Here is a 57,671-nt window from a genome sequence, read left to right on the forward strand (position 1 = left end):
AAAATAAACTGCCGGGAACCCGCTTCAGGCGGGGCTTCTTTTTTGAACAATGCGAAATGACCGGTCGAACTGCGGTTTACAGCCATGTCTCGAACGGTTTTTTCGCGGGAATTCGGCGTATACGCGTGGCGGCGATGTTCGGGCGAGGTATACGCGCGCCCCTCGAAGGCTGCGTATACGTTCGACTCCGGTTTGCCGACGAGCGCCTGCGTGGAACGAGGTTACTGTGCCGGCAGGGATCTGCGGGCCAAGACGTAAACGCACGCCGTTAGCGCCGCACGCAAGGCATGCACGGTGCGAATACCCGCGAAAAACCATTCCTCAATGGCGGCTGCCGGACATGCACAATAGTTCATGAGGTAGCGCTGGGAGCGCCTGTGCCCTCGTAGCTACGCTGCACTGGGTACGCGCTGCTGGGGTTAGGCCTCCGGCTGAAGAGTCGCTCACAGCCCCGCTAAGGCCCTTTGGCGGGCAGAGAGCGCTTGCCAGCACGGCCACCTGCCGTTGGTGCCGCCCGCGGTCCAGGTATACGCCGGGAATTCGCCCGGACCCTCTGGGCCACACCACCATCGTGCCAATGCCCCGGAGAGGGGCCAGGAGGCCGCTGTAGCCGTTTTCCAGGCCCGGATGGCCTGTCGGACACCTATGTGCGTTCTTTCGCCTGAGGGCCATCCTGACGCCCTCAAAGTCTCGGGCTGTTCCTCCAAATCCCCCCAAAGCCCCAGCCAGCGCGGGCTGGCGGCGCCTGCGCTGTAACAATCTGTTCCCAGTCCGCCTGGCCCGACACGGTATGATGTGGCCCGCGGCGCCTTTGCCGACGCCGGTGCCCAGCGCGCCGGCCCAGCCAGGCGTCCTTGTTTTATCAACTCGACACGGAGTGAAGCATGACGAAAACCGAACTGATCGACGCCATCGCGGCCGGCGTGGACGGCCTGACCAAGGCCAAGGCAGAACAAGCGCTGAACGTGACGCTTGGCGCCATCATGGAAGCCGTGGCCAAGGGCGACACCCTGAGCCTGATCGGCTTTGGCACCTTCAGCCAGGGCGAGCGCGGCGAGCGCATGGCGCGTAACCCGCGCACCGGCGAAGAAATCAAGGTGGAAGCCGCCAAGACCGTCAAGTTCAAGGCTGGCCAGAAGTTCAAGGACGCAGTGAACCAGTGAGTCCCGCGGGCGGTCTCGTGCCAGCCCCGTTGGATCTACCCCGCCGTGCCGCCACCCGTAGCCTGATGGCGCAGGTGAGCGCCAGGCGGGGGGCGTTATCCACAATATTTGCCCACTGGTTATCCTGCGCCTTCGCGGTATACGCCGCACCCCTCGCAAGACCGTTAAGATCGTGCCCTATCGGCGCCTTCCCTCAGTAAATACAAGGGTCTCGGGCGTCCTGCTCAGTAGGCCTCTCATGTCCCGTCGATCGCCGCCAGGCAGATTTCCACAGTTTTATTCACAGCGTTTCCCACAAAATTTTCCACAGGCGCGCCGGCTCGGCCTGAGCTTGCTGACGGCTCTCGCGCTACTGTCGGGTTGCACCACGCCTTCCCAGCCGGTGCGGCCCCAGGCTATCCCGTTGCCTGACACCGAACGCCCCGTGACGACACCTGGCGCCACGCAACGCCAGCGCATTGTCGAGATCGCCTGGCAGGAGTGGCAGCGCTGGGGGGGGCAGACCGTGCGCCTGGGCCGCGATGACACCGCTTGCGTGGCCGATAGCCCACTGCCAGCGCCGGTGCTGCCTGGCCTGCCGGCGGCGACGGATACCGAGGGCAATCCGGACGCCAGCGATGCGACGGGCCGGACGGCCGACCGCGAGGATGAGGAAAGCAGCGAGTCAAGCTGCCTGCACTTTCCCGATGGCACCGGCATGGAAGCCACCGCCCAGGGGTGCCGGCTGGCGCAGCGCTATTGGGCCATCGTCGGCAAGGCGGTCACGTGCCACCAGATCACCCAGGGCAGCTGGGCCTGGTCCGCGGTCTTTATTTCCTGGGTGATGCGCAAGGCGGGCCTGGACGACCGCCAGTTCCTCACCGGCGATTCGCACTCGATGTACGTAGTGGACGCGCGCGACGGCATCCTGCCCGCGCCGGCCTTCCGCATTGAACCGCTGCCGGCCATGCCGCGGCCGGGCGATGTGATTTGCGCCGGGCGCGGCAGCGACAAATACCTGGCGAGCGTGGCCGCAATCGGCTTTGGCACTACGCCCATGCATTGCGACATCGTCGTCGAGGTGGACCCGGCGGCACGGCTGGTCAAGGCGATTGGCGGCAATGTCCAGCAATCGGTCTCGATGGAACTGATCGAACTGGGAGACTCCGGCATGATCGATGGCGTAACCAACTCGCACATGCCCTGGCTGCTGATCATGCGCGACACCCTGCCTTGATCGTCGGTACGGGCCTGCGGGTACCTCCTGCTTGACCTGCCCCACAAAATCATTAACATGGTAATTAATCGAGGCATCGGTATCGCCGTGCGCGTGCCGTAGCCCGACCCCACCCGAACAGCACCCCATGGCGCGCGCACCGACGCGCGAAAACGCAGAGGAGACCTGCATGGCTGTCGCTAACTGTCACCCGGCGGAATGGGAGGCGCGCGTCAAGCTCGCCGCCTGCTACCGCATTTTCGACCGGCTGGGCTGGACCGAGCTGATCTACAACCACATCACGCTGCGCCTGCCGCCCGAGGCCGGCGGCGATGCCGGCAAGCCACTGTTCCTGATCAACCCGTTCGGCTTGCGCTATGCGGAGGTGACCGCCTCCAACCTGGTGAAGATCGACCTGGCCGGCCAGGTTGTCGGTGAGAGTCCTTGGCCGGTCAATCCTGCCGGCTTCGTGGTGCATGCGGCGATTCACGCCGGTATTCCGGGCGCGCATTGCGTGATGCATACGCACACCACGGCCGGCATGGCGGTGGCCTGCTCGGCGCAGGGCCTGTCTATTAGCAACTTCTATGCGGCGCAATTGTTCGACAAGGTGGCCTACCATCCTTTCGAAGGCATCACGGTGCACGACGACGAAGGGCCCAGGCTGGTGCGCAATATCGGCGACAAGCCGGCCGTGATCCTGCGTAACCATGGCTTGCTGGCCTGGGGCGACAGCGTCGCGCGCACCTTCTCCACCCTCTGGCTGCTAAACCGCGCCTGCGAGATCCAGCTTGCCACGCTGGCCATGGGTGCCGCGCTGCCCGTGCCGGAAGAGATCCAGCGCAAGTGCACGCGGGACTCGCTGCAGTTCAATCCGAAGTTTGGCGCGGGTGAAGACGTGTTCGCGGCGCTGATTCGAGAGATTGATGCTATCGATGGTTCGTATTGCAATTAGATATATCTGATTCGTTCGGTGAATAAACCCAGAAACCTACGAGAGTGAAGGCCATGACATCTCTTTGCATCGTCGGCGCGGGCGCCGTCGGCGGTTTTATTGGCGCGCGGCTTGCCCGTTCCGGCCAGGGGCTCAATGTGCTGGCGCGCGGACAGACCCTGTCCACGCTGCGCGCGCAGGGTCTGACCCTGGTCGAAGGCGAACGTAGCGAGACCTTCCAGGTTCACGCGGAAGGCGATCCCGCAGCGCTAGGTACTCAGGACGTGGTGATCCTGGCGGTGAAGGCCCCGGCATTGCCACAGCTGGCGCGGGCCATAGGGCCGTTGATCGGCCCCGATACGGTGGTGGTCACGGCGATGAATGGCGTGCCGTGGTGGTTTTTCGAGCGCCCAGGTCCGCACGCGGGGCTGTCGCTGCACGCGGTGGATCCGGAAGGCGCCATCGCGCGTGCCATTCCGGCCACGCAGGTGATCGGCTGCGTGGTGCACCTGACGGCCTCCACGCCAGCACCGGCCACTGTGCGCCATGGCTTTGGCGAGCGCCTGATCCTCGGTGCCGCCGGTGGCGATTCGGGCATGGCGGCCGGCAAGGTCGAAACGGTGGCCAGCCTGCTTGCCAAAGGTGGCCTGGAGATCGAGCGCAGCGCGGCTATCCAGCAGGACATCTGGTTCAAGCTGTGGGGCAATATGACGATGAACCCGGTCTCAGTGCTGACCGGCGCGACTTGCGACCGCATCCTCGACGACCCGCTGGTCAACCGCTTCTGCCTGGCGGTGATGGAGGAAGCTGGGCGGATCGGCGCGGCTATTGGCTGCCCGATCGCGCAGAGCGGCGAGGAGCGTAGCCAGGTTACGCGCAAGCTGGGAGCCTTCAAGACCTCAATGTTGCAGGATGCCGAGGCGGGGCGGCCACTGGAGATCGACGCGCTGGTGGCCTCGGTGAGGGAAATTGGCGAGCACGTCGGGATTGCTACGCCCAATATCGATGCGCTGCTCGGCCTGGTGCGTCTGCATGCGCAGGTGCGCGGGCTTTACTGAGGGGGATTGGACCGCAGGCAGGGTTTTGAACGATTTGATAGCAGATGGGAATGAGTATTCTCTGTATCAATGAATGCTCGCGAACTGTGGGTTTTCGCGATAGATGCAGTGAATATTTGTGTCAGGATCTGATGGCCCCGCCTACCCGTTTTCTCAGTGAAAATGTCGGAAATCTTCGATATTCATCAGCGGAATGGATGGTGACTCGATTTTTATTCCGATATTCATTTCTGGCAAGAATAAGATGAGGCTCCAGCGGAAGGAGCCCCCCTTCCCTCAGCCTTCCGCCACGGCGCCGCTGCGCCGGCGCCCCGCCCAGATGCCTTCGATGGCATAGACAGCCAGCGATATCCAGATCATTGCGTACCCGGCCTGCTTGCTTGCCGGGAACGGCTCGTTCCACAGCCACACGCCGAGCAGCAGCTGTAGCGTCGGCCCCGTGTATTGCAGCAGACCTAGCAAGGACAGCGGGATGCGGCGCGCGCCCGCCGCAAACAACAGCAGGGGGACAGCGGTGACGGGACCGGCCAGCAATGCCAGCAACTGCACGCCGCCGCTGGCCTGGCCGAAGTCGGCCTGCCCGGTAGCGAACAGGTAGGCCAGGGAGCTTGCCGCCAGCGGGAACAACAGCAGGGTCTCCAGCGACAGGCCTTCCAGCGCGCCAAGCGTGGCGGTCTTGCGCAGCAATCCGTACCCGCCAAACGTGGCGGCCAGCGCCAGCGCGATCCACGGCAGCTGGCCGGCTGCCACGGTCAGCCAGGCCACTCCCGCGGCCGCCAGTGCGATCGATGCCCACTGGCCGGGGCGCAGCCGCTCGTGCAGGAACAGCACGCCCAGCAGCACGTTGAACAGCGGATTGATGAAGTACCCCAGGCTGGCGTCCACCACCCGCCCGTTCGATACCGACCAGATGTAGAGAAACCAGTTGCCGCTCAGCAGCAGCGCGCTGGCGGCGAAGCCGGCCAGCAGGCGCGGATTGGACCATACCCCGCGCAACCAGCCCCAGTGGCGCCGCCAGGTGAGCACCAGGCCCAGGAACACCAGCGACCACACCATCCGGTGCAGCAGGATCTCCATCGGCGCGATGCCGTGCAGGGATTTGATATAGAGCGGCAGCAGGCCCCAGATGGTGTAGGCGAGCAGCGCGTAGATGATGCCGGTTTGCATGAGAAGTCCCAAAGAATCGGGCGATTCTACCGGCGTAAAAAAGCCCGTGCTTGGCACGGGCTTATGGCTTGCGGCACAGCGGGTAGCGGCCCGCTTGTGTCAGGGTATTTACAGCTTGTGCGTGAAGCTGAATTGCGAGAACGCCTGCTCGGCCACATTGAACCAGGCGGCTTCATTGTTGCGGAATACACGCCAGTCGTCGTAGATCTTCTTGAACGAAGGATTCTTGGCGTTTTCCTCGGCGTAGGCTTCCTGGGTGGCCTTGAAGCAGGCCTCCATGATCTCCTTGGAGAACGGACGCAGCTTCACGCCGTTTTCCAGCAGGCGCGCCAGGGCTTGCGGATTGACCGTATCGTACTTGGCCATCATGTTGGTGTGGACCTCGATGGTGGCCGTTTCCAGCGCGCGCTTGTACAGCGCGGGAAGCTTCTCGTACTCCGTGGCCGAGGAATAGAAGGACAGCTGTGCGCTGCCTTCCCACCAGCCCGGGTAGTAGTAGTACGGCGCAACCTTGTAGAAGCCCAGTTTCTCGTCATCGTAGGGGCCAACCCATTCGGCCGCGTCGATGGTGCCTTTTTCCAGTGCCGGATAGATGTCGCCGCCGGCGATCTGCTGCGGCACCACGCCCAGGCGCGCCAGCACCACGCCGGCAAATCCGGCGATGCGGTACTTCAGGCCCTGCAGGTCGGCTACCGTCTTGATTTCCTTGCGGAACCAGCCGCCCATCTGCGCGTTGGTATTGCCGCCCAGGAAGTTGACGACGTTGTATTCCTTGAAGAATTCGCGCATCAGCTTCATGCCGTTGCCCTGCAGCATCCAGGCGTTCTGCTGGCGTGCGGTCAGGCCGAAGGGGATGGTGGTGTCAAAGCACAGCGTCGGGTTCTTGCCGAAGTAGTAGTAGCCGGCGGTGTGGCCGATCTGCACCGTGTTGTTCTGCACCGCGTCCAGCACCTGCAAGCCCGGCACGATTTCGCCGGCGGCGAACACCTTGATGTTGAACTTGCCGTCGGTCAGTTCCTTGACCCGGGCCGACAGCAGCTCGGCGCCACCGAAGATGGTGTCGAGCGACTTGGGAAAGCTGGAAGCCAGGCGCCATTCCACAGCCGGGTTGCTGCCGATCACGGCCGGTGCGCTGGCACCGGCGGCAGCCGGCGCCGCGGCCTTTTCTTCCTTGCCGCAGGCGGCCAGCGCCCCGGTGGCGGCCACGGCCGATGCCTTCAACAGAAAGGAACGACGTTCCATAACTTCTCCTCTTTATAAATTTTTGGTGCGGCAGCAGCGTCAGGCACGCTCACGTCATGCGTGGGCATCCGGCCCTGTACCGTGGCGCGCATGAAGCCGGGGTACGGCGGCTGCGCAATTAATGAGCCTGTTACAAAGGCATGCCATGATCCGCGGATGATCTTGGCATGCCTTTGTAACAGGCTCGGGGGGCGCCGGTCCGTACCCGTCGGACAAGCCCGATGATTATAGCGGTGGCCCTTTCGCCACGGGGAACCGGCAAAGTCCGGGTTTTCGCTAGGAAAGCGCTGCTTTAGGGGTGACGCTGCCGCCATGTTCCATATGGTGAAAAGGCTGCCTTTGCCGCGGATTTTGTAACCCCGCTTGCTGTCCAATCGGGCGACTGTTAAAAAATCACGCCTTACTGGTGTTGCCTATGTTGTCTGTTGTCCTGGCCGAATCGGGCCGCCCGCCGCATCGTCACTCCCGCTGCCTCGCTCTTGCCGTGCTGGCCGCCTGGGGCGTGAACGCGTGCGCGCAGGCCGGTACCGGCCTGGTGGCATCGGATGCGCTGGTGGCGCCAGCGGCCGTGGCAGTACCGGCACGGCCCTCGCCGCAGGTAGATCCCGAGACCGACCCGCTGGCAGCCCTGGTTGCGCGCGAATCAGCCGGTGGCGCCCCGGATAGCGCAACGGTGGTACGTGTGCCTGACGCTGCGCCCGCGGTCACGGAAGCCCCTTCCGCACCGGTTGTCGCCGCTGCCGCTCCTGTTCCCGCCGAGTCCGGCGCACCGGACGCTGCCCTGCCAGCCCCGCCGCTTCCGGCCACCTGGGCCAACGCAGGCCTGGCCGACGACGGCATGCAACTCGCCGGACCGCCCGAGCCTGCCTTGCCCCCAGAGCCCGTGATGGCGCCGCCGCCTCCTGTCGTGTTCTTTCCCAAGCGCCTGGGCCAGTTCGTCGCGGAAGCATCGCCGAAGGTGGCCGAGCCGGTCGACGGCGATGCCCCCGAGGCGCCAGCCAGCGAGGGCTTCGCCCTGGTCTCGCAGTTACCGGCCGACGATCCGGCCGGCGACCAGGTCTGGCGGCTCGGCTACAGCGGGCGCGCAGCCTATGACGACCGCAATACGGCCACGCGTGCCTGCGCCGGTGGCGGCACGCCGTCCACCGGCGTCGGCGGCGGGCTGGCCTGCCGCAGCACCGGCGAGGTCAAGCTCAAGGAATCGCTGTTCGCTCTGGATAGCGGCGGCCAGGTGCAACTCGTGGCGCAGGCCAAGGGGACGGATGCCACCTCGGTCAATGGCCGCCCGGCAGCGGTCGATCCGTATGCCCTGCTGCCCCAGATCTATACCTCGGTCAGTGGCCTGTCGGTACTCGACGGCGCCACCATGTGGGCTGGCCGGCGCGAGACCTCGGCCTTCCTGATGTCCTCGGGACTGCTGCCGCCCACTTCCCCGGCAATGCGCTTCGGCGTGGACAATGCGCGCTTTGGCGATATCGCGCTCAATTACCAGTACACCGCGCGCAACGATCTCAATGGCGCCAACCTGCCTAGTTACCATTCGCTGCGCACCGCCCCCATCACGACCAACGAGAAAGGCTCGGTGCAACTCGGCTATACGCGGGTGGAAGCGCAGCCGCTGATCCAGCAGACCGGCAGCGCATGGTGGGTGTCGGCCATGCACGAGCAACAGGGCGTGCTCGCCGGGACCAATCGTTTCGGCATGCAGTTAGGCGAAGGCAGCCGTAATGCGCTGACCGGCTACACGGGCATGGGTCCTGCGTTGTCCCGGGTACGCCTGGCCGAATCGATGGAATGGAAGCAACGCTCCGGCCTGGGCCTGGCAGGCTCGGTCGAATCCAGCATGCAGTTCGACCGCTCGCCGGTGGGAACTCTGCAATGGATAGCCACGCGCGTGCGCCCTGCCTACATCGCCAGCGAGCAGTTCAAGCTCACCTTCGAGGTGGCGCGTGACCAGATTTCCTCGGGTTTTGGCACGAGCGGGCAACGCACCGCCCTGACCGTGGCGCCGACTTTCACGCTTGGCAAGGCGGCCGGCAATGCCAACCTGCGCGCCTTTTACACGTACAGCAAGGCCAGCGACGTGGATGGCATAGCGTTCGCCTCGCCGGCGGATACGTGGGCCTCGCAAACGTCCGGCTCCATCTTCGGCGTCCAGCTCAATCGGCGCTGGTAGCGGCCGGAGTTGCCGCCGGGCCAGGCGTCGGCCATGCCGCCGTTTGCTTCGCATGCGAACGGCCCGGCAGCGCTGCCGGCGCGCGCAGCAACCAGTGGAAGATCAGCGTGGCGCTCAACCCTCCCGCCAGTTGCGCCAGCATGAAGCCGGGCACATCGATGGCACGGATACCGGTGAAGGTTGCCGTCAACGCACAGGCAATGGTGAGTGCCGGGTTGGCAAAAGAGGTTGATGCCGTGAACCAGTAGCCAGCCGTGATATAGGCCGCCACGGCGAACGGAACCAGGCCGGGCCGGCTGCGTCCGGTACCGATGGCCACGCTGATCAGGCCGAAGGTGGCCACGAACTCGCTCCACCACATCGATGTCCCGGTGCGGCTTTGTGCCGACCAGGCCAGCATCGGCTCGCCAAACATCGCATGCGCGCAGATGACGCCCGCGATGGCGCCGGCAGCCTGTACCAGCGCATAGCGCCACGCATCGCGTGCCGGCAGCGTGCCCTGTATCAACGCACAAAGGCTCACCACGGGGTTGAAATGACCGCCCGATACCGGTCCCAGCGCCAGCAGTAACGCAATGAGCCCACCCCCCGTGGCCAGCGAATTCGCCAGCAATGCCAGTGCGACATTGCCACCGGCCAGCTGCTGCGCGCGAATGCCGGAACCCACCACCACTGCAACCAGCAACGCCGTGCCCAAGGCTTCGGCCACCAGGCGCCTGGCCAGCGTGGTCGCAGGCGCGGGTACGGCGCGCCCATGCGGTTCAGCGGTCATTACATCGTCGGGGTGCTTGCGCATTGGGTTTGCTTTGGCATGGCCTGGAAACCGCCTCGGACATGGAATCAGTCCTCGCCGCGGGAGCGCGCAGTGTTCGTTTTTCGTCTTCCGGCGTCAATGCACGCGCGGCTAGTTTTGAATGAACTGGTGGTATCGAATGCGCGGCGTGTTTTGCCAGATTGCTATCCGCACGGCACGGATAGGAAGCGTGCAATGGTGAAATTCGGAGGTCAGGCCGAAATGCGGAAGCCGGAATTTAGGGGTATTTGGCGCAATGCCGATAATCGCGGTTGCGATGGCATTGGTCGAGGAATTTGTGCCTAAACAATAGGCGGTGACAGTGGACAAAGCAAGGATGTAGCTGGCGTCTGGCGATAGCCATGCGAGGACTGGAAAGGACGTCTATGCCCCTGGTTTCGCGTGGGCATACAGGACAAGCCGGCGGAGCAAGGAGACAACGCGCCTATGGCCTCGTCCGCCACCGCGCGGCGGCACATGGGAATAAATGCCGATACGGCGAAGCGCATCTTATGCGTCGGCAAAGGCAAATCAACGCAGGCAAATGAAAAAAGCCCAAGACCTTTTCAGATCTTGGGCTTTTTCGTAATGCTGGTGGCCTGGGACGGAATCGAACCGCCGACACAAGGATTTTCAATCCTCTGCTCTACCGACTGAGCTACCGGGCCAAAGAAGCGAAATCATAGCAGCGCATTTTGAATCAGTCAAGCGCTGCGCGCATCACCGCATCATTGTTCTGCTGGTTCCGGTTTGTTGCGGCCGAGTTCCACGCCGAGTTGCTTGAGCTTGCGGTACAGGTGAGTGCGTTCGAGGCCGGTTTTCTCGGCGACGCGGGTCATGCTGCCATGTTCGCGCAGCAAGTGGTATTCGAAGTAAGCGCGCTCGAACAGGTCGCGCGCCTCGCGCAGCGGCATATCGAAGGAAAAGTGCATCTCCGCTTCGGGCAGCCGTTGCGGGGCGCCATTGGCGCTCTCCGCGGCGCTTTCCGCCGCTACCGCCGCGATGCCTTCGCCACTGCCGTTCGCGGGCAATGCCGTGCCGGCGGCCACGCCTGCGCGTGGACGCTCGACGCCGCGTGCCAGGCCCTGCTCGACCGCCGACAGCAGCTTTTGCAAGGCAATAGGCTTCTCGAGGAAATTGAGCGCGCCAATCTTGGTCGCCTCCACCGCGGTATCGATGGTGGCGTGCCCCGACATCATGATGACGGGCATGGAGAGCAGGCCCTGGGCCGACCACTCCTTGAGCAGCGTGACGCCGTCGGTATCGGGCATCCAGATGTCAAGCAGCACCAGATCCGGCGTATTGCCGGCACGGTACTCGCGCGCCTTCTGCGCGTTTTCTGCCACTTCGACCACATGGCCTTCGTCGCTGAGGATTTCCGAGAGCAACTCCCGGATACCCATTTCGTCGTCGACTACGAGGATGGTTGCCATACTTCCCCTCTTGACCCCACCGCGGCTTGCCGGGTTCGGGGCCGCACATTGACTATGCCAGTTTAACGAACAGGATGGAGATCTGCGCCCCGATGATCTCGGTGCCCTCCATGCGATTGCGCAACTCGATGCGTGCGCCGTGTTCGTCAATGATCTTCTTCACCATCGCGAGCCCGAGGCCGGTTCCCTTGGCCTTGGTGGTCACATAGGGTTCGAACGCGCGACTAAGGATGCGCGGGGCGAAACCAGGACCGTTATCCGCAATGGTGAGCTTGACGGCCTGCCGGTCTTCGCCGGCAGAATCTTTGTATTCTACAGTCTCGGTGTGCAGAGCGATATGGGGCGCCATTCTGGCCGCCGAAACGTTGTCCGACACTGCATCCTGCGCGTTTTGCAGCAGGTTGTGAATCACCTGGCGCAACTGGGTCGGATCGCCCTTGATTTCAGGCAGGCTGGCAGCCAGCGACGGATGGATCACGGCATGCTCGTGGGGGCCGGTGTCGTCGATGCCATAGAGGTGCAGCACTTCCGCCACCAGGCCGTTGATCTGCAGTGACTGCAGCAGCGCTGGCGGCGTGCGCGCGTAGTCGCGGAAGTCGTCGACCATGCGCTTCATGGCCTGCACCTGGTTGACGATCGTGGTGGCGCCGCGCTTGAGCACGTCCACGTCGTGGCCTTCCAGCTTTGGCGAGAGCTTCATCTGCAGGCGCTCGGCCGAGAGCTGGATCGGGGTCAGCGGGTTCTTGATCTCGTGCGCGAGGCGCCGTGCCACTTCGCCCCAGGCCACCGAGCGTTGAGCGGAAATCACATCCGAGATATCGTCGAACACCACCACGTAGCCGGGCTCGCCTTGCTCGTCACCCCGTCCGCCGGGCAGGCGCGCGCCGCGCACCAGCAGCGTGAGCGGTTGTTCCTCGTCGCCCTGCGGCAGCTCGATCTGCTTTTGCCAGTGCTGCGCGCCACCCAGCATTTCACTGGTGGTCTGCTCGGAAAAGGCCTGCCGCACGATGTCGCCGAATGCGCCGAGCACCGGGATGCTGTCGATGGGCTGTCCCAGCGCGCCGGCGAAGGGCTGGCGGAAAATGCGCTCGGCCCCGGGATTGGCGGTGATCAGGACGAAGCGGCGGTCGAACACAAACACGCCGGCGGTGAGGTTCTGCAGCACGCTTTCGAGATACGCCGTCGATTTTTCGAGCGCGCTGCGGTTCTGTTCCACCGCGATGCGCGCTTCCGAGAGCTGGCGCGTCATCATGTTGAACTGCTGTGTCAGCATGCCGAGCTCGTCACGGCTCTTGAGTTCGCGCTTGGGCGAGAGATCGCCCTCTGCCACTTCCTTGGTCCCTTGCAACAGCATCAGCAGCGGCCGCGCCAGCTGGCCGCCGAGCAGCAGCGCCAGCATCACGGCAATGAACACCGCCAGGAACAGCGTGAGCGTGAGCGTGCCGATATACATCTTGCGCAGGCCGGTGCGGCCAAGCGCCTTCTCCTGGTACTCCTGGTAGGCCCGCTGGACTTCGTCGGCATTGCGCGCCAACGCCGCCGGCACCGGATGCACGACTTGCAGATAGCGCTCCTCGCGCACCGTGTCGCCCACCAGCCCGAAGCCGGAAGACGCGGCATCTTCCGGGCGGCGTTCCACAGCCAGCCCCGAGCCCGCCCAGCGGCTGGCTGCATTCAGGGGCTGCTTTGCCGCCGGGCCGCTGGCGCTTTCCGCGAGGGTTTGCGCATTGGTCTGCGCGGTGGGCGCGGGGCCAAGCGGCACAATGACGCGCAGCCGGTACAAGTGGCCGCCATCGATTCGTTCGGGCTTGTGGCGGCCGTCCACCACCGGATCGGAGCCACCCTCCACTGCGGCATAGCCGCCAGCCAGCCGCGCCTGCTCAGCCAAAACGCCGGAAGGCAGATCGGGCACCAGCGAGGCATAGTTGCTCGAGGCGGTGGCGATCACACGGCCGCTGCCGGTAAAGATGGCGGCTTCCTGCACGCCGTATTGCTCGCGCAACCGGTTGAGCTGCAGCGAGGTGGCGACATTCGACGAGCTGGCGATCTGGTCGGCCATCAGCCGCGCCTTGCCTTGCAGGTCAGACAGCGAACTGTCGATGGTCGAGCGTCCAAGATTCAGGCCGGCCTCGAGCGCGGTTTCCACGCGCACATCGAACCAGGACTCGATGCTGCGCGAGACGAACTGCAGCGACACCAGATAGATCAGCACGCCGGGCAGCACGCCCACCACGCCGAAGAACACCGCGAGCTTGGTCATCAGCCGCGTGCCGAACTTGCCGCGGCGGTAGCGCAGCCACAAGGTCAGCGCCAGCGCCCCGATGATCAGCACCAGCAGGATGCCGATCACCAGGTTGATCTTGAACAGCAGCGTGAAATACCGGTCGAAGAATTCCGTATTGGCCGAGGCGCCTGCCAGCAGCGCTACCAGCACCAGTGCCAGGAACACGATGATCCCGGCCACGACGCGGTAAAGCACGCGCCGGAAACGGCTGTCCCAAAGGCTGGGGGCGGTGCTCATGGCTGGCCCGCGGCCGGCTGCACCAGGGTATTGGGGGAGAGCACGGTCGATACGGTCTGCGCGAAAGGTACCGCGCGCGTTTCGCCGGCCACCGCGGCGGACGCGGCGGATGCCGGTCCTGGCACGGGGGGCGGCGCCGGTACTGGCAACACCGGAGGCGGCGGCGTGGGCGCGGGCGGCTGCGGGAACTCGGTGGGTACAGTGAAATTAAAGCGGCGCCATTCCGATGCCAGGTTCCATTCGCGCGTATTGACGGCGTTGATCTGGAACGGCTTGGGCAGTTGCGTCAGGTCCAGGCGCATGCGCGTTTCGGCCTGGTAGGTCTCGCCCGGCTTGACCATATTGCGCTCGAACACGCGCCAGCCACGGACGCGCTGGATGAATTGCAGCGCGCCCTTTAGCCGCATGAACGGCAGTTGCAGGCCGCCGGTGGAAACGCGGTACTGGCGCGTGAGCGGATGGTAGGACAGCCGCACGCTGCGGCTGGCATTGACCGGCTTTTCATCGAACCAGTACCAGCGTGGACGGGTGAGCTGGAAATCGACCACGAAATACAGCGAGATACCTTTGTTCAGCGCGTCTTCGAGCGGTGGCGGCAATTCGAAATCGAAGCTCGCGGCAAGATCGAAGCCGCCGTCCTGGTACTCGATGCGCGCTTCGTTGACTTCGATGCCATCGGCGCGCGCCGCTCCCGACAACACCATCAGTGCCATCAGCACGCACAGCATGATCGCCGACGCAAGCCGCCAGGCTGCCAGCCACGTACACGCTCTGCGCACAGCGCCGGCTATTGCACTACCTGCCGCCACGGGCACGTACGCACTGTCGTCAGGGACGCGAAGGACGAACAAGCGAAGCGGGCTCGGCATTGGGATCGATAGGGATCGGTCAGGGTCGTTTCTGGAAGCGGGCGTAGAAGAAGCCATCGTGGTCGGTGGGCAGGCCTTCCTGGCTGGCATTGCCGCCGCCGGACACCTGGTCCTTGTTGCCAGGCAGCATCTGGCCTGGCGCCTGCAATCGTATCGCATCTGGTAGCTGTGCACCAAACCAGCGCGCCTGCTCTTCGCCCTCCGTTGGGAAAATAGAACAGGTGACATAAACCAGGATGCCGCCCGGCTTGAGCAGGCTCCAGAGTTGCGACACGATGCGCCGCTGCTCGGTCACCAGGCGGGGAATGTCCACCTCGCGGCGCAGCCAGCGGATATCCGGATGGCGGCGCACGATGCCCGAAGCGGAACAAGGCACATCGGCGAGGATGCGATCGTATTGGCGGTTATCCCACCAGTCCTGCGGGCGGCTCGCGTCGCCCACCACCACGGTGGCTTGCTGACCCAGGCGCGCGAGGTTCTCGTCGATGCGCGTGGCACGCTGGCCATCGCTCTCGAGCGCCGTCACCTCGACCTTGGCCAATTCCAGGATGTGGCCGGTCTTGCCGCCGGGCGCGGCGCAGGCATCGAGCACGCGCTGACCATCGGCCAGGTCCAGCAGCGGCGCGGCCAGTTGCGCGCCGGCGTCCTGCACCGAAACGTCTCCCTCGGCAAACCCGGGGATCTGCGACACGGGAAACGCGCGCACCAGCCTGACCGCCTGCGGACCGATGGCCACGCCGGCCATGCCGGCGTTGGCCACGCGCTTGAGATACTCGGCGACCGTGACCCGCGCGGTATTGACGCGCAGGGTCATGGGCGGACGCACGTTGGCGCTTTCGGCCAGCGCGGTCCACTGGTCCGGGTAAGCCTTGCGCAGCGCATCCAGCCACCATGCGGGCAGGTTCCAGCGCGCCTCGTCGTCCTGGCGCACTTCGGCCAGCAGCGCCTTGCGCTCGCGCAGGAAACGGCGCAGCACGGCGTTCACCAGCCCGCGCGCATGAGCCGTCTTGGGCTCGGAGGCGGCGGCGCTGACGGCCTGGTCCACCACGGTGAACTCCGTATAGCCGCCCTCGCCCTGCTCATCCTCGACCAGCAGCGCCAGTGCCACCGCCAGCAGCGAATCCACCAGCGCGCCGGGCGGCCGGGTCACCAGTTTGGTGACCAGCGCGCGCGCCGTGCCGAACTGGCGCATGGTACGGTAAGCCAGGTCCTGCAAGGCGCCGCGCGTGGCCGCGTCGCGCACGCGGTCCAGGCGGTATTGCGCGGCGGCGTTGTCGATGGCCAGCGGCAGCGCGCTGCCTTCGTTGACGCCGCGTACGGCGGCCGCGGCGGCGAGCATCTGGAAGGCGAGTGATTCGTGTGGCAGGCGCATGACAGTGAGGCAGTGAGACGGTAACGCGGGGTGGCAAAGGCAAGCCGCAAGCGGCGTGGACTGGCGGCAGGGCCGGGCGGGGCCGGAAAAAACACTGCCCGCCGCTTCGAAGGGAAGCACGGCGGGCAGTTTACCCTGTATGTGCCCAGGGTCGGCTTTTTTGCGCCCTGCTGGCCGGCGCCTGGAGCAACGGGAGGGCTTGAACCGACCCTAAACCGGGTAGACCCCGGTCTGGGCCATCTGCATCAGCCGCGCCACGCGCTCCTCGGTGGCCGGGTGGGTCGAGAACAGGTTGGCGATGCCGCTGCCCGACAGCGGGTTCATGATCATCATCTGCGCGGTCGCGGGGTGCGCTTCCGCCGTCTGGAAGGGAATGCCCTGGGCATAGCGGTGGATCTTGTCGAGCGCCATCGCCAGCGCCTGAGGGTCGCCGCTGATCGTGGCGCCGCCACGGTCGGCCTCGAACTCGCGGGCGCGCGAGATCGCCATCTGGATCAGCGAGGCCGCCAGCGGTGCCAGGATTGCCACGGCGATGCTGGCGATGGGATTGGAGCGGTTGCCGTTCTCGTCGCGCCCGCCGAAGAACATGGCGAAGTTGGCCAGTGCGGCAATCGCGCCGGCCATGGTGGCGGCAATGGTCGAGATCAGAATGTCGCGGTGCTGCACGTGGGCCAGCTCGTGCGCCATCACGCCGCGCAGCTCGCGCTCCGACAGCACGCGCAGGATGCCGGTGGTGGCGGCGACGGCCGCATGCTCCGGATTACGGCCGGTGGCAAAGGCATTGGGCGCGTCCTCGTTGATCAGGTACACGCGCGGCATCGGCAACTGGGCGCGCTGCGCCAGCTCCTGCACCATGCCATAGAACTGCGGCGCCGTGCTCGCGTCGACTTCCTGCGCGTTGTACATGCGCAGGACCATCTTGTCCGAGAACCAGTAAGAGAAGAAGTTCATGCCCAGCGCCATGATCAGCGCGAACATCATGCCGCTGCGGCCGCCGATCATGCCGCCGATGACGATGAACAGCGCCGTGATGGCCGCCATCAGCATGAAGGTCTTGACCCAGTTGAACATTGTCGTGATCTCCGAAAAAATCATCCTCGAGCGCGCACCCGGTAGCCGGGCTGGCCAGACCTGCGAAGCGCGACGCGGTGATGATTAGATGGTACCCCTGGGCGGAAATTCAACCGTGGGCTGCCTAAAAATAGAGCAGTGCCACGGTTAGCGACGCCTTGGGCCGTTTGTCGGCCAGGGGTGGCTTAGCGCTGAGCTAGCGCCAGGCGGGCACCCAGCCCGATGAACGCGGCGCCGACAATGCGATCCAGCCAGCACTTCAGCCGGGGCGCCTCGCTTGCGCGGCGGGTCAGGGTGCCCGCCATCCATGCGACCAGGCCGTTCCACAGTGTCGACATCAGCACCATGACGCCGCCCAGTGCCAGGAATGCCAGGGCCTGATGCCCGGCATGACGGTCGACGAACTGCGGAAAGAAGGAAATGAAGAACAGGATCACCTTCGGATTCAGCACATTGGTCAGGAAGCCCTGCATGAACAAGGCGCGCAGGCCGCGCGTACCCGGCTGCGCGGCGGGGGCCGCGCTTGCCTCCCGGGGCGTCGATTGCTGCCGGATCAGGCGCAGCCCCAACCACACCAGATAGGCCGCGCCGGCAAACTTGATCACGGTAAAGGCGGTGGCCGACGCCGCCAGCAAGGCGGTCAGGCCAAAGGCGATGGCCAGCGAGTGCACGCAGCAGCCGGCGCTGACGCCGAGCGCCGAGACCACGCCCGCCGCCCTGCCCTGCGCCACGCTGCGCCCGACGATATAGGCGGTGTCCGGTCCGGGTGTCACATTGAGCAGGAACACGGCGCCGACGAACAGGGGGAAGTCAGTAATACCGAGCATGGGATTCCTGGCTGCTGGATTGGCAATGGCGGGCAGGTGCCGATTATGCCGTGCCTTCCGGCACGACGCAGCGGGTGCCAGCCGGCAGCGGCATGCCCTGCAGGAACTGCTGGGCCGGCAGCCTGCGGCCGCCCGGCTTCTGCAGTTCGGCCACGCGCAGCGCGCCCTCGCCGCAGGCAATCACCACGCCGTCGGCATCCGCGCCCAGCACAGTGCCCGGCGCCTGCCGCAGACCGGGCACGGCTTCCATCGCCTGGGCCTGCCAGCACTTGATGACGGTCTGGCCGACCTGCACGGTGGCGCCGGGGAAGGGATTGAAGGCGCGCACCTGGCTGGCCAGTGCCGTGGCCGGGCGGCGCAGGTCCAGCGGCGCTTCTTCCTTGGCGATCTTTTCGGCATAGGTGACGCCCTCGGCAGGCTGCGGCGTGCCGGGCAGCGGCTGGCCAGCGGCGAGCCGGCGCAGCGCGTCCACCACCATGCGGCCGCCCAGCGCGGCCAGCGTGTCGTGCAGCGTGCCGGTGGTGTCGTCGGGCCCGATCGGCACCGTTTCGCCCTGGATCATCGCGCCGGTATCCAGGCCTTCGTCCATCTGCATCAGCGTGATGCCGGTTTGCGCGTCGCCGGCCTCGATGGCGCGGTGGATGGGCGCCGCGCCGCGCCAGCGCGGCAGCAGCGAGGCATGGATATTGAGGCAGCCGTGGCGCGGCAACGCCAGCACCTCGGCCGGCAGGATCAGGCCGTAGGCGGCCACTACCATGACGTCCGGCGCAATCTGCGCCAGCGTATCCACCGCGGCGCCGGCTTCCTCCGCGTACTTACCGTTGCGGCGCAGGGAGCGCGGCTGCAGCACCGGGCCCAGACCATGCTCCAGCGCGTACTGCTTGACGGGGCTGGCCTGCAGTTGCATGCCGCGGCCCGCCGGGCGGTCGGGCTGGCTGAGCACGGCCACGATGGGGAAGCCGGCCTCATGGATGGCCTGGAGCGCCACGCGGGCGAATTCGGGCGTGCCGGCAAAGGCTACGCGCAGCGCTTGGGTTGGGCTTGCGGCTTGGGACATGGCGCGCTCCGGCATAAAGCGGCACCGGCCGCATCAGCGGCCGGCAACTTGATTCATCGGGAAGGCAATACGATAGCAGACCGGTGCCGGTGCGTCCGGCCGCGGCTACCTTACATGCGGGTGCGTTCGCGCTTGTGCAGCTTGACCAGCTTGGACTTGATACGCTGGAGCTTGAGCGGTGAAAGGTACTCGACGAAGACCTTGCCCTTGAGGTGATCTATCTCGTGCTGGATACACACGGCCAGCAGATCGTCGGCTTCGATCTCGAAGCTCTCGCCCTTTTCGTTGAGGGCGCGCACGCGCACATGGTCCGGGCGCTCCACGCGGTCGTAGACCTCGGGCACCGACAGGCAGCCCTCTTCCGATACCTTGCGGGTTTCGCTGGACCAGACGATTTCCGGGTTGATGAAGACTTGCAGCGCGTCGCGGGTTTCGGAGATGTCGATCACCACCACCTGCTCGTGCACGTCCACCTGGGTTGCGGCCAGGCCGATGCCCGGTGCTTCGTACATGGTCTCGGCCATGTCCTGCACCAGCTTGCGGATGCGGTCGTCCACCACGGCAACCGGTTTTGCCACGATATGCAGGCGGGGATCGGGGTAGGTCAGGATATCGAGTTTAGCCATGATGCTGGGGCGCAACGCCTGCCGCTCACACATGTGAGCCGCGCGTTGCGGCTACGGGTGTTTACATGCAGAATCGGGGCGCAAGTACAAAAATTCAAGGCGCGCCGCAACAGGCACGCTCTCCAGGGTCAATCCGGCTGTTCTGCCAGCCGGTTCGAGAAAATGCGCGATCTTACCAAAGAACACCAGGCGGCGCCGGGCCGCAGGCTGCACGCGTTTGCCCGATTGATGTTGTGTGCGGCTGGCATCACTGCCGCCGCCGGGGCGCCAATCCATGCCGCTGAGCTTACCGTCACCCCTGCCCAGCTGGCCCAGGCCACTGTCACCGGGCAGCAAGGCATACCCGCCACCGACCTGGCACCGGACGCGCCACAGCAGTACGTGGTGCGCGGTGGCGACACGCTCTGGGGGATATCGGGCCGCTTCCTGCGCCAGCCCTGGCGCTGGCCCGAACTGTGGGGCATGAACCGGCAGCAGATCCACAATCCTCACCTGATCTATCCCGGCCAGGTCCTGTACCTGATTCAGCGCGACGGACGCGCCTGGCTCTCGACCAGCCCGGACGCCGGCGGCACGGTGCGCCTCACGCCGGGCGTGCGCGGCGAAGGTGGCCCGGACGGCGCCATCGCCAGCATTCCCGCCAAGGACATCGAGTCCTTCCTGATCCGCCCGCTGGTGGTGGACCAGGGCACACTGGAGACCTCGGCGCGCATCTTCGCCCTGCCCGAGTCGCGGGTCTATCTGGCCATGGGCGACATCGCCTATGCGCGCGGCATCGCCCCGCCCGAGGCGGTGATCGGCAGCGACTGGCAGGCCTTCAAGCCGGTCAAGCCGATCAAGGACCCCGTCACCGGTGTTGTGCTGGGCTACGAGGCCGAATACCAGGGCAATGTTCGCGTGTCGCGCCAGCCGGAAGGCTTCGACGCGGTGACCACCATCAAGGTGACACAGGCGCAGCAGGAGATGGGCACCGGCACCTTGCTGATGCCCCAGCCCGCGCGCGAGCCGGTGCGCTATGTGCCCCGCGCCCCGGAAGTCGCCCTCGATGGCCGCATCGCGGCGGTCTATGGCGGTGTGCAGTTTGGCGGCGCCAAGCAGGTGGTGGTGCTCAACCTCGGCACCACCGCGGGCCTTGAGCCAGGCCACGTGGTTGCGCTTTCCCGCGCCGGCCAGTTGGTGCCCGATCGTACCGACGGCAATCGCCCCATCCTGCTGCCCGACGAGCGCTACGGCCTGGCCTTCGTGTTCCGGGTGTTCCCCGGTGTGGCCTATGCCCTGGTCACCGATGCCACGAACGCGATCGAGGTTGGCGACCGCGTGACCTCGCCACGTTGACCGGGCCAGCAGCAGCCTGCGCCGGTCCGGTGCAGGCGCCGGCCACCACGCGCGACGCCGCGGACATCGAGGCGTGGCTGCGGCTGACAGGCGCGCGCGGCCTCGGTACGGCCGCCCTGCGCCAGTTGCTGGCCGTCTTCGGGCTGCCGCGGCAACTGCTGGCGCAGAGCGTCAGCGCGCTGGCGGCGGTCATCCCCGAGAAGCACGCGAGCGCCTTGCTAGCGCCGCCCGACGCTACCACCATGGCGCTGGTAGAGCGTACCCTGGCCTGGGCCGCCGAGCCCGGCAACCATGTGGTGACGCTGGCTGACGCGGCCTATCCCCGCCCCTTGCTGGACCTTTCCGACCCCCCGCTGGTGCTGTACATCAAAGGCCGGCTGGACGCGCTTGGCGATCCGGCCGTGGCCATGGTCGGTGCGCGCAGCGCCACGGTGCAGGGCGTGGAAGACGCGCGGCGCTTCCCCCGCGTGCTGTCCGATGCCGGGCTGGCCGTGGTGTCGGGACTGGCGCTAGGGATCGATGGCGCTGCCCATGACGGCGCGCTGGAGGGCATCGGCGGCACCGTGGCGGTGATCGGCACGGGGGCCGACCTGGTCTATCCCGCCCGCCACCGCGAGCTGGCCCACCGCATTGCCGCCCATGGCGCCATCGTCAGCGAGTTTCCGCTCGGCGCGCCGGGGCGCAGTCATCATTTCCCCCAGCGCAACCGCATCATCGCGGCGCTGGCGCGCGGCGTGCTGGTGGTGGAGGCGGCGGCGCGCTCGGGGTCGCTGATCACGGCGCGGCTGGCGGCAGAAATGGGGCGCGAGGTCTACGCCATTCCCGGCTCGATCCATGCGCCGCTGTCCAAGGGCTGCCACCTGCTGATACGGCAGGGCGCCAAGCTGGTGGAAACCGCGCACGATGTGCTGGAGGAACTCGGTTGGGGCGGCGCCGGTGTCCGGACGGTGTTGCCTGCGCCGATGCCGGGGCTGGCCGATGTCCTCGGCCTGACGCTCACCCACGATCCCGTCACGCTCGATGCGCTGTGCACCCGCACCGCCCTGCCACCCGAGCAGGTGGCAGCTATCTTGCAGAACCTGGAACTGGCGGGCGCCGTGGAGCGGCTGCCGGGCAATTTCTATGGCCGGGTAAGCTAGTGGGTGCCGCAAGGCCGGTCGAAGCACGGTTTTCCCCGCGACCGCTACAATCAAACGATTTCCCGTGCCTGAAAAGGCTCATGTTTATCCCGCCATGACCGTTTACTTTCCGGAGCAGGACCCGGGCGCGATCGCCCAGGCGCTGGCAGCGCGTCCGCAAGGCCGCCTGGTCGCGTGCCTGTGCGCGGCCTGGTGTGGCACCTGCGGAACCTACCAGGAGGCGTTCAGATCCCTGGCGGCGCGCTTTTCCGGCGATTGCTTCGTGTGGATCGATATCGAAACCCATGCCGACCGGCTGGGCGACCTCGACATCGACAACTTTCCCACGGTGCTGGTGCAGCCGGCCGCAGGGGGCCGGCCGCAGTTCTACGGTACGCTGTTGCCGCATATCGAGGTGCTTGAGCGTATGCTGGCGCGCGGCGCCGCCATGCCGATGGCGGCCGGGGCCGAGGTGCCGGAAGTGCTGGACTGGCTGGCGCAGGGTGCCGGCGACGGCCTGGATTCGCATTGAAAAAAGAACCGACAGCAACCGCACCGGGCCTGGCCCGCATGCCGGCAACGGCTGTTTGACGAAGGCACCGGCGGCGTGCTTGCTTGCACCGCCGTCGGAACCGCGCTTATTATTGGCGCCTCAAAGCCCCGAGCTCGCTGTTTACATATAGTGCAGAGCCCTTAGTGGCAATAATTCGCAGGCCGCCAGAGTGCGGCCAGCAAGGACCCGATCCATGTCAAAAGCCCTCATCATCGCGGAAAAGCCATCGGTTGCTGCCGATATAGCCCGTGCCCTCGGGGGCTTTACCAAGCATGACGAATACTTCGAAAGTGACGATTACGTACTTTCGTCGGCCGTCGGCCACCTGGTTGAGATTGCCGCCCCGGACGAATACGAGGTCAAGCGAGGCAAGTGGAGCTTCGCCAACCTGCCGGTGATTCCCCCGCACTTCGATCTGCGCCCGATCGCCAAGACCGAATCGCGCCTGAAGGTGCTCAACCGCCTGATCAAGCGCAAGGACGTCACCGCCTTGGTCAACGCCTGCGACGCGGGGCGCGAAGGGGAACTGATCTTCCGCCTGATCCAGCAGCATGCCAAGGCCAAGCAGCCGGTGCAGCGCCTGTGGCTGCAGTCGATGACGCCGCAGGCAATCCGCGACGGCTTTGCGCGCCTGCGCGACGACGCCGACATGATGCCGCTGGCCGATGCCGCGCGCTGCCGCTCCGAGGCCGACTGGCTGGTGGGCATCAACGGCACGCGCGCCATGACCGCCTTCAACAGCAAGGGCGGCGGCTTCTTCCTGACCACCGTGGGCCGGGTGCAGACCCCTACCCTGTCGATCGTGGTGGAGCGCGAGGAGAAGATCAAGAAGTTCGTCCCGCGCGATTACTGGGAAGTGCGCGCCGAGTTCATCGCCGCCGCCGGCCTGTACGAAGGCCGCTGGTTCGATCCCAAGTTCAAGAAGAACGAGTTCGATCCCGAGGCGCGCGAGTCGCGCCTGTGGAGCGAGGCCGAAGCCAAGAGCATCGTGGCGGCCTGCCGTGACAAGACCGGCACCGTCACCGAAGAGTCCAAGCCTTCCACGCAGCAGTCGCCGGCGCTGTTCGACCTGACCACGCTGCAGCGAGAGGCCAACTCGCGCTTCGGCTTCTCGGCCAAGAACACGCTTGGCCTGGCGCAGGCGCTGTACGAAAAGCACAAGGTGCTGACCTACCCGCGTACCGACGCCCGCGCGCTGCCAGAGGATTACATGGACACGGTCAAGCAGACCATGGACATGCTTGCCGAGAGCTCGCCCAACTATCTGCCGCATGCCAAGAAGGTGCTGGCGAGCGGCTGGGTCAAGCCGAACAAGAAGATCTTCGACAACAGCAAGATCAGCGATCACTTCGCTATCATCCCGACGCTGCAGGCCCCGAAGAACCTCTCGGAGCCGGAACAGAAGCTGTATGACCTGGTGGTGCGCCGCTTCCTGGCGGTGTTCTTCCCGGCGGCCGAGTTCCAGGTCACCACGCGGATTACCGAAGTGGCCGGCCATCACTTCAAGACCGAGGGCAAGGTCCTGGTCAATCCGGGCTGGCTGGTGGTCTATGGCCGCGAAGCCCAGGGCGACGACGCCAACCTGGTGGCGGTGGCCAAGGACGAGCGCGTCAAGGTCGACAAGGTCGACAGCTTTGGCCTGACCACCAAGCCGCCGGCGCGATACAACGAAGCCACGCTGCTCTCCGCCATGGAAGGCGCAGGCAAGCTGGTGGACGACGACGCGCTGCGCGAGGCCATGGCCGGCAAGGGCCTGGGCACGCCAGCCACGCGCGCGGCCATCATCGAAGGCCTGCTCGCCGAGAAATACCTGGTGCGCGAGGGCCGCGAGCTGATCCCCACCGCCAAGGCCTTCCAGCTGATGACGCTGCTGCGCGGCCTGGGCGTGCTGGAACTGACCCAGGCTGAACTGACCGGTGAATGGGAGCACAAGCTGTCGCAGATCGAGCGCGGCGGCCTCAAGCGCGACGAGTTCATGCGCGAGATCGCGCAGATGACGCAGCAGATCGTCAAGCGCGCCAAGGAGTACGACAGCGACACCATCCCGGGCGACTACGCCACGCTGGCCACGCCGTGCCCGCAGTGCGGCAGCCAGGTCAAGGAGAACTACCGCCGCTTTGCCTGCACCGCTTGCGAGTTCTCGATCAGCAAGATCCCGGGTGGCCGACAGTTCGAGATCGACGAGGTCGAAGAGCTGCTGCTGAAGAAGGAAATTGGTCCGCTGCAAGGCTTCCGCAGCAAGATGGGCCGGCCCTTCGCCGCCATCCTGAAGCTGGGCAAGGACGACGATGGCCATTACAAGATGGAATTCGACTTCGGCCAGAACGACGACGACAACGACGGCGAGCCGGTCGATTTCAGCGGCCAGGAACCGGTTGGCACCTGTCCCAAGTGCAGTGGCTCGGTGTTCGAGCATGGCATGAAGTACGTGTGCGAGAACTCGGTTACCAGTCCCAAGTCTTGCGATTTCACAACGGGCAAGATCATCCTGCAGCAGGAGATCTCGCGCGAGCAGATCGGCAAGCTGCTGGGCGCGGGGCGCACGGATTTGCTGACGGGATTCAAGTCATCGCGCACCGGGCGCAATTTCAAGGCCTTCCTGGTCAAGCAGCCTGATGGCAAGATCGGCTTCGAGTTCGAAGCCCGCGAGCCCAAGGCGGGCGCTAAGACGGCTGCCAAGACCGCTTCCGCCAAGGCGGGCGCCGAGGACGATCAGGACGCTGAAACGGTGAGCAAGGCCAAGGCACCAGCCAAGAAGGCGGCTGCCGTGAAGAAGGCGCCCGCAGCCAAGAAGGCCGCGGCCAAGGCGCCGGCGGCCAAGCGTGCTACCGGCAAGTCGCGCGCCGGCGGCGAGGCCACGGCCGACGCCGAGGAGTGAGCCGCCGCGGAACCGGCTTCGCGCCGGTTCCGCGAATCCTGTCCTTGCGCCAGTCTCGATCCCTTACTGAACGTTGCCGCGGATCTTGCCTTCTTCCAGCAGGAAGTCGATAAAGGCGCGGACCTTGGTCGGCAGGAACTTGCGGCTGGGATAGACCACGCTGACATCGCGCCGCGGCAGTCGGTATTGCTGGAGGATGTGCGTCAACCGCCCCGATTCGATGTTCGGCCGCGCCAGATAGGCAGACAGCATCGCCACCCCCATATCGGCCAGCGCCGCCTGGTGCGCCAGCTCGGCATTGCTGCACAGCAGGCCCGGCCGGATCGGCACCGTCACCTCGCCCTCCGGCCCCGACAGCGTCCATTCATGCTCCGCGGTGGGAATCCGCATCGCGATACAGCGGTGGTTGGCCAGTTCGTGCGCGTGGCGCAGCGGCGGGTGCTGGCGCAGGTAGCCTGGCGAGGCGCACAGGATGATCTCTGCCGAGATCAGCGGGCGCGCCACCAGGTGCGAGCCCAGCCCCAGGTCGGACAACACCACGCCTACGTCGCGGCCCTCTTCCACGATATCGACGATACGGTCCGATAACAGCACATCGAACACCACTTCGGGGTACAGGGCCTGAAAACGCGCCAGCGTGGCCGGCAGCAGGTGCAGGCCGAACATCACCGGCGCGACCAGCCGCAGTGTGCCCGAGAGCGACTGGCTGCGCGCCGTCACTACCGATTCGGCCTCCTCCACGTCTTCCAGGATCTGCTGGCAACGCTGCAGGTAGGTTTCGCCGGCGTCGGTCAGCGACAGGCTGCGGGTAGTGCGATTGAGCAGCCGCGTGCCCAGGTGGCTCTCCAGGTCGGCCACATAACGCGTCACCACCGCATTGGACATTTCCAGTTGTTGCGCTGCACGAGCAAAGCTGCCCAGCTCGACCACTTTGGAAAAGACGCGCATCGATTGCAGCCGGTCCATGACATAGTCTCCAGTCTTGCCCGCGAACTTTTACGAGAAGTGGGTTATTTATTGTTAAAACTACAACTAATCATTGTTGGGGGCAATCTTTATTCATATCAGGGAAATACCTAATATGGAGCCATCGGATGCCGCATTGCAGCGAAGGCTGCTGAGAAGACAAGGCGTCCTGCCTGTGGAAAGGATTCAATCATGAAAAACCAACGTTACGCCCTGATCGCCGCTGCCGCCACGCTCGCCACTGCCCTGACCGCCGCGCCCGCTTTCGCCAAGACCGGCAAGTTCGACCCCTATACCGATGGCGCCCGCGCCACCCAGACCTCGGTTTACAGCAACGGCGGCAGGGCTGGCAAGTTTGACAGCTTCACCGACGGTGCCCGCACCGGCAAGTTCGACGCGTTCACCGACGGCGCCCGCGCCGGCAAGTTCGACCCGTACACCGACGGCGCCAAGGCCGGCAAGTTCGACGTGTTCAGCGACGGCGCAGCCACCCTGTAAGGCTGCTGGCCAGCCGGCGGGCATCGTCTCTGCCGGCGGTTTCACCCCTTTCGGCTGATCTCCACAGGCCGACGGGGAGGGAGCGGAAGCTCTCTCTCCGTACTAACCGGAGGACATGCCCGTACCACGCCGGTACGGGCATGTTTGTTTTGTGCGCCCAGCATGGGCGCACTCCTGCGGGTGTAAGTCCCGCCATAAGCTGGTCACGGCGAATGAAGTGAAGCGCAACCGCATGAGGGCGACCGAGTGTGGGGAGGAAGCGTGGAGCGTAAATCGCGAGCCGATGGACAAGAACTGCATAGAAGGCGCTGCCGAGCAGGGCGAGCGGGCAAGAAACCGCGAAGCTCTTGTGACCAAGGCGAAGTGGCGTAAATGCAGCGGCTGTGCGGTGAAGGAGTGCGTTCTTACCTGGGGAGGCCTCGCCTCATGCCTGAAAGGGCAACGACGTCGAGTCGGAGCGAGGAGTCAGCAGAGGCCAAAGTAGTTGGGCGGCGTGGCTGGGAAAGCTAAAGCTGCCGGCGAAGGGCCGAAGGAATGGGAGGGGGAGCCCTCTGGTTATCGGAAGTGAAGCGCCTCAGATGTTCGCGAGAGCGAAGCTCGTCGGTAGGGTGGATAGGGTGAAGCCCGACAGGCCCCGGCAGCGAGGAATCAGTTCCGCCGAACCGGACAAAGGCAAGCCTGGGCGTCGGGTCGGGAGCAACACAAGCCTGACGACCTCAACCATTCCAACCGCCTGGTGCGGACCCGCATGCCAGGTGGTGTGGGAGGGGACCGGTCAGATTACCTGACCGCCCCTATCCCGATTGGGCACCTCATTGTCCGGCATTGCCCCTGCCCTGCTATCCCGTCCGCGTGGTGTCCAGCTACGGACGCAGTCTTCAGGTGATGCATCATACGCCTGGGCGCTCATCCCGTGCCTTGTCCTCTTTCCTGAAATCCCTGGTGGCGGGCTTCGTGGGCATAAAAAAACGGGCCGTGAATGGCCCGTTTTTTGCCGGCATTGCGCGCCGGCCGCCTGCGCGCGGGGCAACCGCCCCGCCACGCCAGGCCAATCAGTCGTCGTGATCGTGATGGTTGTGGCCACGGCCATGCTTGTGCTTGTAGCCGCTGCGGTAATAGCGGTCGTCGCGATAACCGCGGCCGCGCTCGTCGGCATAGGAGTTGCTGCGCGACACGTTGCCGCCCAGCGCGGCGCCAGCGCCGCCACCCACTGCGGCGCCCACCAGGCCGCCGGTGCGCCCGCCCATGGCGTTGCCCGCTGCCGTACCCGCGCCGCCGCCCAGCGCGCCACCGATGATGGCACCGGTGCGTTCGCGACGGTTGGAGGTGACCGCGCCGCCAGCGCCGCCGCCTACCGCGCCGCCGATCACGGCACCGGTCGAGCCGCCAAGCGCACCGCCCACCGCCGCCCCGGCGACACCGCCGAGCGCGCCGCCGAGGGCATTGTTCATATCGCCCGCGAACACCGGCAGCGCGGATGCCGCCAGGGCGATGGCCAGGGTGAAACTGCGAACGGTGTGGCGAGACATGTTCTTTTTCCTTGGGTTAGCAACGATGGCGCAAGTGTAGAGAAGTCGCTGCGGACTTGCTGTAACCACGTGTAAGGCCCTGTAACCCCTGGGGAAACGTAAAACGGGCCGCCTTTTTGGGCGGCCCGTCCACGATGTTACGTGGATATCACGCGGTTCAGCAGCACTTGCCCTGCCCGCCGCCGTAACGCGCTTCCTGACGCTCGCGGAAGAATTCCTCGTAGGTCATGGGCTCGCGGTCGGGGTGGGTTGACTCCATATGGGCCACATAGGTCTGGTAGTCCGGCAAACCCACCATCAGGCGCAGGGACTGGCCCAGGTAGCGCCCCATGGTTCCAAGTTGCTCAAGCATGATGGGTCTCCTGTTTCCAAATGTCGGGTTTGCGCTTGCCAGTGGCTGCCGCGCGAACTCAGGACTGCGCCGAGGCCGAGGCCGGCATCGGTTCGAACGGCGTTTCGCGGTCGGTCGGGCGGTTCACCGCGCGGGCCTTCATGGCGGTCTTGAAGCCGTAGAACACGATCGACAGCACCACGAACATGAACAGCGCGCACAGGCCGGCGTCCAGGAAATCGTTGAAGACGATGCGGTGCATCTGTTCCATCGACTTGGCCGGCGCCAGTACCTTGCCCTGGGCGATGGCGTCGCTGAACTTGGCCGCGTGGGTCAGGAAGCTGACCTTGGGGTCGGCGTCGAACAGCTTTTGCCAGCCGGCGGTCAGCGTGCAGATCAGTAGCCAGATGGTGGGCACCAGGGTGACCCAGGCGTATTGCCCGCGCTTCATCTTCACCAGCACGCAGGTACCGAGCACCAGCGCCACCGCGGCCAGCATCTGGTTGGAGATGCCGAACAGCGGCCACAACGTGTTGATCCCGCCCAGCGGGTCAACCACGCCCTGGTACAGGAAGTAGCCCCAGAACGACACGGTCAGCGCCGTGGCGATCAGGTTGGCCGGCAGCGAGTCGGTGCGGCGGAACGAGGGCACGAAGCTGCCCAGCAGATCCTGCAGCATGAAACGGCCGGCGCGGGTGCCCGCATCCACCGCGGTCAGGATGAATAGCGCCTCGAACAGGATGGCGAAGTGGTACCAGAACGCCATCATGGCCTGGCCGCCCACCACCTGGTGAAGGATGTGGGCGATGCCCACCGCCAGCGTCGGCGCGCCGCCGGCACGCGAGATGATGGTGTTTTCGCCGACATCCTTGGCGGTCTGGATCAGCACGTCCGGGGTGATGACGAAGCCCCAGCCAGATACCACCTGTGCCACGGATTCCGGCGAGGTGCCGATCACGGCCGCCGGGCTGTTCATGGCGAAGTACACGCCAGGCTCGATCACCGAGGCGGCCACCAGCGCCATGATGGCGACGAAGGACTCGGCCAGCATCGCGCCGTAGCCGATAAAGCGCATATGCGCTTCGCTTTCCAGCAGCTTGGGCGTGGTGCCCGACGAGATCAGCGCGTGGAAGCCCGATACCGCGCCGCAGGCGATGGTGATGAAGAGGAACGGGAACAGGTTGCCCGACCACACCGGCCCGCCGCCCTTGGCGAATTGCGTGAACGCCGGCATCTTCAGCTCCGGCGCCACGATCAGGATGCCGATGGCCAGCGCGATGATCGTGCCGATTTTCAGGAAGGTGGACAGGTAGTCGCGCGGGGCCAGCAGCAGCCACACCGGCAGCACGGCGGCGATAAAACCGTAGATGATCAGCATCCACGTGAGCGCCTTGCCGTCGTAGGTGAACAGCGGCGCCAGCACGGCGCTTTCATGCACATACTGGCCGCCGATGATGGCGAGCATCAGCAGCACGAAACCGATTACCGACACTTCGCCGATGCGGCCCGGGCGGATGTAGCGCGTGTAGATCCCCATGAAGATGGCGATGGGGATCGTCACCGCCACCGTGAAGGTGCCCCAGGGCGAGTCCGCCAGCGCCTTCACTACGATCAGCGCCAGCACCGCCAGGATGATGATCATGATCATGAAGCAGCCGAACAGCGCGATCATGCCGGGTATCGTGCCCATTTCGGACTTGATCAGGTCGCCCAGCGAGCGGCCGTCGCGGCGCGTGGAGATGAACAGCACCATGAAGTCCTGCACCGCGCCGGCAAACACCACGCCGGCCAGGATCCACAGCATGCCCGGCATGTAGCCCATCTGCGCCGCAAGCACCGGGCCCACCAGCGGGCCGGCGCCGGCGATGGCGGCAAAGTGGTGGCCGAACAGCACGGCCTTGTTGGTCGGCACGTAGTCCAGCCCGTCGTTGTGGCGCCAGGCCGGCGTCATGCGTTTGGGATCCAGCTGCATCACCTTTTCGGCGATGAACTTGCTGTAGTAGCGGTAGGCGATCAGATAGATACAGACCGCGGCGACCACGATCCACAAGGCACTGACGGCTTCGCCGCGAGACAGTGCAACGGTGGCAAAGGCGAAGGCGCCAAGGATGGCGACGGCCAGCCACACCAGGTGTTGCCCGATGCGATTCATGATGAGGGTCTCCTCAGACCATTTATTGGGAGCCAGCGGCGGCAGGGCAGGCAAGCAAGCGGGACACGCGGTTGGTGTCCCTGGCGGCGGCGGGCGAAGGGGGGCGGGCGGCACAAGCTGTTCCCTGCCAGATCTTTCGTCGGCGCCCGGTATGTCTCGCAAGTTCCGGTTCCGTCGTCGCAGGCGGGCGATGCAAACAGCTTTGTCGCTGGGCGCACCCACTGCGCAGGACGCATGCAAACCACTGCCGGGCAGGGATCGCGCATCCGGCGTGTAGTATTGACACCCGTCCCTGGCGGCACAAGCGCGGAACTACGCAGCGGCGCTGCGTGTTACTACGCAGATCGACGATCACATGCCGCTTGCGCGTCATCCGTGTTTACCCCGGTACCGATGAAACTCCGTCAAAAAATCCTGTTGCTGGCCGTCGCGCCGCTCGCCGTCGCCATGCTCGGCATCGCCCTGGCCGTGCGCTACCAGGCCAGCGAACTGGCCCGCCATGAGCGCGTGCTGGTCGAGGCCGCCTACCTGCAAAGCAAGGAAGTCGAGCTGCGCCACTACGTGGAACTGGCGCAAAGCGCGATTGCGCCGATGGTGAATTCCAGCCGCACCGATGCCGCCACGCGCGATGCCGCCATGCAGGCGCTGGCGCGCCTCGACTATGGCCCCGACGGCTATTTTTTCCTCTACGACATGCAGGGCCGCAACCTGATGCACCCACGCCAGCCCGAGCTGGTGGGGCAGGATTTGTGGAGCATGCGTGACCCGCAGGGCGCTCTTACCATCCAGAAGCTGATCGCGGCGGCCCGGGCGGGCGGCGGGTCGGTGCGTTACCAGTGGAAGAAGCCCTCCTCGCAGCAACTGGCCCCAAAGCTTGGCTATGTGGTCGCCGTGCCGGAATGGAACTGGATGTTGGGCACGGGCATTTACCTCGACGACGTCGAGCGCACGCTGCGCCAGCTGGATGCGCGGGCGGAGACCGATATCCGGGAAACCATGGCGTGGATCGGCGTGATCGCCGCCATCAGCATCCTGCTGGTCGCCGCCAGCGGGCTCGCCCTCAACGTCAGCGAGCACCGCGAAGCCGACGCCAAGCTGCGGCAACTGGCGCAGCGCGTCGTGCAGTCGCAGGAAGAGGAACGCGCGCGCCTGTCTCGCGAGCTGCATGACGGCATCAGCCAACTGCTGGTGTCGGTCAAGTTGCTGCTGGAGACCGCCGCCAACCGCCTGCGCATGGCGCCGGCAGAGGGCACCTCGGTTGCGCCCGTGCTTGGCACGGCGCTGGTCCGGCTGGACACCGTGTTCAATGAAGTGCGCAGGGTGGCGCGCAACCTGCGCCCCGCCCTGCTGGACGACCTCGGCCTGTTCGCCGCGCTCGAGCATCTCGCTCGCGAGATGCAGGAGGGCAGCGGGCTGCAGATCGCGGTATCGCGTACCGGCAAGCCGCGCGAACTGGCCGATGAGCAGGCCACCGCGCTGTTCCGCATCGCCCAGGAGGCGCTCACCAATGTGGAGCGACATGCACATGCACGCCATGTCACCCTGGTGCTGGCGTTCGACGCCAACGCTACCCGGCTGACGGTGCAGGATGACGGCGCCGGCTTCGACGTGGCGCGCATGCAGCACGATCCCAAGCGCGGCATTGGCCTGCGCAACCTGCGCGAACGCATTGCCGCGCTGGGCGGCGAGTTCGATATCGTCTCCGGGCCGGGCACGACCCGGCTGCACGCCGCGGTGCCAGTCGTGCCCGCCCCATCGCGGCAGGCTCCCCAAGACTTAACTGGAACTACACACTCATGAGCCATGCACCCGCCCGTGTCCTGCTGATCGACGACCATGCGCTGGTGCGCGACGGCATGCGCATGCGCCTGGGCCTGCAGCCCGAACTCGCGGTAGTGGGCGAAGCCGACGACGGCGAAGCCGCGCTGGCCTGGCTGGCGCACGCCGGCGCCGAGCGCATGCCGGACCTGGTCATCACCGATATCGGCATGCGGGGCATGGGCGGCATCGCGCTGGCTGCCGCCCTGCACGAGGACTATCCCGAGCTGGCCGTGCTGATCGTGTCGATGCATGACAACCTCGAATACGTGCGCCAGGCGATCCGTGCCGGCGCGCGCGGCTATGTGCTCAAGGATGCACCGGCCGACGAGCTGATGGCCGCCATTGCCGCGGTGCTGGCAGGACGCGTGTTCTACAGCGCGCGCATCGCCCGCAGCATGGCCGAGCAGACGCCTGCCGCCGGACCGCTCGACGCGCTCACCCCGCGCGAGCGGGATATCTTCAACTGCATCGGCCAGGGGCAGGCTAACAAGGACATCGCCGCGGCGCTCGGTGTGTCGGTGCGCACCATCGAGACGCACCGGCTCAACCTGCGGCGCAAGCTCGGCATCGAAGGCCGCGCGGAACTGGTGAAATATGCCGTGGAGCATGGCGATGCGCAGGGCGGCGGCCCGGGCTGACGCTGCCGGCGGCGCCACAATGGAAAAAGCCCACCCCGTTGCCGGGGTGGGCTTACTTTTGCCGGTGCCCGGGACGGACCGGGGTTGCCAGCCAGGTTGCCTGCTATTTACGCAGACAGGCGCTTGGCCAGCGCGGCCTTGGCATCCACCAGGGCCTGCGGCAGGTTGTGCTTGAGCTGCGTGAACAGCTCCTCGTGCAGCGTCAGTTCCTGTTGCCAGGCGGCGTGATCGATGGAGGTGACCTGGTCGAACTGCTGCTTGGTGAAATCCAGGCCTTGCCAGTTCAGGTCCTCGTAGCGCGGCGAGGTACCGAACACGTGGTCGCTGCCCTGGCCACGGCCTTCGACACGGTCGATCATCCACGACAGCACGCGCATGTTCTCGCCGAAGCCAGGCCACACGAAGTTGCCGTCCGCGTCCTTGCGGAACCAGTTGACGCAGTAGATGCCCGGCAGCTTGGCGCCGCTGGCTTCCAGCTTCTTGCCCAGCGCCAGCCAGTGGCCGAAGTAGTCGCTCATGTTGTAGCCGCAGAACGGTAGCATGGCGAACGGGTCGCGGCGCACCACGCCTTGCTGGCCGGCAGCGGCGGCGGTGGTTTCCGAGCCCATGGTGGCGGCCATGTAGACGCCTTCGGTCCAGTTGCGGGCCTCGGTCACCAGCGGCACCGTGGTGGAGCGGCGGCCGCCGAAGATGAACGCGTCGATGGCGACGCCAGCCGGGTTGTCCCAGTTCTCGTCGATCGACGGGCACTGCACGGCCGGCGCGGTGAAACGGGCGTTCGGGTGCGCGGCCTTGGCGCCGGTTTCCTTGGCGATGGCCGGCGTCCAGTCCTTGCCCTGCCAGTCGATCAGGTGGGCCGGGGCTTCCTTGCTCATGCCTTCCCACCACACGTCGCCGTCATCGGTCAGCGCGACATTGGTAAAGATGACGTTTTCCTTCAGGGTGGCCATCGCGTTGAAGTTGGTCTTCTCGCTGGTGCCCGGCGCCACGCCGAAATAGCCGGCTTCCGGGTTGATGGCGTACAGGCGGCCGTCCTGGCCCGGCTTGATCCAGGCGATATCGTCGCCGATGGTGGTGACCTTCCAGCCCTCGAAGCCCTTGGGCGGGATCAGCATGGCGAAGTTGGTCTTGCCGCAGGCCGACGGGAACGCCGCGGCCACATGGTATTTCTTGCCCTCGGGCGAGGTCACGCCGAGGATCAGCATATGCTCGGCCAGCCAGCCTTCGTCGCGGCCCATGGTCGATGCGATGCGCAGTGCGAAGCATTTCTTGCCCAGCAGCGCGTTGCCGCCGTAACCCGAACCGTAGGACCAGATCTCGCGCGTTTCCGGGAAATGCACGATGTACTTGGTGGCGTTGCACGGCCATGCCACGTCTTTCTCGCCGGCAGCCAGCGGCTTGCCCACGGTATGCACGCACGGCACGAACTCGCCGTCGGTGCCCAGCACGTCGAACACGGCGCGGCCCATGCGCGTCATGATGCGCATATTGACGGCAACATACGGCGAATCCGACAGTTCCACGCCGATGTGGGCGATCGGCGAGCCCAGCGGGCCCATCGAGAACGGCACCACATACAGGGTCCGGCCGCGCATGCAGCCATCGAACAGGCCGGCCAGCGTCTGGCGCATTTCCGCCGGGGCGGTCCAGTTGTTGGTGGCGCCGGCATCTTCCTTCTTCTGCGAGCAGATGAAGGTGCGGTCTTCCACACGTGCCACGTCGGACGGATCGGACAGCGCCAGGAACGAGTTCTTGCGCTTGGCCGGGTTGAGGCGCTTCATGGTGCCGGCGGCGACCATCTGCTCGCACAGGCGGTCGTACTCTTCCTGTGAGCCGTCGCACCAGTAGATATTGTCGGGTTTGGCGAGGGCCGCGAACTCGGCAACCCAGGCGATCAGCTTCTGGTGCTTGACCCAGGCTGGAACGTTGAGTGCGGGCGTGCCCTGCATTGTGGGGTGGTTCATACTGCAACTCCAAAGCGTAGAAAGAATTCTTGCAAAGCCTGGCCCGCACTGCCGCCGCCGGAAACGGCTGGCGGCGGGCTTCCTTGCCAGAGCAGACCGCGGCGGCCCGCCGCTGGTTCCGCGCCGGGCCGGTGGATCGTCACATCCCGTTACAACTCCACAGCGACCGGAACTGCGCAAAAGGTCGCGGCTGGCCCTGCGGCTGCGCTACAGTGGCGCTTCGCCCATGACAGGGGCCGGCAAGCTTTGTCCGACGCGGTCAGGGTGGCGGGAGCGAGGCTCGACCGACAATCCGGGGCCGAATCGGAACCGGCAAGGATACCACTGCCGCACGCCGCTGTTTTTTGCTCCGCAGCAATGTTCGTGCGCGATTCCGGCCTTGTCGTTTTGTCCCGTTTCCCTGTCTGGCGGCGCACTTCCCGTGTTGCGCCGAATTGTTCTCGCTGCGCCCCGCATCCACCGCGGTGTCGCGCGACAGGTTGTAAAACTATAACGTTGATGGGTGCCCTGTTCTGTGGGTGGGCGCACCTTGCGATTGCCAAACCAGAGTTTCCGATGAAGATTGCCGTACTCGACGATTATCAGGATTCCGTGCGCAAGCTGTCATGCTTCAGCCTGCTCGACGGCCATGACGTCAAGGTGTTCAACAACACCGTCAAGGGCGTCGGCCAGCTGGCCGCGCGCCTCTCGGACGTGGAGGCCGTGGTGCTGATTCGCGAACGTTCGCGCATCACCCGCCAACTGCTGGAAAAACTCCCCAAACTCAAGATCATCAGCCAGACCGGCCGCGTTGGCAGCCATGTGGATGTCGAAGCCTGTACCGAGCGCGGCGTGGCCGTGCTCGAAGGCGCGGGCTCGCCGGTGGCCCCGGCCGAACTCACCTGGTCGCTGATCATGGCAGCCCAGCGCCGCATTCCGCAGTACGTGGCCAGCCTCAAGCATGGCGCCTGGCAGCAGTCCGGGCTCAAGTCCACCACCATGCCGCCCAACTTCGGCCTGGGGCAGGTGCTGCGCGGGCAGACGCTCGGGATCTGGGGCTACGGCAAGATTGGCAAGCTGCTGGCGGGCTATGGCCGCGCCTTCGGCATGAACGTACTGGTCTGGGGCCGCGAGAACTCGCAGAAAAGCGCCCGCGAGGATGGCCTGGCCGTGGCGGAGTCGCAAGAGCAATTGTTTACCGAAAGCGATGTGTTGTCGCTGCATCTGCGCCTTAATGACGAGACGCGCGGACTGGTCAAGCTGGCTGACTTCTCCCGCATGAAGCCGACCGCGTTGTTCGTCAACACCAGCCGCGCCGAACTGGTGGAGGAAAACGCCCTGCTGACCGGTCTCAACCGCGGCCGCCCCGGCATGGCGGCGGTCGATGTGTTCGAGTCCGAACCCATCCTGCAGGGCCATGCCCTGCTGCGCATGGAAAACTGCATCTGCACGCCGCACCTGGGCTATGTCGAGCGCGAAAGCTACGAGATGTACTTCCGCATCGCGTTCCAGAACATCCTTGATGTGCTGTCCGGCAAGCACGACAGCATCGCCAACCCCAAGGCGCTGACGCCGGCGTTGTCGCGCTAGGCGCCAGGTGCGGCTGAACCGCCTGCCGGATGGCCCACCTTTACGGGGCACAACTGGTAAGGCCGCGCGTCCGCGCCGATGAAGGCATCATAGGTGCGGCAGCCTTCGGCCTGGAGCACCAGACCATAGCGCAGCAGGCCGGGGCTCTGCAGCGCCACTTCCGCCCGATCTTCGGCGGCAAGGTCGCTCAGGTCTTGCGGCAGCGGGGCCAGGGTGCAGGTGGCGCCCTCGCCGCCCGGCTGTGGCGCGGCCAGTTGTGCATGGACGCGTAGCCGGCCAAGTGCCGAACCCAGCATCTTGCAGGTGCTGCCATTGGCCGACACCCCGATTCCCGCCAGCGAATCGTTCATCCGTGTCACGCGCTGCGCACGCCAGTTCACATTTGCGGGCAGCAGCGCGTAGGCCTGGCCCGCCCGCTGGGCCAGCATGGCTTGCACGCGCCCGATATAGGCCGGGCCTTCCGGAAAGTTGGAGTTGAGCGCGGCAAATGTCACTGCAGCCGGAAATTGCGTTGCCAGCCATCCTTGGGGCACGGCCCCGCCAGTCAGGAAGACGGTGGCATTTGTGTCCAGCGGCACATTCGGGAGCGTGATTCTGAAGGCCTGCCGTGCCCAGGATTCGTGGCCCCAGGTTTTCATGCCAGCCAGTGCGGCAAGCGCCACTATGGCGAGTGCAATGGCACCCGTGCGCCCGGCCGCACGGGCTGGCAGCAGGCGTTGCACTACCAGCCAGACGGCGAGGGGCGCCAGCAGTTCCATGGCGACGCAATAGCGGTAGATGCTGAACAAAGCCAGCCAGGTCAGGAATGCCGCTGCCACGAACACCAGCACCAGGCGCGCTTGCGGCGCGAGCGGCGGCAGGTCAGCGCTGGCCGCGCCTGACGGCTTGCCGCGCCATGCCCGCCAGCCGGCGCGCACAGTCCAGCAGCAGACCAGCGCATACAACAGCGGCCACACGAACGGCCGCGTCGGCACCTCGCCCACGCGCTTGGCATCGGCGACGATGACGAAGGGAAACATCACGGCTTCCATCGCGCTGCGCGGCAGCCACCGCGTGTCCGCCACCGAGATCGGCGCCGCCAGCGCGTTGTGGAAAAACGCATTGAACTGCGGAAAGAGCGGGTTGGCGAAGTTCGACCACATCAGGGCGAACCAGTATCCCGAGGTCAGGGCGATCCCCGCCAGCACGCCCAGCCCGAATACCCAGGCCAGCCCGAGCCGGCGCGGCCAGCGCAGCGGCAGGCTCAGCATGGCAGCGCAAAGCGCCACCGCGTAGATGGCGTTGGTCAGCTTCAGCCCGGTGGCGGCGCCCACCAGCACACCGGCTGCCGCGGCCAGGGCCCAAGCGGCATGGGCGCGCCCCAGCCGCTCCCAGCCGTGCAGCAACACGGACAGGCCGGCCAATACGAGCAGTGCCGTGGCATTGTCGCCCATGGTGTTGCCTAGTTCCGACAGGTAGCCCGGTCCCAGGCAGCCCACCAGCGCAAGCAACAAGGCCACTGCGCTGCCGCGCCGCGTCTGTTCCTGGCCTGCCCCGGCCGGCACCAGTACCCGCCGGGCAATGCCAAACACCAGCACGAAGGCTAGCCCGTGTAGCACCCCCATCGCAAACCCTGCCAGGGGCGCGGGCCAGTACTGCGTCATCAGCCAGTACGGGATATCCAGCAGCGGGTTGAAGTAGCTCTGCATTTGCGCTGGCGCCAGGTCGGTGCCGATGCGGCCCTTCAGCAATGCGTACGGGTTGTACAGGTGATAGTTGAGCAAGTCCCAGTTGCGGTCCTGGCCCAGCGCGAGAGAGAACAGGCCGAAGGCGAGCGGCACCAGGATGCACGCCAGCAACGGGGCGCGAGGCCGCTGCAGCCGCATGAAGGTCCGGGACACGAGCGCGGCGAGGCGGGGGAAGACGGGCATGGTTGACGGGGTGGGCTGCCGCGCGAACGGCGGCAGGGATTCAGGACTTCTTGCGGAATACCCAGTATTTGGCGGACAAGAAGTTGAAGACCAGGCCGCAACCCGTGCCGAAGGCAACCGCCAGCAACGGCGCCCAGGCGGCGGCGGGCAGGCGCGCGATCACGACACTGTAGGCGGCCAGGTTGATGACGCCGCCAGCGGACATCGCCACCAGATAGCGCCACCACTCGTGCCAGGCCGATTCTCCTGGCCGCGTTGGGAACGTAAGGCGGCGATTGATGCGCCAGGTGACGAAGACCGCGACCAGGAAGGATAGCAGGCGCCCCAGGTAGTGGCCGGCGCCCAGCGCCAGGGCGCCATATAGCACGCCGCTATCGACGACGAACCCGGTTGCCCCCGCCAGGGCGAATGTGAGCAGTTGCTTGCGGATCACGGTGCGGCAACTGGCTCGGCGGGCGGCGTGACCGATGCCTGCGCGGTGGCCCCCGGGGGGGCGAGCGGCGCGGGTAGGCTCAAGTAGGCGAGCCGTTTCATCTCCAGGCGGCCACGCGTGACCGTGTCGAGCACGATGCCGCAAGTGAGCAGGATGATGCCCAGCAGGACCAGGGCCACGCACACCAGCGCCGTTGGCAGGCGTGGCACCAGGCCCGTGCGTAGGTAGGTTTCGAACAGCGGCACCGCCAGGATCACCGACAGCAGCGAGCAACCCATGAAGCCGGTGGAGAAGAAAGCCAGCGGCTTCTCCGACTTGAACAGACGCAGGATGGTCATCAGGATGCGCCAGCCGTCCCGGTATGTATTGAGCTTGCTCTCCGAACCGGTCGGGCGCGAATAGTAGATGGTTTCCTGTTCCGCCACGGGCATGCGCTGCTCCAGCGCGTGCACCGCCAGTTCAGTTTCGATCTCGAAGCCGGACGAATGCGCCGGGAACGACTTCGCATAGCGGCGCGAGAAGATGCGGTAGCCCGACAGCATGTCCGTGAAGGTGCGGCCAAACAGGGTAGCGGCAAAGCTGGTCAGCAGCACGTTGCCAAAGCGGTGGCCGAAGCGATAGGCCGCCTGCTCTTCGCTGACGCGCGCGCCTACCACCATGTCCAGGCCCTCGGCGCACAGGCGGTGGACCAGTTCCGGGGCGACGCTGGCGTCGTAGGTGCCATCGCCGTCCACCATGACATAGACGTCGGCATCGACATCGGCAAACATCCGGCGTACGACGTTGCCCTTGCCTTGCAGGGGTACCGAGCGTACCACTGCACCAGCGGCACGCGCCTGGGCGATCGTGTCGTCGCTGGAATTGTTGTCAAAGACGTACAACCCGGCATCCGGTAGGTATTGGCGGAACGATTGCACAACGCCGGCAATGGTCGCCGCTTCGTTGTAGCAGGGGATGATGACCGCCACGCGAGACGGATTGAGTTCGGGCATACAGGGTGGGGAATTACAGCAGAAAGTGCCGGAGCGGCCGACGGCCAGGCGCTCGGGAAAGCCGATACGCTACCGACTGGCGCGGGATTAATCAAGTCGGATACCCGGCACCCGGTCGTTCGCCCTGCCGGGCCTGAGTGCGCCACGCTCAACGCGAACGAAACAAAACCGCTACACTCGGGAGATTCCGCGCGGCCTCTGGCCGCGCTTTTCGTCCTCCCACCGTCTCCTACCTGCCCCGGTCGCCATGGATCCCAGGCTCTTGATGCTGTGCCTTGGCAATTTTGTCATCGGTACGGGCGCGATGATCGTCACCGGCATGCTGAATCACATCGCCGGCGACTTCCAGCTAGGCGCCGGCACCGCCGGGCAGCTGATCTCCGTGTTCGCTCTGGCTACCTGCGTGGGCGCACCGCTGTTCGCCACGCTCGGCTCGCGCATCGACCGCCGCTTGCTGCTGGCGGGCTCGCTGCTGGTGTATGCCGTGATGCATGTGGCGGCGGCCTTTGCGCCAAGCTTCGCCAGCCTGATGGCGATCCGTTTCCTGACCGCGATCGGGGCCGCCATCTACACGCCGCAAACCGCCGCCACCCTGCCGCTATTGGTCAACGCGCAGACGCGCGGGCGTGCCATCAGCTTTGTATTCCTGGGGTGGAGCGTGGCCAGCGTGGTCGGCGTGCCGCTGGGTACCTGGATCGCCAGCACGCTGGGATGGCGCTTCAGCATGGGGCTGGTGGGCCTGCTGGCGCTGGGCGCGGCGGTGGGCGTATGGCGTGCGCTGCCGCCCCGGCTCTATGTCGAACCGGTGGGGCGGGCAGCCTGGGGTGCGGTGCTGCGCCACACGCCGATGGTGCTGGTGGTGGCCACCACCATGATCCAGTCGGCCGGCATGTTCACGCTGTTTACCTATATCGCGCCGCTGCTGCGCGACGTGCATGGCATCAGCGGCGGCGCGCTCAGCCTGATGTTCCTGGCCTACGGTGCCTGCGGTGTCAGCGGCAATGTGCTGGCGGCTTCGCGCATGGACCGGGTAACGCCCGCCCGCATCGTCCTGTTTGCCATGCTGACTTCGCTGGCGGCCATGCTGCTGTGGCCGCTGGCGACGCTGGGGCCGGTGGCGCTGGTGCTGATCTTCATGCTGTGGGGCGTGGGAGGCTTTGCCACCAACAGCGCGCAACAGGCGCGGCTGGTGGCTTTGGCGCCGGAGCGCGCTTCGGTATCGATCTCGCTCAACTCCTCCTCCATCTATCTCGGGCAGGCCCTGGGAGCCATGGGCGGCGCGGCGATCTACGCCACCGCCGGCGCCGATGCCCTGCACTGGGGCGCGGCGGCGCTGATGCTGCTGGCGGTGGTGGTTTCGCAACGGGCGAGTGCCTTGGGCTGCCTGTGGCGCAGCCGAAAAGCGGTGCAGCAGCAGGCCTGACGCAACCCGGCGCCTCCCCTGCCGCCTAGCCGTGCGGCGCCGCACACGGGGCATCCGCCTGGCGCCGCTCTCCCCAGACCCGCCGCGTTAAGATGGGAGAAAAACGATCAGGGGAGACGTCATGAGCACATCCAACGGCATGCGCCTGCTCGCCATCAATGTCGGCAGGGCATTGCCGCTCTTCGTGGCGGCGGCGGGCACCGAGGCGGTCGTGATGTCGGGCATCTGCAAGCACCCGTTCAGCACCCTGCTCCATCCGCTCGCGGTCGCGGTGCGCCCGCTCGGGCTGGCGGGTGACGAACAGGCCGACCTGAGCGTGCACGGCGGGCTGGAAAAAGCGGTCTATGTCTACCCCGCCGAACACTACGCCTGGTGGAACGAGCGCCGCCGGGAAGCCCGCCTCCCCGACGCTGCCAGGCCGCTCGCCTACGGTGCCATGGGCGAGAACCTGACCCTGGAAGGCGTGCTGGAGTCCGATTTGTGGGTGGGGGACCGCCTGCGGATCGGTGATGTGCTGCTCGAAGTGGAGTCGCCGCGCCGGCCCTGCTACAAGTTCAATGCCGTGATGGGCTACCGGCATGCTGTCCAGCACATGGTGCAAAGCGGCTATTCGGGCATCTACCTCAGCGTGGTGACGCCGGGCCAGCTCCAGGCGGGCGACGCGGTATGCATCGAGCCGGGACCGCGCGAAGTGTCGATTGCCAGCATCAATGCCCGGCAACGCAATGGCCGCCAGAACCCGCTTTTCTGATAATGTTTGGCTTTCGATACAAGCAGGCATCCGTCCGCTGTAATAGTTTGTAATGGCATGGATGGCAGGGGCACTAGCGGTCGAAGCCCCTGATCCTGTACTACTAGCAGTTTTGTCGCGGCGCGGCACCGGACCCGAGAAGCCGGGCCGCCGGGGAGCGGGCGCATTCGTGCGCGCACTGTAAGAGAGTCCACACATGAAAACGAACGGGATCGACCAGGCCAAGGGCTTTGTCGACGGCAAGTGGAGTCCGGCCATGGGTACCGGGAAAGGACGTGTTTCACCATGGATGACCGGTGCGGTCCTGATCGCGCTGGCCGTGGGTGGATGGTTCGGCTGGCGCGCCTGGATGGCGCCCAAGCCGGCGGCCAAGGCGCCCCCCGTGGTGGTGGTCAGCACCGCCCTGGTGCAGCAGGGCGACGTGCCGCTGCGGGTCACGGCCAACGGCACGGTGAGCGCGCTCGCCACGGTGGAAATCCGCCCGCAGGTGTCGAGCACGGTGCGCACTGTCCATATCAAGGAAGGCCAGACCGTCAAGCCTGGCGACCTGCTCTTCACGCTGGATACCCGCATGGACGAGGCCAACCTCGCCAAGGCGCAGGCCCAGCTGATGCGTGACCAGGCCGACCTGTCTGATGCGCGCCGCACGCTGGCGCGCAGCAAGGAATTGCTGGAGCGCAACTTCATCTCCAAGAGCGCGGTGGATACCGCACAAGCCAAGGTCGACGGCTTCGAGGCCACCATCCGCGCCGACCAGGCCGCCATCGAGGCCAGTCGCGTGGCGGTCAGCTACGGCGCCATCCGCGCCACCATCGGCGGGCGCACCGGCGTGATCAATATGTTCCCCGGCTCGCTGGTGATGCCCAACAGCGCTCTGCCGATGGTCACCATCGCCCAGGTACAGCCTATCGCCGTCACCTTTACTTTGCCCGAGCGCCAGCTCGCCGCGCTGCGCGAGGCGCTGCACGCCGGTCCCGTCGCCGTCACCGCCCTGCCCAACGACGGCAGCAAGATCCCGGTGACTGGCAAGATCAGCTTCGTCGACAACACGGTGGACCCGCAATACGGCAGCATCCGCATCAAGGCGCAGTTCGACAATGAATTGCAGCGCTTGTGGCCGGGCACCTACGCCAACGTGGAGGCGGTGGTGCAGACGCTGAAGGATGCGCTCTCTGTGCCGCCGCAAGCGGTGGTGACCGGACCCGAGGGGCGCTTCGTCTACGCCGTGCAGCCAGACAGCCGCGTCAAGCCGATGCCGGTCAAGGTGCAGGTCTCGACCGCCAGCGCCGCCGTGATCGAGGGCGTGCCGCCGGGCACGCGCGTCGTGGTCGAAGGCGCGCAGAACCTGCGTGCCGGCAGCCAGGTGCGGGAAGCCACGCCCGCCGCCAAGGCAGGTGCCGCCAGCGCGGCGGCCGCCGACGCCAAGCATTGAGCCCAGGGCGCTGACACCATGACCCTGTCCGAGCTTTGTATCCGCCGTCCGGTGATGACGATCCTGCTATGCCTGGCAGTGATCGTCACCGGTATCGCGCTCTATCCCACCATCCCGATCGCGGCGCTGCCGTCATTCAATTCGCCGGTGATCCAGGTCACCGCCACGCTGCCAGGGGCCAGCCCCGAGACCATGGCGGCCTCGGTGGCGACCCAGCTGGAAAAGCAGTTCGCCACCATCCCCGGCGTGTCGGTGATCAGTTCGTCCAACACGCTCGGCAACTCCAGCATCACCATCGAGTTCAACAACGACCGCGACATCGATGCCGCGGCCGTGGACGTGCAGGCGGCGCTGTTCCGCGCGCAGCGCGCGCTGCCGATCGAGATGACGGTGCCGCCGTCGTACCGCAAGGTCAACCCGGCCGACGCACCGGTGCTGTTGCTGGCGATCAACTCGCCGGCCATGAGCCTGGCCGAGCTGAATGCCTTCGGCGACAACCTGATCTCGCCCAGCCTGGCTACCCTGCCGGGCGTGGCGCAGGTGCAGGTGTTCGGCCAGAAGCGCTTCGCGGTGCGCGTGCGCGCCCACCCGGACGCGCTCGCCGCGCGCGGCCTCACGCTGGACGAACTTGCCACCGCGCTCAACCGCGCCAACGCCAACACGCCGGTCGGCACGCTGGACGGCGCGCGCCAGACGATGACCATCCAGGCCAACCGCCAGCTCGCCAGCGCCGATGCCTTCCGCAACATCATCGTGGCCAGCCAGCCCAGCGGCGCGCTGGTGCGGCTGTCCGACGTGGCGGACGTGGAAGACAGCGTCGAAACCATCAAGACCGGCAGCTGGCTCAACAACGAACGCTCGATCGTGCTGGCCGTGCTGCGCCAGCGCGACGCCAACACGGTGGCGGTGGTGGACGCCATCAAGAACGCGCTGCCGCGCCTGATCCAGCAGATGCCGGACTCGGTCAACGTGAGCGTGGTCAACGACCGCTCGCAATCGATCCGCGAGTCCATCCACGATGTGCAGTTCACGCTGGCCCTGACCGTGGGGCTGGTGGTGATGGTGATCTTCCTGTTCCTGCGGCGCGCCGCCGCCACGCTGATTCCCACCGTGTCGCTGCCGATCTCGCTGATCGGCACGGTGGCGCTGATGAAGGCCTTCGGCTACAGCCTGGACAACGTCTCGCTGCTGGCCATCACGCTCGCCGTGGGTCTGGTGGTGGACGATGCCATCGTGATGCTGGAAAACATCGTGCGGCACATCGAGGAAGGCGTGCCGCCGCTCAAGGCCGCGCTGGTAGGCTCGCGCGAGATGGGCTTCACCATCCTGTCGATCTCGATCTCGCTGGTGGCGGTGTTCATCCCCATCTTCTTCATGCCGGGCGTGATCGGCTTGTTGTTCCATGAATTCGCCGCCGTGGTGTCGCTGTCGATCCTGGTCTCGGCGCTGGTGTCGCTGACGCTGATCCCGATGCTGTGCGCGCGCTTCCTGTCGGCCGAGAACGTGCCGATCGACGAGTCGCAGCACGCCTACGGCGACCACGCCGGTGCGGCCCATGCGCCGGCCATCAAGCAGAAGCAGACCATCGGCCTGCGCTCCACCCAGTGGTTCGAAAACCTGTTCGAATTCACGCTGCACCGCTACGCGCGCGGGCTCGACTGGTGCCTGGCGCACCGCAAGTCGGTGCTGGCGGTGGCCGGCCTGACCTTCGTGCTGACGGCCGTGTTGTTCGCGACCATTCCGAAGGGCTTTTTCCCGGAAGAAGACATCGGCCAGATCCAGGTCAACGCCGAAGGCCCGCAGGACATCTCCTTCGACGCCATGGCCGACCGCCTGCGCGATGCCGCGGAGCGCATGCGCAAGAACCCGGCGGTGCGCAGCATCGTGGTGTCGATCGGCGGCGGGCCCTCCCCCGCCATCAACACCGGTCGCATGTTCGTCGAGCTCAAGCCGCTCGGCGAGCGGCCCAAGATGGCCAAGGTGGTGGAGTCGCTGCGCAAGGATGTCTCCGGGATCGCCGGGCTGGCGGTCTACTTCTCGCCGGTGCAGAACCTGCGCCTGGGCGGGCGCCAGAGCAAGAGCCGCTACCAGTACACGCTGCAAAGCGTGAAGGCCGGCCAGCTGCAGGAGTACTCCGACAAGCTGATGGGCAAGATGCGCGCCGACCCGCTGTTCCGCGACGTCACCAGCGATTCGCAGCAGTCGGGCCTGGAAGCGCAGCTCTCCATCGACCGCGACAAGGCCAACGCGCTGGGCGTGCAGATCCAGGACGTGCGCCAGGCGCTGTATTCCGCCTTTGGCGAGCGGCAGGTCTCCACCATCTACACGCCGATCGACAACTACTACGTGATCCTGCAGGCGGCCGATATCGACCGGGCCGACGAGACCGCCTTCTCCAAGATCTACGTGCGCAGCAAGACCGGGCAGATGGTGCCGATCTCGGCCTTCGCCACCACCGAGCGCCGGGTCGGGCCGATCGCCGTGAACCACCAGGGCCAGCTGCCCTCGGTGACAGTGTCGTTCAACCTTGCGCCGGGCGCGGCGCTGGGCAATGCCTCGTCCAGGATCGATGCCTACAGGCAGGAGATCGCCATGCCCACCGCGATCTTCACGAGCTGGGGCGGCGACGCGGCGGTGTTCCAGTCCTCGCAGGCGACCCAGGTGCTGCTGCTGGTGGCGGCCATCGCGGTGATCTACACGCTGCTGGGCGTGCTGTATGAAAGCTACATCCATCCGCTGACCATCCTGGCCGGTCTGCCGTCGGCGGCGGTGGGCGCGCTGCTGACGCTGTTCATCTTCAACGTGGAGTTGTCGCTGATCGCCACCATCGGCGTGCTGATGCTGATCGGCATCGTCAAGAAGAATGCCATCATGATGATCGACTTCGCGCTGGCGGCGCAGCGCGAACAGGGCATGGCCCCGGCGCGCGCGATCCGGCAGGCCTGCCTGCTGCGCTTCCGCCCGATCATGATGACCACCCTGGCGGCAATCATGGGCGCCCTGCCGCTGGCTCTCGGCCTGGGCGCCGGCGCCGAACTGCGCCAGCCGCTGGGTTTGGCGGTGGTGGGCGGCCTGCTGTTCTCGCAGGTGATCACGCTGTTCATCACGCCGGTGATCTATCTTGCGCTGGATCGCTTCTCGGGCACTGGCCCGCTGCAGATTGATGCCGAGGGCAATCGGTTGCCGGCCACGGCGACCAGCGAAGTGGTGCCGCTGCGCTGAGCCCTCCTTCCTCCTTGGCCTCGCCGTGGCGGGGCCAAGGGATTTCCCGCGCATCCGGCGTTCAGCGGCGGTGCGGTATGCAAGCTCGACCACGAACCCGAGAGAGAGTAAAGCTCGGCGTCCGACGCGAAGCTTTGCTTCACCAGGACAGTGACCTTCGTCTGTGTTAAGGGCCACTATTCAATGGCGACGGCGATCGATTCCAGCCGCGTGAGATCAATAACTCGCTCGGCCATGGCAATCGTTTCTGGCCGATGTGCAATGGTGGTGCGCGTTACTGGCAAGTTACAAGAACTCATGCCTGTGATGATCGGCGATGTAACCCAGGCAAGCCAACCCGCACTCTGCCGCAGCCGTTTGCAGAAATAGATTCACTCGATTGACACATTCTTGACGGTTGGCAATATGCTGTCCACCACCCATGCCTGAACAGCCGCCGTATCGTTGAGACCGCCGTCGAAGGTGAACTTCGGCACATAAGGCTCATTGTCTGCGCGTTTACGGTTCTTCCAAACCTTGAGTGGAACCCACATCTTCGCCGCGCTTGGAAGTGACACTTGCGCTATGTCCGCATACCGTGTATCCGCGCTGGTCACGCTCCCAACGTGAACCGCCGCTCCAGGAATGCTTAACACCATGTCCACAAAGTCCAGTCAAGCGCTCGCACAGTTCTGGCCCGTGACCAGCACAAGCTTGCCAGCAAAGCGACTGCCAGGCTCAACCAGTTCATCGAGCGGCACATCCATTTGCTCGATAAACGTCTGGCCGAGTGATGCGGCTTCATTCATGCGGGACAGGAGGGTGTCCAGGAGTCTGTAAGTCAGGCTTGCCGAGCCTTCCGTCTGACTGAGCGCCGTCTTGTATGCCTCAAGCGCCTCGCGGGCGGTCGCAGAAACGCGCCAGTACGCTTTAGACTCTACTTGTTCAGATGAGGGTTTCCGCGCTACCGCTTCCTTGAATAGCGCCGATAGGATTCGGTAGCCCACCAAGGTCTTTCCGCCGTTATTGCCTCGTATGTCAAGCACCACGGCATCGGCTTCTCCCAGGCCCCGGACCTTGTTCAACAATCTTTCGAACGATGCGATGTCTTTGCTGCTAAACAAGGTGAAATCCGTAGCATGAATCCAGAGGATGCCCTGCCGTAGTTGCTTGATACCTTGGCGTGGCATCGCTGGCCTGGTCATCGCTTGAAACGCCTCAGTGAAGGGCTGCCACTTCAGCAAGAACTGGCGAACTTTCCCTGAGGAGGATCGAACCTCGCAGTGTTTCAACCGCAAAGGTTCCCACAGCGTTTCGTAGTGCGGCTCACTGGTCAGATGCAGCGCAAGACGAGACAGCGAGCCCTCCAGATCCACGCGTCTATCCACGAACGGAGCGACTTTTTCCACCAGCAAATCGTCAATGCGCTGGCCGTCGCAGGAAAGCAGTTCATCGCCAATTTGGGGCACGTCGACGGGCCAGTCCGAGGCCCGCGCCGGAACGCGGTACTTCCCATTGCGGCGCTGCACGATCCATCCCGCCCAGCGAGGGGACTCACTGACTTGGCCTTCCTTCCATACGACCAGATGTCCATCCCTATAGCCCGCGATGTAGAAGCGTAGCGCTGCCAACGCCTTGCCCTCTGAATCCGCACGGAGGGCGAGCGCCGTCGCTTCGTCGTACCCTTGCTTAAACCACTGTTGAAATCCGTGATCCGCCGGGTCCAGAACGCCAGGATGTGCCTCCCGGATGATTTCGTGCGCGCGCGTGATGTCCTGAATAGCGCTCTTGCTCCAGTTGATGTCCGTCGAAGAGCGTTCCTTTTTTTGGGCGCCAAGATTTGTTGCCGTGTCCGCGTGACACGGCAAGACCCAAAAAAAGGACAACAGCAGAATCACAAGCGTGCGGACCACTAACAAACTCCTTTCACTGTGACGGATTCCCGCTCCGTCGGATCAATGCTCGTGTTGAGCACCGTCGCGCGCAACAAACGCTAGAGTCAACGGAGGCGCCCATCCGCTATTGCGGGCATCTAGACGACAAGATCGCTGGGTAGTGTCCTTATTTGTAGAAAAGCAAATAGTCACCAGCCAGCAGAAATTTCCCAAAGTTACTGGCGATTTTTCTGGCTCGCGCCGATGAACCCGCCTCGCGCCGTAACGGCAAAATGACGACGAGCTTTGTGTCGCTCCGGCAATTGCACCCGGCTGTAGCGAAGGTGGCGGGCGGCTGGGGTGGCTGAGAAGCGTTGGCGGACAGTGGCTTCCAGCGAGCTACTACCGTTCGTCGGCGCCATGCGCCCCCTCCCAGGGAGGGGGCTTTACTTCTTGATCAAAATTGAGAATAATTCGCATTCTCAACTTTGATCAGACCCGCTTTGCGCCTGCATCAACACTACGCGAGCCAGCCGTTCTAACCCGGTGTCCGCCAGCCAGCGTTTCGTTTTCTTTTGGGGAAAATCCATGAAACGCCGCTGTCTGGCACGCTTGCGCGCCTCCGTACGAGTCACGCCCATCGCCATCTGCGCCACCCTCGGCGGTCCGGTGCTGGCCGCCGAACCGGCCGTCGATCCGGCCGTCGATCCGGCCCGCCCGCTGGGCGAGGTGGTGGTCACCGCCACTCGCACCGAGGAACGCGCCGATGCCGTCGCTTCCACCATCACCGTCATCGAGGCCGGCCGCATCGAGCGCGCCCAGCCGGTCGACGAGACTGGCTTGTTTGCCGACGAACCCGATATCGACGTGCCGCGCGACCGGCGCCGCTTTGGGGCCGGCAGCATCAATATCCGCGGCATCGAGGCTAACCGCGTGCTGCTGATGGTCGACGGCGTGCGCCTGCCGGACTACTACAACGGCGGAGGCCCCTCCAACCTGTCCAGCGCCACCCGGGACGCGCCCGAGTTTTCCTTCCTCAAGCGGGTCGAGGTGCTGCGCGGGCCGGCCTCCAGCCTGTACGGCTCGGACGCCATCGGCGGCGTGGTCTCGTACGTCACCAAGGACCCCGAGGACCTGATGCGTGGCCGCGCGGTAGGTGGCGAGGCGGGCCTGTCGTGCAACGGCATCGACCGCGGTTTCGGCCAGACCGCCGGCGTGGCGGGCGGCAACGAGACCATCAAGGGCTTGTTCATGTATGCGCACCGCAAGGGGCACGAGGTGGAAAACATGGGCGGCAACGATTCCACCTCGACCGGCCGCACCCAGCCCAACCCGCAGAACAGCGAGACCAACGCCTGGCTCGGCAAGATCGTGCTCGATCCCGCCGCCGGCCACCGCTTCAGGCTGACCTACGAGCATCGCGACAGCGACACCTTCACGGATATCCTGCGCCTGTCCACCGCGCTGCCGCGCGTGACCGCCGCCAGCGGCACCGAGGACCTGTCGCGCAACCGCGTCAGCCTGGACTACGAGTGGAAGCCGGCCAGCCACCTGGTCGACCGCCTCGGCGCCACCGTGTTCTATCAGGAGAGCGAGTCCAACACCGTGACCAACCAAGTGCGCAGCAGGACCAGCTCCGGATGCTCGGGCTCCACGGCGGGCAGCAGCCTGTGCGACGTGAACCTGCTGTTCGGCTTCCGCCAGCAGCAGACCGGCTTCAACCTGCAGGCCGACAAGTCGTTCAACACGGGCTTCGCAGGCCACCGGCTGATTACCGGCGTGGATTTCCTGCGCACGCAGACCAGCGAGATGCGCGATGGCACTGCCTACAACCGTACCACCGGCGTGGTGTCGAAATCGCTGGCCGGCGACAACTTCCCGATCCACGATTTCCCCAAGGGCGAGACCCGCCAGACCGGCATCTTCGTGCAGGATGAACTGCAGTTCGCCGGCGGCCGCTTCACGCTCACGCCCGGCCTGCGCTTCGACCACTACTCGCTCGGGCCGGACGACGACAAGCTCTACAACAGTGTCGCCGCCAAGCCCGCCATCAGCAAGAGCGATTGGGCGGTCTCGCCCAAGCTGTCCGCGCTGTGGCAAGCCACCGACCGCATCAACGTGTGGGCCCAGTACGTTTTCGGCTACCGCGCGCCGAACTACCAGGAAATCAACGGCAGCTTCCGCAACACCATCCAGGGCTACGGCGCCGCGCCCAACGGCGAGCTGAATCCGGAGAAGAGCCGCTCCTTCGAGATCGGTGCGCGATACACCGACGAGCGCGTGCAGTCCAGCGTCGCGGTATTCGACAACCGCTACAAGGACTTTATCGAACAGGTGGCGCTTAACTGCCCGTCCGACCCCGCCTGTCTCGCCGGCCTGCGAGCCACGTACCAGTATCGCAACCAGAGCAGCGTGCGCATCTACGGCGCCGAGTGGCGCGGCAGCTACCGCTTCCTGCCGCAGTGGCGCGTCGACAGCGCCGTGGCCTATGCGCACGGCAACAACGAACAGACCGGCCAGCCGCTCAACAGCGTCTCGCCGCTGCGCGCCAGCGCCGCACTGACCTGGGAGCGCGGCAGCGACAGCCAGGGCCAGGGCGCTAGCCTGCGCTGGCGCGGCGCGCGCCCGGTGACGCGCACCGACGACACATCCTTCACCTACTTCAAGCCGGGCGGCTACGGTGTGGTCGATCTCCAGGGCTGGTGGCGCTTCAACCGCTACGCCAGCCTGGTGCTTTCGGTGAACAACGTGTTCGACAAGAAATACTGGCTGTGGGGCGATGTGCGCCAGAGCAGCGTTGCCGCCAGCGAGCCGGGCCTGGATTTCTATACGCAGCCCGGACGTACCTTTGCCGCCAGCGTGAAGCTGTCGTTCTGACCTGAGGCGATTCGACCCGACATGTCCCCACAAAACAATACCAGGATGCAGCTGATCCGCGCGCTGTGCCTGCTGTGGCTTGTCCTTCTGGCGCTCGGCATGCAGCAGGCGCGGGCCGCGCCGAAGATTGCCGTGCTGACTACCTCGCCGGTGCCGGCGGGCAAGTTCGAGCCGCTGCAGGCGATGGCGCGCGCGCACGGCATGACGCTCGATGCGCGCTATCTCGAACGCATGAGCGCGCAGGATGTGGCGCCATTCATCGACGGCGCGGGATTGCTGATCCTCGATGCGCCGCGCGATCACATCGTCGCCGAGATGCTGGCGAAGCTGGGGCCGCAATGGACCGGTGCGCGCGTGCCGCGCCTGCTGATGGCCACCGACCGCTTCGAGGCGCACGGCCTCGACAATGCGCTGGGCGCGAAGCTGCATGCGTACTACGTCAATGGCGGCCACGCCAACTTCGATGCCATGATGCGCACGCTGGCCGCGCAGCAGTTCAGGCTGCGCGCGGACAGCGCGATTCCCGCGCCGGTTGTGTTTCCAAAAGCCGCTTACTACCATCCGCGCCTGGCCAGCGCGGTGACCGAATCGCCGGACGAGGCGCTCAGCGCATCCGGCCACGCCGGCACGCCGGTGATCGGCGTCGCCATCCACCAGGCCTATGTCTCCGGCCTGGACAGCGCCTTTATCGACGACCTGATCGCACGCATCGAAGCGCGCGGCGCGCGCGCGCTCGTCTTCTACAGCCCGGTGATGGATGCGGACGGCGTGCTGCGCATGGCCGCGCCCGGCGGCAAGCGCATTGTCGATGTGCTGGTCAACGGCCAGATCATGCTCAACGCGGCGGGTCGGAAGGCGGAGTTCGAAACGCTAGGCATCCCGGTGCTGCAGGTCATGCCCTACCGCAAGGGCGATGCGCAGGACTGGGAGCGCGATCCGCATGGCGTCAGCCTCACCGATACGCCCTTCTACCTGGTGCAGCCCGAACTGGCCGGCGCCAGCGATCCCATGCTGGCCGCCGCCACTTCGCACAAGGACGGCAGCATCGTCAGCCTGCCGGCGCAGCTCGATGCCGTGGCCGACAAGGCGCTGGCGCTCACACGTCTGCAGCGCACGCCCAATGCCGGGAAGCGCGTGGCGATCCTGTTCTACAACTATCCCGCTGGCGAAAAGAACCTGTCGGCATCCTTCCTCAACCTGCCGCGCAGCCTGTCTTCCACGCTGGCCGCGCTGCATGCCGCGGGCTACCGCACCGAGGCCGCCGACGAACTCACGCTGCAGCGCGATCTTGGCGCGTTGCTCGCGCCCTTCTACCGCGAAGGCCAGCTCGGCGCGCTGCTCGATGCGGACCGCGCCGCGTGGATGCCGATGGCGCAATACCGCCGCTGGTACGACGCGCAGCCCGCCGCGTTCCGCGCCGAGGTCAGCGCGCGCTGGGGCGAGCCCGAAGCCTCGTCGATGGCGATCAGGCGCAACGGCGTGGCCGGCTTCGCCATCCCGCGCCTGCAGCTCGGCAACGTGGCGCTGATGCCGGTGCCGCCACGCGGCGAGCGCGACGAAGCCGCCGAGAATGCCCTCTATCACTCCACCAAGACGCCGCTCAACCATTTCTACATGGCCGCCTACCTGTGGGCGCGCGAAGGGCGCGAGGCGCTGGTGCACTACGGCACCCACGGGACGCAGGAATGGACGCCGGGCAAGGAGCGCGGCCTGTCCGTGACCGACCAGCCCTACATGGTGCTCGGCAGCGTGCCGGTGATCTATCCCTACATCGTCGACGACGTCGGCGAGGCGTTGCAGGCCAAGCGCCGGGGCCGTGCCACCATCGTCAGCCACCAGACGCCGCCGTTCAAGCCGGCCGGCCTGCACACCGACTTGTCGGCGCTGCATGATCAGTTGCACAACTACCTGCAGCAGGACGACGGCGCGGTGAAGGACACGCTGCGCGAGGACATCCTCAAGCGCAGCGCACGCATGCATCTGCTCGACGACATGAGCTGGCCGCAGGCGCGTGCGAGCGCACAGTTCACGGCGTACCTGGATGCGTTGCACACGCACCTGCACGAACTCGCGGGCGCCTTGCAGCCTTACGGCCTGCACACGTTCGGCCAGTCTCAGGATCCCGGGCTGCGGCTGTACACGGTGATGGCCATGCTCGGCCAGTCCTGGCTCAAGCGCGTATTTCCCGAGGAGCCCGAGGAACTGTTCGCGCTCGATTACAAGCAGCTCGCGCAGTCGGAACCGTACGCCATGCTGCGCCGCTACGTGATCGACGGCGCGCCGCTGACGGGCCTTTCCGACGCCAGGCAGCGTGAAGACATGCAGCGCGCACGCACGCTCTACGCCAGCCTCGATGCCGCGCCGGAGAGCCAAGCCATTCTCACCGCGCTGGCGGGCCGCTACGTGCTGGCCGGCACGGGCGGCGATCCGGTGCGCAATCCCGATGCGCTGCCGACCGGACGCAACCTGTATGGCTTCGATCCTTCCAAGGTGCCCAGCCGGGAAGCATGGCAGGCCGGACAAGCAGCGGCGGAAGCCATGATTGCCGACTGGCGCAAGCGTCACGGCAAGTGGCCCGCCAAGCTGGCCTTCTCGTTGTGGAGCGTGGAAACCATGCGCCATCAGGGCATGCTCGAAGCGCAGGCGCTGGCGGCCATGGGCATCCGCCCGAAGTGGGACGGCGGTGGCCGCGTGGTCGGCGTGGAAGCGATTCCCGCCGCGGAGCTCAAGCGTCCGCGCGTGGACGTGGTGCTGTCCGCCACCGGCCTGTACCGCGATCACTTTCCCAACCTGATCAAGTGGCTGGCCGAGGCGGTCAAGCTGGCCGCCGCGCAACCCGAGCCCGACAACGCGGTGGCCGCGAGCACGCGCGCGGTGCGCGAGCGCCTGGCGCAACTCAAGGCCCCGGAGATGAATCCCGAGCGCATCGAGTCGCTGGCGCTGACGCGCATCTTTGCCAGCGAGTCGGGCAACTATGGCACCGGTCTCAACGACGCTACGCTCGCCAGCGACAGCTTCGGCAGCGGCAAGCAGGCGGACGCCAGGCTTGCCAATCTCTATCTCGCGCGCATGCAGTACGGCTACGGGCCCGACGAAAAAACCTGGGGCGAGAAGCTGCCGCAGCTCAACCTCTACGCGGAGAACCTCAAGGGCGTGGAAGGCGCGCTGCTGGCGCGCAGCTCCAACCTGTATGGCATGCTGACCACCGACGATCCCTTCCAGTATCTCGGCGGCATTGGCCTGGCCGTGCGCCACCTGACGGGCAAGGCGCCGGAGCTGCTGATCTCCAATTTGCGCGATGCGAACAGTGCGCGCACGGAAACTGCGGCTTCCTTCCTTGCCACCGAACTGCGCACGCGTTATTTCCATCCGGGCTGGATCGAAGGCATGAAGGCCGAAGGCTATGGCGGCGCGCTCAACATGCTCGACACCGTCAACAACTTCTGGGGCTGGACCGCGGTCGCGCCGGAGATCGTGCGCGACGACCAGTGGACCGAGTTCGCCGAGGTCTACGTCAAGGACAAGCACAAGCTCGGCCTTGATGAATGGTTCGAGAAGCATGCGCCGCAGGCCCAGGCCCAGGTGATCGAGCGCATGCTGGAAGCCGCGCGCAAGGGCTACTGGAAAGCCGATCCCGAGATGCTCAAGACGCTGGCCGAACGATGGCAGACGCTCTCGCAGCGGCACGATATCCGCAGCGGCAACCGCAGCTTCAACCGCTACGTGCAACAGCAGACCACGGCCCCCGGCGCGGCGGGCTATGGCACGCGAGCACCCGCAGCGCCGCCGGCGGGCGCACCGAAGGCCGCGGCTGCGCAGGCTGCCCCGCAGCCGTCGCGGGCCGAAGCGAAAACGCAGCCGCAGCCCAAGCCAAAGCCCGCACCGCCATCGCAATCCGTACCCGTGCAAGGCATGCAACTGGTGGAGCGCAAGCCGCCCGCCGCGGCGCTCGTGCCGGTGCTGTCGTGGCTGGCCGCCGGCATCGCGCTGGCCGGGGCCGTGTTCGGCGGCGCCCTCAGCGCCCGGCGCCACGCGAGTGCTGCACCACGCTTCCAGAACCCAACAAACACCCACTGAGGCATCATGACCCCTACCCTGCTCGAAACCCTGATGTATGACGTCGGCCAGTTGTTCCTGTACCCGACGCTTGCCCTGATCGGGCTGCTCTTCCTCTACGCCTTCTGGGCGCTCGGCGAGTTCGCCATGCAAGGCTGGCAGCGCCGCCGCAACGCGATCGAAACCGGCCGCGGCTACGTGCTGGTGGCATATGCGCTGCGCCATCGCGTGAAGGACCCGGACACGCTCGACGTGACCGCGCACCGGTTGCTGGAGTGGCCGCGCATCGCCACGCGCGTGGCGCCCATGCTGGGGCTTGTCGCCACCATGATCCCGATGGGGCCGGCGTTGAAAGGCTTGTCGGGCGGCAACCTCGCCAACGTGGGCGAGAACCTCACCATCGCCTTCTCTGCCGTGATCCTCGCGCTGATCGCCGCCAGCATCACGTTCTGGGTGGTCAATGTGCGGCGCCGCTGGCTGGCCGAGGAACTGGTGTGGCTGGGCAAGCACCGGCCGCAGTGGGAGGTCGACGCATGAAGTTCCTCGAGGAAAGCGAAGCCGACGATCCCATCCTGTCGGTGGTCAACCTGATCGACGTGTTCCTGGTGGTGATCGCCGCATTGCTGGTGGCGATCGCGCAGAACCCGACGAACCCGTTCACGCATGCGGACGTCACCGTCATCACCAATCCCGGCAAGCCGAATATGGAGATCGTCTCAAAACAGGGCGAGAAGGTCGTGCGCTACCAGGCGAGCGGACAAGTCGGCAGCGGGGATGGCACCAAGGCCGGCGTTGCTTATCGGCTGAACGACGGCTCGATGGTCTATGTGCCGGAAGCGGCAACTGGGCAATAATAGGCAGGTCCGCGACATGCCCGCGGACCACAGGCAAAGAACCGCAGAAACCAGGATTACCGCCGCCATGCAGACTCGCTCACGCCTTGCCATTGCCCGCGCCGCCGGCGTGGCGCTCGCCGCCGCTTTACTTGCCGCGCTCGCCGGTTGCGCGGGCACGCCACCGGCCGCCGTGGCTGGCGACGTCGCGCACCAGTTCACCGGTAAAACCTACGTGCTGCTGGGCGAGGTCCACGACAACGCCGATGGTCAGAAGCGGCGCCTGCTTGCCTTGTCCAGCGCGCTCGAAGCGGGCTGGCGCCCGGCCATCGCAATGGAGCAGTTCGACCGCGAGCGCCAGGCCGATATCGACCGCGCCCGCCGCGAGCGCCCTGGTGACGCGGCGTATGTCGTGGCGCAGGCGGGCGGCAAGAACTGGCAGTGGGAGCTTTATACGCCGGTGGTGGCGCTGGCCTTGCGCTATGACCTGCCGCTGGTGGCGGCCAACCTGTCGCGGGCGGATGCGGCGCGCATCGTGCGCGATGGGCTCGATGGCGTATTCGATGCGGCCGAGCGCAAGCGCCTCGGCCTTGCCGCGCCCTTGCCCCAAGACATCGTGACGGAACAGACCGCGGTGCTCGACCGCGGCCATTGCGGCAATTTCCCCAAGGCCATGCTGCCAGGCATGCTCGATGCCCAGGCCGCGCGCGATGCGGTGATGGCGGCCGCGATGCGCGAATACGCCGAACGCGGCGCGGTGCTGATCGCCGGCAACGGCCATGTGCGGCGCGACGTGGGCGCGCCGCGCTGGCTCGCCGCCGAGCCGGGCAGCATCTACAGCGTGGGCTACCTGGAGCAGGCCAGCGGCCACGAGATCGGCGCCTACGACCGCGTGGTGCTGGTGCCCGCGCACAAGCGGGCCGACCCGTGCGATGGCGCCAGGCCGGCGCAGGGCGCCGCGCCGGCCTGAGTCCGGGGGGGCGCTTAGCCGAACAGTTCCTCGGCCACGGTCGGATGCAACTGCACCGTGGTC

43 protein-coding genes, 1 tRNA gene and 1 pseudogene (1 of these 45 cut by a window edge) are annotated in these 57,671 nt (G+C 65.9%); 22 read left to right on the forward strand and 23 right to left on the reverse strand.

Annotated features, from left to right (window positions below):
- Positions 1-884 precede the first annotated feature (884 nt).
- From ACZY0R_RS36625 to ACZY0R_RS36640, 4 genes are all read left to right on the forward strand, one after another.
- Positions 885-1,163 carry an HU family DNA-binding protein gene (locus ACZY0R_RS36625; RefSeq protein WP_006162250.1) on the forward strand — a complete coding sequence of 93 codons (279 nt, stop codon included), beginning with the start codon at positions 885-887 and terminating at the stop codon, positions 1,161-1,163.
- Between the two features lie 238 nt (positions 1,164-1,401).
- Positions 1,402-2,379 carry a DUF2272 domain-containing protein gene (locus ACZY0R_RS36630; protein ID WP_488865387.1) on the forward strand — a complete coding sequence of 326 codons (978 nt, stop codon included), beginning with the start codon at positions 1,402-1,404 and terminating at the stop codon, positions 2,377-2,379.
- A gap of 127 nt (positions 2,380-2,506) precedes the next feature.
- Positions 2,507-3,313, forward strand: coding sequence for a class II aldolase/adducin family protein (locus ACZY0R_RS36635; protein WP_488865389.1), 807 nt, complete (start codon positions 2,507-2,509; stop codon positions 3,311-3,313).
- A gap of 53 nt (positions 3,314-3,366) precedes the next feature.
- Positions 3,367-4,350 carry a 2-dehydropantoate 2-reductase gene (locus ACZY0R_RS36640; protein WP_488865391.1) on the forward strand — a complete coding sequence of 328 codons (984 nt, stop codon included), beginning with the start codon at positions 3,367-3,369 and terminating at the stop codon, positions 4,348-4,350.
- 276 nt (positions 4,351-4,626) lie between these two features.
- On the opposite strand, the gene rarD is transcribed toward ACZY0R_RS36640, so the two are convergent.
- Both rarD and ACZY0R_RS36650 read right to left on the reverse strand, forming a co-directional pair.
- On the reverse strand, positions 4,627-5,517 hold the full coding sequence (rarD, locus tag ACZY0R_RS36645; protein WP_488865393.1) for an EamA family transporter RarD: 891 nt from the start codon (positions 5,515-5,517) through the stop codon (positions 4,627-4,629).
- Positions 5,518-5,625: 108 nt separating this feature from the next.
- On the reverse strand, positions 5,626-6,759 hold the full coding sequence (locus ACZY0R_RS36650; RefSeq protein WP_441632542.1) for a TRAP transporter substrate-binding protein: 1,134 nt from the start codon (positions 6,757-6,759) through the stop codon (positions 5,626-5,628).
- 415 nt (positions 6,760-7,174) lie between these two features.
- Here ACZY0R_RS36650 and ACZY0R_RS36655 point away from each other — a divergent pair, with 415 nt between their 5' ends.
- Positions 7,175-8,935 carry a carbohydrate porin gene (locus tag ACZY0R_RS36655; protein WP_488865395.1) on the forward strand — a complete coding sequence of 587 codons (1,761 nt, stop codon included), beginning with the start codon at positions 7,175-7,177 and terminating at the stop codon, positions 8,933-8,935.
- Here ACZY0R_RS36655 and ACZY0R_RS36660 read toward each other — a convergent pair.
- The 10 genes from ACZY0R_RS36660 to def form a co-directional block, all read right to left on the reverse strand.
- Positions 8,919-9,707 carry an aquaporin gene (locus tag ACZY0R_RS36660; RefSeq protein ID WP_488866383.1) on the reverse strand — a complete coding sequence of 263 codons (789 nt, stop codon included), beginning with the start codon at positions 9,705-9,707 and terminating at the stop codon, positions 8,919-8,921. The genes ACZY0R_RS36655 and ACZY0R_RS36660 overlap by 17 nt on opposite strands.
- Before the next feature lie 613 nt (positions 9,708-10,320).
- Positions 10,321-10,396 (reverse strand) — tRNA-Phe (locus tag ACZY0R_RS36665).
- A 60-nt stretch (positions 10,397-10,456) separates the two neighbouring features.
- Positions 10,457-11,161, reverse strand: a complete 705-nt coding sequence (locus ACZY0R_RS36670; protein ID WP_488865397.1) for a response regulator — start codon at positions 11,159-11,161, stop codon at positions 10,457-10,459.
- A gap of 52 nt (positions 11,162-11,213) precedes the next feature.
- Positions 11,214-13,682: a sensor histidine kinase gene (locus ACZY0R_RS36675; RefSeq protein WP_488865399.1), complete on the reverse strand. Its 2,469-nt coding sequence runs from the start codon at positions 13,680-13,682 to the stop codon at positions 11,214-11,216.
- The gene (locus ACZY0R_RS36680; RefSeq protein WP_488865401.1) at positions 13,679-14,410 is read right to left on the reverse strand and encodes a DUF4390 domain-containing protein; all 732 of its coding nucleotides are present in this window, start codon (positions 14,408-14,410) and stop codon (positions 13,679-13,681) included. The genes ACZY0R_RS36675 and ACZY0R_RS36680 overlap by 4 nt, the downstream gene beginning before the upstream one ends.
- A 160-nt stretch (positions 14,411-14,570) precedes the next feature.
- Complete coding sequence (gene rsmB, locus ACZY0R_RS36685) at positions 14,571-15,923, reverse strand: 16S rRNA (cytosine(967)-C(5))-methyltransferase RsmB (protein WP_045241980.1); 1,353 nt, start codon at positions 15,921-15,923, stop codon at positions 14,571-14,573.
- A 210-nt stretch (positions 15,924-16,133) separates the two neighbouring features.
- Positions 16,134-16,994, reverse strand: coding sequence for a zinc metalloprotease HtpX (gene htpX / locus ACZY0R_RS36690; RefSeq protein WP_035865619.1), 861 nt, complete (start codon positions 16,992-16,994; stop codon positions 16,134-16,136).
- A 185-nt stretch (positions 16,995-17,179) separates the two neighbouring features.
- On the reverse strand, positions 17,180-17,821 hold the full coding sequence (locus tag ACZY0R_RS36695; protein WP_045241979.1) for a LysE family translocator: 642 nt from the start codon (positions 17,819-17,821) through the stop codon (positions 17,180-17,182).
- A gap of 43 nt (positions 17,822-17,864) precedes the next feature.
- Positions 17,865-18,878 (reverse strand): methionyl-tRNA formyltransferase, encoded by a 1,014-nt coding sequence (gene fmt, locus ACZY0R_RS36700; RefSeq protein WP_488865404.1) that lies wholly within the window; start codon positions 18,876-18,878, stop codon positions 17,865-17,867.
- 110 nt (positions 18,879-18,988) lie between these two features.
- Positions 18,989-19,504, reverse strand: a complete 516-nt coding sequence (def, locus tag ACZY0R_RS36705) for a peptide deformylase (protein ID WP_488865406.1) — start codon at positions 19,502-19,504, stop codon at positions 18,989-18,991.
- A gap of 162 nt (positions 19,505-19,666) precedes the next feature.
- Here def and ACZY0R_RS36710 point away from each other — a divergent pair, with 162 nt between their 5' ends.
- The 4 genes from ACZY0R_RS36710 to ACZY0R_RS36725 all read left to right on the forward strand — a co-directional run bounded on the left by ACZY0R_RS36710 (position 19,667) and on the right by ACZY0R_RS36725 (position 25,388).
- Positions 19,667-20,839 (forward strand): LysM peptidoglycan-binding domain-containing protein, encoded by a 1,173-nt coding sequence (locus ACZY0R_RS36710; RefSeq protein ID WP_488865408.1) that lies wholly within the window; start codon positions 19,667-19,669, stop codon positions 20,837-20,839.
- Entirely contained in the window at positions 20,836-21,978 is a 1,143-nt protein-coding gene (gene dprA / locus ACZY0R_RS36715; protein WP_488865410.1) for a DNA-processing protein DprA, read from the forward strand. Before ACZY0R_RS36710 ends, dprA begins: the two co-directional genes overlap by 4 nt.
- Positions 21,979-22,072: 94 nt before the next feature.
- Positions 22,073-22,489 (forward strand): thioredoxin domain-containing protein, encoded by a 417-nt coding sequence (locus tag ACZY0R_RS36720; RefSeq protein ID WP_488865412.1) that lies wholly within the window; start codon positions 22,073-22,075, stop codon positions 22,487-22,489.
- 214 nt (positions 22,490-22,703) lie between these two features.
- A complete protein-coding gene (locus ACZY0R_RS36725; RefSeq protein WP_488865414.1) occupies positions 22,704-25,388 on the forward strand; it encodes a DNA topoisomerase III in 2,685 nt (894 codons plus the stop codon).
- A gap of 63 nt (positions 25,389-25,451) precedes the next feature.
- Here ACZY0R_RS36725 and ACZY0R_RS36730 read toward each other — a convergent pair whose 3' ends face one another.
- Positions 25,452-26,354 (reverse strand): LysR family transcriptional regulator, encoded by a 903-nt coding sequence (locus ACZY0R_RS36730; protein WP_488865416.1) that lies wholly within the window; start codon positions 26,352-26,354, stop codon positions 25,452-25,454.
- 192 nt (positions 26,355-26,546) lie between these two features.
- Here ACZY0R_RS36730 and ACZY0R_RS36735 point away from each other — a divergent pair, with 192 nt between their 5' ends.
- Positions 26,547-26,852 carry a hypothetical protein gene (locus ACZY0R_RS36735; protein ID WP_488865418.1) on the forward strand — a complete coding sequence of 102 codons (306 nt, stop codon included), beginning with the start codon at positions 26,547-26,549 and terminating at the stop codon, positions 26,850-26,852.
- 1,052 nt (positions 26,853-27,904) lie between these two features.
- Here the strand turns inward: ACZY0R_RS36735 and ACZY0R_RS36740 are convergent.
- The 3 genes from ACZY0R_RS36740 to ACZY0R_RS36750 form a co-directional block, all read right to left on the reverse strand.
- The gene (locus ACZY0R_RS36740; RefSeq protein WP_488865420.1) at positions 27,905-28,381 is read right to left on the reverse strand and encodes a hypothetical protein; all 477 of its coding nucleotides are present in this window, start codon (positions 28,379-28,381) and stop codon (positions 27,905-27,907) included.
- A gap of 157 nt (positions 28,382-28,538) precedes the next feature.
- A complete protein-coding gene (locus tag ACZY0R_RS36745) occupies positions 28,539-28,733 on the reverse strand; it encodes a YbdD/YjiX family protein (RefSeq protein ID WP_008642754.1) in 195 nt (64 codons plus the stop codon).
- A 58-nt stretch (positions 28,734-28,791) separates the two neighbouring features.
- A complete protein-coding gene (locus ACZY0R_RS36750; RefSeq protein WP_488865422.1) occupies positions 28,792-30,864 on the reverse strand; it encodes a carbon starvation CstA family protein in 2,073 nt (690 codons plus the stop codon).
- A gap of 393 nt (positions 30,865-31,257) precedes the next feature.
- On the opposite strand from ACZY0R_RS36750, the gene ACZY0R_RS36755 reads away from it, so the two are divergent.
- Positions 31,258-32,664 (forward strand): cache domain-containing protein, encoded by a 1,407-nt coding sequence (locus ACZY0R_RS36755; protein ID WP_488865424.1) that lies wholly within the window; start codon positions 31,258-31,260, stop codon positions 32,662-32,664.
- Positions 32,661-33,323 (forward strand): response regulator, encoded by a 663-nt coding sequence (locus ACZY0R_RS36760; protein ID WP_488865426.1) that lies wholly within the window; start codon positions 32,661-32,663, stop codon positions 33,321-33,323. Before ACZY0R_RS36755 ends, ACZY0R_RS36760 begins: the two co-directional genes overlap by 4 nt.
- 107 nt (positions 33,324-33,430) lie before the next feature.
- Here the strand turns inward: ACZY0R_RS36760 and ACZY0R_RS36765 are convergent, their stop codons facing one another.
- Positions 33,431-35,287, reverse strand: a complete 1,857-nt coding sequence (locus tag ACZY0R_RS36765) for a phosphoenolpyruvate carboxykinase (GTP) (RefSeq protein ID WP_488865428.1) — start codon at positions 35,285-35,287, stop codon at positions 33,431-33,433.
- A gap of 555 nt (positions 35,288-35,842) precedes the next feature.
- Here ACZY0R_RS36765 and ACZY0R_RS36770 point away from each other — a divergent pair.
- Positions 35,843-36,856 (forward strand): D-2-hydroxyacid dehydrogenase family protein, encoded by a 1,014-nt coding sequence (locus ACZY0R_RS36770; RefSeq protein ID WP_488865430.1) that lies wholly within the window; start codon positions 35,843-35,845, stop codon positions 36,854-36,856.
- Here the strand turns inward: ACZY0R_RS36770 and ACZY0R_RS36775 are convergent.
- The 3 genes from ACZY0R_RS36775 to ACZY0R_RS36785 are packed head-to-tail and all read right to left on the reverse strand — an operon-like array spanning position 36,853 to position 40,191.
- Positions 36,853-38,766, reverse strand: coding sequence for a hypothetical protein (locus ACZY0R_RS36775; RefSeq protein WP_488865432.1), 1,914 nt, complete (start codon positions 38,764-38,766; stop codon positions 36,853-36,855). The two genes, ACZY0R_RS36770 and ACZY0R_RS36775, sit on opposite strands and share 4 nt — an antisense overlap.
- A gap of 40 nt (positions 38,767-38,806) precedes the next feature.
- A complete protein-coding gene (locus ACZY0R_RS36780; RefSeq protein WP_441634309.1) occupies positions 38,807-39,199 on the reverse strand; it encodes a GtrA family protein in 393 nt (130 codons plus the stop codon).
- Complete coding sequence (locus ACZY0R_RS36785; protein WP_488865435.1) at positions 39,196-40,191, reverse strand: glycosyltransferase; 996 nt, start codon at positions 40,189-40,191, stop codon at positions 39,196-39,198. The genes ACZY0R_RS36780 and ACZY0R_RS36785 overlap by 4 nt, the downstream gene beginning before the upstream one ends.
- A gap of 247 nt (positions 40,192-40,438) precedes the next feature.
- On the opposite strand from ACZY0R_RS36785, the gene ACZY0R_RS36790 reads away from it, so the two are divergent.
- From ACZY0R_RS36790 to ACZY0R_RS36805, 4 genes are all read left to right on the forward strand, one after another.
- Positions 40,439-41,614 (forward strand): MFS transporter, encoded by a 1,176-nt coding sequence (locus tag ACZY0R_RS36790; RefSeq protein WP_488865437.1) that lies wholly within the window; start codon positions 40,439-40,441, stop codon positions 41,612-41,614.
- A 121-nt stretch (positions 41,615-41,735) separates the two neighbouring features.
- The gene (locus ACZY0R_RS36795; protein ID WP_488865439.1) at positions 41,736-42,365 is read left to right on the forward strand and encodes an MOSC domain-containing protein; all 630 of its coding nucleotides are present in this window, start codon (positions 41,736-41,738) and stop codon (positions 42,363-42,365) included.
- A 196-nt stretch (positions 42,366-42,561) separates the two neighbouring features.
- A complete protein-coding gene (locus ACZY0R_RS36800; RefSeq protein ID WP_488865441.1) occupies positions 42,562-43,797 on the forward strand; it encodes an efflux RND transporter periplasmic adaptor subunit in 1,236 nt (411 codons plus the stop codon).
- Positions 43,798-43,815: 18 nt separating this feature from the next.
- Positions 43,816-47,019 carry an efflux RND transporter permease subunit gene (locus ACZY0R_RS36805; protein ID WP_488865443.1) on the forward strand — a complete coding sequence of 1,068 codons (3,204 nt, stop codon included), beginning with the start codon at positions 43,816-43,818 and terminating at the stop codon, positions 47,017-47,019.
- A gap of 371 nt (positions 47,020-47,390) precedes the next feature.
- Here the strand turns inward: ACZY0R_RS36805 and ACZY0R_RS36810 are convergent, their stop codons facing one another.
- Both ACZY0R_RS36810 and ACZY0R_RS36815 read right to left on the reverse strand, forming a co-directional pair.
- A complete protein-coding gene (locus tag ACZY0R_RS36810) occupies positions 47,391-47,657 on the reverse strand; it encodes a hypothetical protein (protein ID WP_488865445.1) in 267 nt (88 codons plus the stop codon).
- A 15-nt stretch (positions 47,658-47,672) separates the two neighbouring features.
- Positions 47,673-48,911, reverse strand: coding sequence for a S41 family peptidase (locus ACZY0R_RS36815; RefSeq protein WP_488865447.1), 1,239 nt, complete (start codon positions 48,909-48,911; stop codon positions 47,673-47,675).
- 549 nt (positions 48,912-49,460) lie between these two features.
- Between ACZY0R_RS36815 and ACZY0R_RS36820 the strand changes: the two genes are divergently transcribed.
- The 5 genes from ACZY0R_RS36820 (at position 49,461) to ACZY0R_RS36840 (ending at position 57,608) form a co-directional block, all read left to right on the forward strand.
- Positions 49,461-51,749 (forward strand): TonB-dependent hemoglobin/transferrin/lactoferrin family receptor, encoded by a 2,289-nt coding sequence (locus tag ACZY0R_RS36820; RefSeq protein WP_488865449.1) that lies wholly within the window; start codon positions 49,461-49,463, stop codon positions 51,747-51,749.
- A 21-nt stretch (positions 51,750-51,770) separates the two neighbouring features.
- The gene (cobN, locus tag ACZY0R_RS36825; RefSeq protein WP_488865451.1) at positions 51,771-55,826 is read left to right on the forward strand and encodes a cobaltochelatase subunit CobN; all 4,056 of its coding nucleotides are present in this window, start codon (positions 51,771-51,773) and stop codon (positions 55,824-55,826) included.
- 6 nt (positions 55,827-55,832) lie between these two features.
- On the forward strand, positions 55,833-56,342 hold the full coding sequence (locus ACZY0R_RS36830; RefSeq protein WP_488865453.1) for a MotA/TolQ/ExbB proton channel family protein: 510 nt from the start codon (positions 55,833-55,835) through the stop codon (positions 56,340-56,342).
- Entirely contained in the window at positions 56,339-56,659 is a 321-nt protein-coding gene (locus tag ACZY0R_RS36835; protein WP_488865455.1) for a DUF2149 domain-containing protein, read from the forward strand. Before ACZY0R_RS36830 ends, ACZY0R_RS36835 begins: the two co-directional genes overlap by 4 nt.
- A 67-nt stretch (positions 56,660-56,726) precedes the next feature.
- Positions 56,727-57,608: a ChaN family lipoprotein gene (locus ACZY0R_RS36840; protein WP_488865457.1), complete on the forward strand. Its 882-nt coding sequence runs from the start codon at positions 56,727-56,729 to the stop codon at positions 57,606-57,608.
- A gap of 14 nt (positions 57,609-57,622) precedes the next feature.
- Here the strand turns inward: ACZY0R_RS36840 and ACZY0R_RS36845 are convergent.
- Positions 57,623-57,671 (reverse strand): annotated as a pseudogene (locus ACZY0R_RS36845) (dihydrolipoyl dehydrogenase family protein); it runs 1,446 nt beyond the window's last position.

Source organism: Cupriavidus sp. F041 (genome assembly GCF_057814235.1).

Coding starts and splice junctions, on each gene's coding strand:
- ACZY0R_RS36835 (WP_488865455.1), top strand. CDS start 56,339: ATGAAGTTCCTCGAGGAAAGCGAAGCCGACGATCCCATCCTGTCGGTG.
- ACZY0R_RS36800 (WP_488865441.1), top strand. CDS start 42,562: ATGAAAACGAACGGGATCGACCAGGCCAAGGGCTTTGTCGACGGCAAG.
- ACZY0R_RS36820 (WP_488865449.1), top strand. CDS start 49,461: ATGAAACGCCGCTGTCTGGCACGCTTGCGCGCCTCCGTACGAGTCACG.
- ACZY0R_RS36790 (WP_488865437.1), top strand. CDS start 40,439: ATGGATCCCAGGCTCTTGATGCTGTGCCTTGGCAATTTTGTCATCGGT.
- fmt (WP_488865404.1), bottom strand. CDS start 18,878: ATGTCCCAAGCCGCAAGCCCAACCCAAGCGCTGCGCGTAGCCTTTGCC.
- ACZY0R_RS36640 (WP_488865391.1), top strand. CDS start 3,367: ATGACATCTCTTTGCATCGTCGGCGCGGGCGCCGTCGGCGGTTTTATT.
- ACZY0R_RS36775 (WP_488865432.1), bottom strand. CDS start 38,766: ATGCCCGTCTTCCCCCGCCTCGCCGCGCTCGTGTCCCGGACCTTCATG.
- ACZY0R_RS36785 (WP_488865435.1), bottom strand. CDS start 40,191: ATGCCCGAACTCAATCCGTCTCGCGTGGCGGTCATCATCCCCTGCTAC.
- ACZY0R_RS36750 (WP_488865422.1), bottom strand. CDS start 30,864: ATGAATCGCATCGGGCAACACCTGGTGTGGCTGGCCGTCGCCATCCTT.
- ACZY0R_RS36795 (WP_488865439.1), top strand. CDS start 41,736: ATGAGCACATCCAACGGCATGCGCCTGCTCGCCATCAATGTCGGCAGG.
- ACZY0R_RS36625 (WP_006162250.1), top strand. CDS start 885: ATGACGAAAACCGAACTGATCGACGCCATCGCGGCCGGCGTGGACGGC.
- ACZY0R_RS36675 (WP_488865399.1), bottom strand. CDS start 13,682: ATGAGCACCGCCCCCAGCCTTTGGGACAGCCGTTTCCGGCGCGTGCTT.
- ACZY0R_RS36635 (WP_488865389.1), top strand. CDS start 2,507: ATGGCGCGCGCACCGACGCGCGAAAACGCAGAGGAGACCTGCATGGCT.
- ACZY0R_RS36695 (WP_045241979.1), bottom strand. CDS start 17,821: ATGCTCGGTATTACTGACTTCCCCCTGTTCGTCGGCGCCGTGTTCCTG.
- ACZY0R_RS36745 (WP_008642754.1), bottom strand. CDS start 28,733: ATGCTTGAGCAACTTGGAACCATGGGGCGCTACCTGGGCCAGTCCCTG.
- ACZY0R_RS36680 (WP_488865401.1), bottom strand. CDS start 14,410: ATGCTGTGCGTGCTGATGGCACTGATGGTGTTGTCGGGAGCGGCGCGC.
- ACZY0R_RS36655 (WP_488865395.1), top strand. CDS start 7,175: ATGTTGTCTGTTGTCCTGGCCGAATCGGGCCGCCCGCCGCATCGTCAC.
- ACZY0R_RS36725 (WP_488865414.1), top strand. CDS start 22,704: ATGTCAAAAGCCCTCATCATCGCGGAAAAGCCATCGGTTGCTGCCGAT.
- rsmB (WP_045241980.1), bottom strand. CDS start 15,923: ATGCGCCTGCCACACGAATCACTCGCCTTCCAGATGCTCGCCGCCGCG.
- ACZY0R_RS36740 (WP_488865420.1), bottom strand. CDS start 28,381: ATGTCTCGCCACACCGTTCGCAGTTTCACCCTGGCCATCGCCCTGGCG.
- rarD (WP_488865393.1), bottom strand. CDS start 5,517: ATGCAAACCGGCATCATCTACGCGCTGCTCGCCTACACCATCTGGGGC.
- ACZY0R_RS36805 (WP_488865443.1), top strand. CDS start 43,816: ATGACCCTGTCCGAGCTTTGTATCCGCCGTCCGGTGATGACGATCCTG.
- cobN (WP_488865451.1), top strand. CDS start 51,771: ATGTCCCCACAAAACAATACCAGGATGCAGCTGATCCGCGCGCTGTGC.
- def (WP_488865406.1), bottom strand. CDS start 19,504: ATGGCTAAACTCGATATCCTGACCTACCCCGATCCCCGCCTGCATATC.
- ACZY0R_RS36710 (WP_488865408.1), top strand. CDS start 19,667: ATGCGCGATCTTACCAAAGAACACCAGGCGGCGCCGGGCCGCAGGCTG.
- ACZY0R_RS36810 (WP_488865445.1), bottom strand. CDS start 47,657: ATGGTGTTAAGCATTCCTGGAGCGGCGGTTCACGTTGGGAGCGTGACC.
- ACZY0R_RS36630 (WP_488865387.1), top strand. CDS start 1,402: ATGTCCCGTCGATCGCCGCCAGGCAGATTTCCACAGTTTTATTCACAG.
- ACZY0R_RS36650 (WP_441632542.1), bottom strand. CDS start 6,759: ATGGAACGTCGTTCCTTTCTGTTGAAGGCATCGGCCGTGGCCGCCACC.
- ACZY0R_RS36735 (WP_488865418.1), top strand. CDS start 26,547: ATGAAAAACCAACGTTACGCCCTGATCGCCGCTGCCGCCACGCTCGCC.
- ACZY0R_RS36840 (WP_488865457.1), top strand. CDS start 56,727: ATGCAGACTCGCTCACGCCTTGCCATTGCCCGCGCCGCCGGCGTGGCG.
- ACZY0R_RS36765 (WP_488865428.1), bottom strand. CDS start 35,287: ATGAACCACCCCACAATGCAGGGCACGCCCGCACTCAACGTTCCAGCC.
- ACZY0R_RS36760 (WP_488865426.1), top strand. CDS start 32,661: ATGAGCCATGCACCCGCCCGTGTCCTGCTGATCGACGACCATGCGCTG.
- ACZY0R_RS36720 (WP_488865412.1), top strand. CDS start 22,073: ATGACCGTTTACTTTCCGGAGCAGGACCCGGGCGCGATCGCCCAGGCG.
- ACZY0R_RS36830 (WP_488865453.1), top strand. CDS start 55,833: ATGACCCCTACCCTGCTCGAAACCCTGATGTATGACGTCGGCCAGTTG.
- ACZY0R_RS36660 (WP_488866383.1), bottom strand. CDS start 9,707: ATGACCGCTGAACCGCATGGGCGCGCCGTACCCGCGCCTGCGACCACG.
- ACZY0R_RS36770 (WP_488865430.1), top strand. CDS start 35,843: ATGAAGATTGCCGTACTCGACGATTATCAGGATTCCGTGCGCAAGCTG.
- ACZY0R_RS36670 (WP_488865397.1), bottom strand. CDS start 11,161: ATGGCAACCATCCTCGTAGTCGACGACGAAATGGGTATCCGGGAGTTG.
- ACZY0R_RS36730 (WP_488865416.1), bottom strand. CDS start 26,354: ATGGACCGGCTGCAATCGATGCGCGTCTTTTCCAAAGTGGTCGAGCTG.
- htpX (WP_035865619.1), bottom strand. CDS start 16,994: ATGTTCAACTGGGTCAAGACCTTCATGCTGATGGCGGCCATCACGGCG.
- ACZY0R_RS36755 (WP_488865424.1), top strand. CDS start 31,258: ATGAAACTCCGTCAAAAAATCCTGTTGCTGGCCGTCGCGCCGCTCGCC.